The sequence below is a fragment of the Nocardia sp. JCM 34519.1 genome (assembly GCF_020361265.1).
GTDB lineage: Bacteria > Actinomycetota > Actinomycetes > Mycobacteriales > Mycobacteriaceae > Nocardia > Nocardia arthritidis_A.
The window spans coordinates 114,708-171,622 of record NZ_JAIRBR010000016.1; the positions used below are offsets into that span (position 1 = coordinate 114,708).

51 protein-coding genes (2 of these 51 cut by a window edge) are annotated in these 56,915 nt (G+C 67.3%); 26 read left to right on the forward strand and 25 right to left on the reverse strand.

Going from position 1 to position 56,915, the window contains the following annotated elements:
- Positions 1-1,064, reverse strand: partial view of an acyl-CoA dehydrogenase gene (locus LGY53_RS31250; protein ID WP_225730276.1) — the 5' portion only. It extends 733 nt beyond the left edge of the window; 1,064 of the gene's 1,797 nt are visible here — the first part of the coding sequence; the start codon lies at positions 1,062-1,064; its stop codon lies beyond the left edge, outside the window.
- 311 nt (positions 1,065-1,375) lie between these two features.
- Here LGY53_RS31250 and LGY53_RS31255 point away from each other — a divergent pair, with 311 nt between their 5' ends.
- Positions 1,376-2,206 carry an SDR family NAD(P)-dependent oxidoreductase gene (locus LGY53_RS31255; protein WP_225730277.1) on the forward strand — a complete coding sequence of 277 codons (831 nt, stop codon included), beginning with the start codon at positions 1,376-1,378 and terminating at the stop codon, positions 2,204-2,206.
- Between the two features lie 129 nt (positions 2,207-2,335).
- On the opposite strand, the gene LGY53_RS31260 is transcribed toward LGY53_RS31255, so the two are convergent.
- On the reverse strand, positions 2,336-2,605 hold the full coding sequence (locus LGY53_RS31260; protein ID WP_225730278.1) for a hypothetical protein: 270 nt from the start codon (positions 2,603-2,605) through the stop codon (positions 2,336-2,338).
- A gap of 657 nt (positions 2,606-3,262) precedes the next feature.
- On the opposite strand from LGY53_RS31260, the gene LGY53_RS31265 reads away from it, so the two are divergent.
- Entirely contained in the window at positions 3,263-3,934 is a 672-nt protein-coding gene (locus LGY53_RS31265) for a DUF998 domain-containing protein (RefSeq protein WP_225730279.1), read from the forward strand.
- A 667-nt stretch (positions 3,935-4,601) separates the two neighbouring features.
- Here LGY53_RS31265 and cysC read toward each other — a convergent pair.
- From cysC to LGY53_RS31280, 3 genes are read right to left on the reverse strand one after another with little or no spacing between them, the layout of a single operon-like run.
- Complete coding sequence (gene cysC, locus LGY53_RS31270) at positions 4,602-6,437, reverse strand: adenylyl-sulfate kinase (RefSeq protein WP_225730280.1); 1,836 nt, start codon at positions 6,435-6,437, stop codon at positions 4,602-4,604.
- Positions 6,437-7,369, reverse strand: coding sequence for a sulfate adenylyltransferase subunit CysD (cysD, locus tag LGY53_RS31275; RefSeq protein WP_225730281.1), 933 nt, complete (start codon positions 7,367-7,369; stop codon positions 6,437-6,439). The genes cysC and cysD overlap by 1 nt, the downstream gene beginning before the upstream one ends.
- Positions 7,370-7,378: 9 nt before the next feature.
- Positions 7,379-8,290, reverse strand: coding sequence for a helix-turn-helix domain-containing protein (locus LGY53_RS31280; protein ID WP_225730282.1), 912 nt, complete (start codon positions 8,288-8,290; stop codon positions 7,379-7,381).
- Positions 8,291-8,377: 87 nt separating this feature from the next.
- On the opposite strand from LGY53_RS31280, the gene LGY53_RS31285 reads away from it, so the two are divergent.
- From LGY53_RS31285 to LGY53_RS31295, 3 genes are read left to right on the forward strand one after another with little or no spacing between them, the layout of a single operon-like run.
- The gene (locus tag LGY53_RS31285) at positions 8,378-9,541 is read left to right on the forward strand and encodes a hypothetical protein (RefSeq protein WP_225730283.1); all 1,164 of its coding nucleotides are present in this window, start codon (positions 8,378-8,380) and stop codon (positions 9,539-9,541) included.
- Positions 9,541-10,317, forward strand: a complete 777-nt coding sequence (locus tag LGY53_RS31290; protein WP_225730284.1) for an SDR family oxidoreductase — start codon at positions 9,541-9,543, stop codon at positions 10,315-10,317. The genes LGY53_RS31285 and LGY53_RS31290 overlap by 1 nt, the downstream gene beginning before the upstream one ends.
- Positions 10,318-10,327: 10 nt before the next feature.
- Complete coding sequence (locus tag LGY53_RS31295; RefSeq protein WP_225730285.1) at positions 10,328-11,509, forward strand: sulfotransferase; 1,182 nt, start codon at positions 10,328-10,330, stop codon at positions 11,507-11,509.
- Here the strand turns inward: LGY53_RS31295 and LGY53_RS31300 are convergent.
- Positions 11,490-12,170 (reverse strand): PaaI family thioesterase, encoded by a 681-nt coding sequence (locus LGY53_RS31300; protein WP_225730286.1) that lies wholly within the window; start codon positions 12,168-12,170, stop codon positions 11,490-11,492. The two genes, LGY53_RS31295 and LGY53_RS31300, sit on opposite strands and share 20 nt — an antisense overlap.
- 115 nt (positions 12,171-12,285) lie before the next feature.
- Here LGY53_RS31300 and LGY53_RS31305 point away from each other — a divergent pair, with 115 nt between their 5' ends.
- Positions 12,286-12,942, forward strand: coding sequence for an HAD family phosphatase (locus LGY53_RS31305; protein ID WP_225730287.1), 657 nt, complete (start codon positions 12,286-12,288; stop codon positions 12,940-12,942).
- 227 nt (positions 12,943-13,169) lie between these two features.
- On the opposite strand, the gene LGY53_RS31310 is transcribed toward LGY53_RS31305, so the two are convergent.
- Entirely contained in the window at positions 13,170-13,763 is a 594-nt protein-coding gene (locus LGY53_RS31310; RefSeq protein WP_225730288.1) for a TetR/AcrR family transcriptional regulator, read from the reverse strand.
- Positions 13,764-14,149: 386 nt separating this feature from the next.
- Between LGY53_RS31310 and LGY53_RS31315 the strand changes: the two genes are divergently transcribed.
- The gene (locus LGY53_RS31315; RefSeq protein ID WP_225730289.1) at positions 14,150-14,668 is read left to right on the forward strand and encodes a hypothetical protein; all 519 of its coding nucleotides are present in this window, start codon (positions 14,150-14,152) and stop codon (positions 14,666-14,668) included.
- Here the strand turns inward: LGY53_RS31315 and LGY53_RS31320 are convergent.
- Together LGY53_RS31320 and LGY53_RS31325 are read right to left on the reverse strand one after the other, a co-directional pair.
- Positions 14,656-15,471, reverse strand: coding sequence for an ABC transporter ATP-binding protein (locus tag LGY53_RS31320; RefSeq protein WP_225730290.1), 816 nt, complete (start codon positions 15,469-15,471; stop codon positions 14,656-14,658). The two genes, LGY53_RS31315 and LGY53_RS31320, sit on opposite strands and share 13 nt — an antisense overlap.
- Complete coding sequence (locus tag LGY53_RS31325) at positions 15,468-16,139, reverse strand: FadR/GntR family transcriptional regulator (RefSeq protein ID WP_167474651.1); 672 nt, start codon at positions 16,137-16,139, stop codon at positions 15,468-15,470. Before LGY53_RS31325 ends, LGY53_RS31320 begins: the two co-directional genes overlap by 4 nt.
- A 162-nt stretch (positions 16,140-16,301) precedes the next feature.
- On the opposite strand from LGY53_RS31325, the gene LGY53_RS31330 reads away from it, so the two are divergent.
- A complete protein-coding gene (locus tag LGY53_RS31330; protein WP_374111256.1) occupies positions 16,302-18,056 on the forward strand; it encodes a 2-isopropylmalate synthase in 1,755 nt (584 codons plus the stop codon).
- Here the strand turns inward: LGY53_RS31330 and LGY53_RS31335 are convergent.
- Entirely contained in the window at positions 18,053-18,577 is a 525-nt protein-coding gene (locus LGY53_RS31335) for a DinB family protein (RefSeq protein ID WP_225730291.1), read from the reverse strand. The genes LGY53_RS31330 and LGY53_RS31335 overlap by 4 nt on opposite strands.
- Before the next feature lie 171 nt (positions 18,578-18,748).
- Between LGY53_RS31335 and LGY53_RS31340 the strand changes: the two genes are divergently transcribed.
- The 3 genes from LGY53_RS31340 (at position 18,749) to LGY53_RS31350 (ending at position 21,338) form a co-directional block, all read left to right on the forward strand.
- Positions 18,749-20,581: a hypothetical protein gene (locus tag LGY53_RS31340; RefSeq protein ID WP_225730292.1), complete on the forward strand. Its 1,833-nt coding sequence runs from the start codon at positions 18,749-18,751 to the stop codon at positions 20,579-20,581.
- Positions 20,582-20,652: 71 nt separating this feature from the next.
- On the forward strand, positions 20,653-20,970 hold the full coding sequence (locus tag LGY53_RS31345; protein WP_225730293.1) for a PadR family transcriptional regulator: 318 nt from the start codon (positions 20,653-20,655) through the stop codon (positions 20,968-20,970).
- Positions 20,967-21,338, forward strand: coding sequence for a hypothetical protein (locus LGY53_RS31350; protein WP_225730294.1), 372 nt, complete (start codon positions 20,967-20,969; stop codon positions 21,336-21,338). Before LGY53_RS31345 ends, LGY53_RS31350 begins: the two co-directional genes overlap by 4 nt.
- A gap of 61 nt (positions 21,339-21,399) precedes the next feature.
- Here the strand turns inward: LGY53_RS31350 and LGY53_RS31355 are convergent, their stop codons facing one another.
- The 3 genes from LGY53_RS31355 to xylB form a co-directional block, all read right to left on the reverse strand.
- Positions 21,400-23,121 (reverse strand): amidohydrolase family protein, encoded by a 1,722-nt coding sequence (locus LGY53_RS31355; RefSeq protein WP_225730295.1) that lies wholly within the window; start codon positions 23,119-23,121, stop codon positions 21,400-21,402.
- Between the two features lie 122 nt (positions 23,122-23,243).
- Complete coding sequence (locus LGY53_RS31360) at positions 23,244-24,836, reverse strand: hypothetical protein (RefSeq protein WP_225730296.1); 1,593 nt, start codon at positions 24,834-24,836, stop codon at positions 23,244-23,246.
- 184 nt (positions 24,837-25,020) lie between these two features.
- Positions 25,021-26,403 (reverse strand): xylulokinase, encoded by a 1,383-nt coding sequence (gene xylB, locus LGY53_RS31365; protein WP_225730297.1) that lies wholly within the window; start codon positions 26,401-26,403, stop codon positions 25,021-25,023.
- Between the two features lie 98 nt (positions 26,404-26,501).
- On the opposite strand from xylB, the gene LGY53_RS31370 reads away from it, so the two are divergent.
- A complete protein-coding gene (locus LGY53_RS31370) occupies positions 26,502-26,987 on the forward strand; it encodes a hypothetical protein (RefSeq protein WP_225730298.1) in 486 nt (161 codons plus the stop codon).
- Between the two features lie 269 nt (positions 26,988-27,256).
- On the opposite strand, the gene LGY53_RS31375 is transcribed toward LGY53_RS31370, so the two are convergent.
- Positions 27,257-28,858 carry an ABC transporter substrate-binding protein gene (locus LGY53_RS31375; protein ID WP_374111257.1) on the reverse strand — a complete coding sequence of 534 codons (1,602 nt, stop codon included), beginning with the start codon at positions 28,856-28,858 and terminating at the stop codon, positions 27,257-27,259.
- 180 nt (positions 28,859-29,038) lie between these two features.
- Between LGY53_RS31375 and LGY53_RS31380 the strand changes: the two genes are divergently transcribed.
- From LGY53_RS31380 to LGY53_RS31395, 4 genes are read left to right on the forward strand one after another with little or no spacing between them, the layout of a single operon-like run.
- Positions 29,039-30,451, forward strand: coding sequence for an L-fucose/L-arabinose isomerase family protein (locus tag LGY53_RS31380; RefSeq protein ID WP_225730299.1), 1,413 nt, complete (start codon positions 29,039-29,041; stop codon positions 30,449-30,451).
- Positions 30,451-31,929 (forward strand): FGGY-family carbohydrate kinase, encoded by a 1,479-nt coding sequence (locus LGY53_RS31385; RefSeq protein ID WP_225730361.1) that lies wholly within the window; start codon positions 30,451-30,453, stop codon positions 31,927-31,929. The genes LGY53_RS31380 and LGY53_RS31385 overlap by 1 nt, the downstream gene beginning before the upstream one ends.
- Positions 31,930-31,978: 49 nt before the next feature.
- A complete protein-coding gene (locus LGY53_RS31390) occupies positions 31,979-32,449 on the forward strand; it encodes a thioredoxin family protein (RefSeq protein ID WP_308103024.1) in 471 nt (156 codons plus the stop codon).
- 25 nt (positions 32,450-32,474) lie between these two features.
- A complete protein-coding gene (locus tag LGY53_RS31395) occupies positions 32,475-33,470 on the forward strand; it encodes a glycoside hydrolase family 172 protein (protein ID WP_225730300.1) in 996 nt (331 codons plus the stop codon).
- 8 nt (positions 33,471-33,478) lie between these two features.
- Here LGY53_RS31395 and LGY53_RS31400 read toward each other — a convergent pair whose 3' ends face one another.
- The 3 genes from LGY53_RS31400 to LGY53_RS31410 all read right to left on the reverse strand — a co-directional run bounded on the left by LGY53_RS31400 (position 33,479) and on the right by LGY53_RS31410 (position 37,624).
- On the reverse strand, positions 33,479-34,408 hold the full coding sequence (locus LGY53_RS31400; RefSeq protein WP_225730301.1) for a family 43 glycosylhydrolase: 930 nt from the start codon (positions 34,406-34,408) through the stop codon (positions 33,479-33,481).
- Positions 34,405-35,223: a tyrosine-protein phosphatase gene (locus LGY53_RS31405; RefSeq protein WP_225730302.1), complete on the reverse strand. Its 819-nt coding sequence runs from the start codon at positions 35,221-35,223 to the stop codon at positions 34,405-34,407. Before LGY53_RS31405 ends, LGY53_RS31400 begins: the two co-directional genes overlap by 4 nt.
- Before the next feature lie 118 nt (positions 35,224-35,341).
- Positions 35,342-37,624: an excinuclease ABC subunit UvrA gene (locus tag LGY53_RS31410; RefSeq protein ID WP_225730303.1), complete on the reverse strand. Its 2,283-nt coding sequence runs from the start codon at positions 37,622-37,624 to the stop codon at positions 35,342-35,344.
- A gap of 61 nt (positions 37,625-37,685) precedes the next feature.
- Here LGY53_RS31410 and LGY53_RS31415 point away from each other — a divergent pair, with 61 nt between their 5' ends.
- Positions 37,686-38,768 carry a YafY family protein gene (locus LGY53_RS31415; protein ID WP_225730304.1) on the forward strand — a complete coding sequence of 361 codons (1,083 nt, stop codon included), beginning with the start codon at positions 37,686-37,688 and terminating at the stop codon, positions 38,766-38,768.
- On the opposite strand, the gene LGY53_RS31420 is transcribed toward LGY53_RS31415, so the two are convergent.
- Positions 38,729-39,709: a DUF2332 domain-containing protein gene (locus LGY53_RS31420; RefSeq protein WP_225730305.1), complete on the reverse strand. Its 981-nt coding sequence runs from the start codon at positions 39,707-39,709 to the stop codon at positions 38,729-38,731. The two genes, LGY53_RS31415 and LGY53_RS31420, sit on opposite strands and share 40 nt — an antisense overlap.
- A gap of 285 nt (positions 39,710-39,994) precedes the next feature.
- On the opposite strand from LGY53_RS31420, the gene LGY53_RS31425 reads away from it, so the two are divergent.
- Positions 39,995-40,396 carry a nuclear transport factor 2 family protein gene (locus LGY53_RS31425; protein WP_225730306.1) on the forward strand — a complete coding sequence of 134 codons (402 nt, stop codon included), beginning with the start codon at positions 39,995-39,997 and terminating at the stop codon, positions 40,394-40,396.
- A 111-nt stretch (positions 40,397-40,507) separates the two neighbouring features.
- Complete coding sequence (locus LGY53_RS31430) at positions 40,508-41,479, forward strand: TAXI family TRAP transporter solute-binding subunit (RefSeq protein WP_225730307.1); 972 nt, start codon at positions 40,508-40,510, stop codon at positions 41,477-41,479.
- A gap of 16 nt (positions 41,480-41,495) precedes the next feature.
- On the opposite strand, the gene LGY53_RS31435 is transcribed toward LGY53_RS31430, so the two are convergent.
- Entirely contained in the window at positions 41,496-42,383 is an 888-nt protein-coding gene (locus LGY53_RS31435) for a MarR family transcriptional regulator (protein ID WP_225730308.1), read from the reverse strand.
- Positions 42,384-42,544: 161 nt separating this feature from the next.
- Between LGY53_RS31435 and LGY53_RS31440 the strand changes: the two genes are divergently transcribed.
- Positions 42,545-43,336, forward strand: a complete 792-nt coding sequence (locus tag LGY53_RS31440) for an SDR family oxidoreductase (protein ID WP_225730309.1) — start codon at positions 42,545-42,547, stop codon at positions 43,334-43,336.
- Between the two features lies 1 nt (position 43,337).
- Positions 43,338-44,423, forward strand: coding sequence for a diacylglycerol kinase (locus LGY53_RS31445; RefSeq protein WP_225730310.1), 1,086 nt, complete (start codon positions 43,338-43,340; stop codon positions 44,421-44,423).
- Positions 44,424-44,454: 31 nt separating this feature from the next.
- Here the strand turns inward: LGY53_RS31445 and LGY53_RS31450 are convergent, their stop codons facing one another.
- Both LGY53_RS31450 and LGY53_RS31455 read right to left on the reverse strand, forming a co-directional pair.
- The gene (locus LGY53_RS31450) at positions 44,455-44,943 is read right to left on the reverse strand and encodes a hypothetical protein (RefSeq protein WP_225730311.1); all 489 of its coding nucleotides are present in this window, start codon (positions 44,941-44,943) and stop codon (positions 44,455-44,457) included.
- 150 nt (positions 44,944-45,093) lie between these two features.
- Positions 45,094-46,155: an aminotransferase class V-fold PLP-dependent enzyme gene (locus LGY53_RS31455; RefSeq protein ID WP_225730312.1), complete on the reverse strand. Its 1,062-nt coding sequence runs from the start codon at positions 46,153-46,155 to the stop codon at positions 45,094-45,096.
- Between the two features lie 174 nt (positions 46,156-46,329).
- Between LGY53_RS31455 and LGY53_RS31460 the strand changes: the two genes are divergently transcribed.
- The 3 genes from LGY53_RS31460 (at position 46,330) to LGY53_RS31470 (ending at position 48,814) form a co-directional block, all read left to right on the forward strand.
- On the forward strand, positions 46,330-47,133 hold the full coding sequence (locus tag LGY53_RS31460) for an IclR family transcriptional regulator (RefSeq protein WP_225730313.1): 804 nt from the start codon (positions 46,330-46,332) through the stop codon (positions 47,131-47,133).
- A gap of 49 nt (positions 47,134-47,182) precedes the next feature.
- Entirely contained in the window at positions 47,183-47,689 is a 507-nt protein-coding gene (locus LGY53_RS31465; protein WP_225730314.1) for a DUF6461 domain-containing protein, read from the forward strand.
- 195 nt (positions 47,690-47,884) lie between these two features.
- The gene (locus tag LGY53_RS31470) at positions 47,885-48,814 is read left to right on the forward strand and encodes an expansin EXLX1 family cellulose-binding protein (RefSeq protein ID WP_225730315.1); all 930 of its coding nucleotides are present in this window, start codon (positions 47,885-47,887) and stop codon (positions 48,812-48,814) included.
- A 16-nt stretch (positions 48,815-48,830) separates the two neighbouring features.
- Here the strand turns inward: LGY53_RS31470 and LGY53_RS31475 are convergent, their stop codons facing one another.
- Together LGY53_RS31475 and LGY53_RS31480 are read right to left on the reverse strand one after the other, a co-directional pair.
- Positions 48,831-50,516 (reverse strand): FAD-binding dehydrogenase, encoded by a 1,686-nt coding sequence (locus LGY53_RS31475; protein ID WP_225730316.1) that lies wholly within the window; start codon positions 50,514-50,516, stop codon positions 48,831-48,833.
- The gene (locus LGY53_RS31480; RefSeq protein WP_225730317.1) at positions 50,513-51,154 is read right to left on the reverse strand and encodes a TetR/AcrR family transcriptional regulator; all 642 of its coding nucleotides are present in this window, start codon (positions 51,152-51,154) and stop codon (positions 50,513-50,515) included. Before LGY53_RS31480 ends, LGY53_RS31475 begins: the two co-directional genes overlap by 4 nt.
- Before the next feature lie 212 nt (positions 51,155-51,366).
- Here LGY53_RS31480 and LGY53_RS31485 point away from each other — a divergent pair, with 212 nt between their 5' ends.
- Positions 51,367-52,365, forward strand: coding sequence for a zinc-binding alcohol dehydrogenase family protein (locus LGY53_RS31485; RefSeq protein WP_225730362.1), 999 nt, complete (start codon positions 51,367-51,369; stop codon positions 52,363-52,365).
- A gap of 162 nt (positions 52,366-52,527) precedes the next feature.
- Positions 52,528-53,187: a cutinase family protein gene (locus tag LGY53_RS31490; protein ID WP_225730318.1), complete on the forward strand. Its 660-nt coding sequence runs from the start codon at positions 52,528-52,530 to the stop codon at positions 53,185-53,187.
- Between the two features lie 234 nt (positions 53,188-53,421).
- Here LGY53_RS31490 and LGY53_RS31495 read toward each other — a convergent pair whose 3' ends face one another.
- Complete coding sequence (locus LGY53_RS31495) at positions 53,422-55,458, reverse strand: SDR family oxidoreductase (protein WP_225730319.1); 2,037 nt, start codon at positions 55,456-55,458, stop codon at positions 53,422-53,424.
- Between the two features lie 271 nt (positions 55,459-55,729).
- Positions 55,730-56,915: the 3' portion of a bifunctional UDP-sugar hydrolase/5'-nucleotidase gene (locus LGY53_RS31500; RefSeq protein ID WP_225730320.1), read on the reverse strand. It continues 503 nt past the right edge of the window; the window shows 1,186 of its 1,689 coding nt (coding positions 504-1,689); its start codon lies beyond the right edge, outside the window; its stop codon occupies positions 55,730-55,732.

A 56,915-nucleotide genomic window follows, 5' to 3' on the forward strand; every position in this document is an offset into this window, starting at 1 on the left:
TTCACATCGGGATGTTCGACGATCGGCACCTGCGGTTCGTTCGGGTCGCCGAGCGCCTTGGACCGGCCCTGCGGACGGCCGCGCGCGTAGTCGAGCGATTTCAGGTAGCCGGTGTAGCCGAGCGAGGCGGCGCCGAGCCCAACGCCGATCCTGGCCTCGTTCATCATGTGGAACATGTAGCTCAGCCCGCGATGCGCCTCGCCGACCAGGTAACCCACCGCACCGGGCGCACCGCCGGGAGTGAATTTGCCCTCGCCGAAGTTCAGCAGCGTATTGACCGTGCCGCGGTAGCCCATCTTGTGATTGAGCCCGGCCAACACCACATCGTTGCGTTCACCGAGCGCGCCGTCCGCGCCGACCAGATAGCGCGGGACGATGAACAGCGATATCCCCTTGGTGCCCGTCGGGCCGCCCGGAATCTTCGCCAGCACCAAATGCACGATGTTCTCGCCCATTTCGTGATCGCCGCCGGAAATCCACATCTTGGTGCCGAACAGGCGGTAGGTGCCGTCGGGGCGCGGTTCGGCGCGGGTCACGATATCGGCCAACGAGGATCCGGCCTGCGGCTCGGACAGCGCCATGGTGCCGAAGAACCGGCCATCCAGCATCGGGCGGACATACCGCCGCACATCCTCCGCGGAGCCGTGCGCGACAAGCAGATTCGCGTTGGCGGCGGTGAGGAAGGCGTAGCCGGTGGTGCCCGCGTTGGCCGCGGTGAACCAGGCCGCGCTGGCCTGCGCGACCGTGGTGGGCAGCTGACTGCCGCCCAATTCGTAATCCAGTGTGGCGCCGACGAGTCCGGCCTTGGCGAAGGCGTCCAGCGCCACGGCGACCTCCGGGATGATGGTCACCTTGTCGCCGTCGAAGCTGGGCTCCTGCGCGTCGGCCCGTTTATTGTGTGGCGCAAAGTATTTCGTGGCCAGCTGCTCGCTCAGCTCCAGGATGTCGTCGAATGTTTCGCGCGAGTGGTCGGCGAATCTCCCGCGCTTGGTCAGTTCCTCGACATCGAGCCATTCATAGAGCAGGAAATCGAGGTCGCGGCGCGAGAGCAGGGTGGAACGCATCGGGCCGGGTCCTTTCGAGCCAAAGGTCTTCGGTGTTGCGGTACTTCATCGGCGGTGTTGTGGGTAGGCGGTGTTGTGGCGGTCACAGCGGTGCCGAGGATACACGCGCTCGGGCGTGTCTCGATCCGGTGCGGTCGAGCGGTGTCGATCTTGCCGGGGGCGGGTCGCGCACCTGGCCGGTGAACGGGTAGAACCGTCCAAACCTGTCCCGAGGATCGTCGTTACCGGTGATACTGGCCGTGATTCACCGAAGTCAAGTGAATCACGGTTAGCACGAGCTGCCGGTGGATTCGGCGGAAAGGCAGTACCAAATGGGAACGCTCGACGGCAAGGTGGCCATCGTCTCCGGCTCCGGCCGCGGCATCGGCCGCGAGATCGCGATGAAGCTGGCGGGTGCGGGCGCGCAGGTGGTGGTCAACGACCTGGACGCGGATCCGGCCAAGGAGACCGTCGCCGCGATCGAGGCCGCGGGCGGGCGCGCTCTGTCGTGCGTCGGCAGCGTCACCGCCGAGGGTTTCGCCGAACGCTTCGTGCAGACCGCGGTCGACGGGTTCGGCGGACTCGACATCATCGTCAACAACGCGGGCTACACCTGGGATTCGGTGATCCAGAAGATGACCGACGAACAGTGGGACGCCATCCTCGACGTACATCTCAAGGCGCCCTTCCGGATTCTGCGCGCCGCCCAGCCGGTGATCTCGGCGCGGGTGAAGCAGGCGCGCGCGGCGGGCGAGCCGGTGCCGTGCCGCAAGGTGGTGAACGTTTCATCCATCGCGGGTACGGGAGGCAATGCGGGACAGGCGAATTACTCCTCCGCGAAGGCCGGCGTGCTCGGGCTCACCAAGACACTGTCGAAGGAATGGGGCCGCTACAACGTGACGGTGAACGCCGTCGCGTTCGGCGTCATCAGGACCCGCCTCACCGAATCACCCGCGGGCAGCGGCGGCACCATCGATATCGAGGGCCGGGAAATCAAGGTCGGCGTGAACCCGAATCTGTTGAGCGCCATGGAACAAATGATCCCGCTCGGGCGCGCGGGCCTGCCGAGCGAGGCCGCCGGTGCGGTGTACCTGTTCTGTATTCCGGAGTCGGATTACGTCAGCGGCCAGACGCTGCTGTGCAACGGCGGCCTGGCCCTGTAGCCCGCTGGCGAGTCGTCCGCCTGGCGAGGTGAGATATCGCTGAATATGTATCGGCGGCGGGTGTTCTCGCCGCCGATACACCTGCGGCAAGTTACCTACCGGTTGAAAGGTGTTGTGCGCAGGAGGGATTCATCTACCGGACAGACCCCACGACGGCGGGTGGTGTTCGGATACGAAATCGCAACTCCACTCGCTGATCGCATGTTCCCGCTGAAACTGCTGGCCGCCGTCGATGCATTTCGACTCGGTGCTGTACCACTCGATGAAATGCCAGGTGCCACCCTGCGGGTCGAATTGTTGTGTGTACGAGCGTGTTTCGACCGCATGGGCCGCAGGTGTCGCTCCGATGAACGCAAGGATCGCGAGCCCGCCGCCCGCGATTGCCGCACGTAGGCGCATAACTCCACCTTTCTCCGGCTGGCCCCGACCAGATAGCGAGGTCCAGAACCTGCCCCAATTCTTCCCGAGCGATCGCCGTGCACTGTGCTCATCACTGGGAAGTGTGCGGAACAGCGTTATTACATCGCGCCGCCGGGTGGCATTCCGCCCCAAGCATTTTGCGGCCGGACATGCCGGGGGAGCGGTACTCGCGCAAATACTCGGCCTGCCAACGTGGCCAGTCCAGGTATTGTGCGCCCACACTCGCCCGGTATCGGCGGTACTGCGAGCGTGCCGTTCGCGTCACAGACCGCCGCGCCTCCCGAGCCGCCCGCCGGGCTCGGGCCAACCCGTGCTCCAATTCCCCCAGCGACAAGGCTACGGGCGGGTCGGTGAACGGCGCCCGCTCCCGGAAAAATCGCATCGAAACCCCCTCGGCTCCAGCCAATTATGTGCAGACCGCCCGAAGCCGACAACACCGCGCTTTCCCGGGCATACCGGCGTCCGCCGGGCAGTTCGAAACGATGTCGAAGGTCGTGCTGGCACTACCGGTATTCGGGGCGGTAGCAGGCTGCCCGCCGCCGGTCGTTTTCCGTAGGTTGATGCCGCGAGTCCGGCGTCGAACTCGCTGTGTAGTAACAGGTTTCGGTTGCCGGGGGGACAGGAAGGAACGTCGTGGTGAGTGGCAGGGTCGGTGTGGTGGCGTGGTTGGCCGGGGCGGCACAGTTTCTGGTCGTCCAACTGATTGTCGGAGCGGCGTGGGCGACGCCCTACAGTTGGGCGGACAACAACATCAGCGATCTGGGAAATGTCGGCTGTGGAATGTGGGACGAGTCGCGTCCCCGCTATGTGTGCTCACCCCTGCACGGGGTCATGAACGTATCTTTTGTGGCGCAGGGAATTCTGTTGCTGGTGGGTGTGGTGCTGACCGGAGCGTACTGGGGGCGGGGCGCATTCGGGTGGACCGCGCGCATTCTGCTGATGGTCGCCGCCGTCGGATGGATCGTGGTGGGGTTGGCTCCCGCGGATGTCGACGAGAACCTGCATCTGCTGGGAGCGCTGTTCATCATGGGTTTGGGCAATATCGGGCTGGTCTGCGCGGGCTGGCTGCCGCGGACCGCCGCGTTCGGCCGGGTGCGGTCGGCGACCCGGGTCCTCGCCGTTGTCGCGGTCGTGTCCGCGGTGCTGTTCTTCGGCCAGCGGGGCCCGGTGATCGGGATGGGTGGGATGGAACGCGTAGCGGCCTTCACGGTCTCGGTCTGGACGGTGCTCGTGGCGGTCACCGTGCTGTGTGCGCGCCGCACCGGCGAGACCGAATCCGCGTCGATCGCTCGATCCGACGCCGGGTAATCGGCTGGATATCACCCACTGGTCGGAATTCTTTACGGCGGCGACCATTCCCGGCCCGCGAGGCGCCCGATCGGCTGGTGGGCGATATCCGCGAATTCTTCCACGCAACGGTGTGACAGGGGCCGACCATGCGGTCGGCCCCTGTCACGTTCGTATCGGGCTGTTCCTGTACAGGATTCGTTGCCCCGCACAATATTAGGGGTAATATTTTCGAGCCGTTTGGTGTGAACTTCTGATCGAGCTAGATGCAGAAGGTCACGTACTGAATATAGGCGGGTTCGGGCCGCCGGAACCGCGACAGCCGTGCCCAAGACTGCGAGAGCGGTTGCGATTTTCTTGATGGTATTCATATTTCCCCTGCTTCGAATAGCTGCATCCGACCGGATCGGATGGGATTCGAATTATGTTGCCGTAGGCCGAGTTTCCGCATATCCCCAAGGAACTGGGGAGCCGGGCGGGCCGATACGACGGCGCCGGTCCGGCACGGCGCGGGAATAAGTATTCGCACACCGATGTATAGCGCCCGGTGGCGTTGTTCGGTATCGGGCGGCGGGCTCCGAACAATAACTATCGTCCGTGGTGACCAGCACCGATATCGCCGAGCCGGAACAGTTGAATATGCGATCTCCTCAGTCCATATGTGATGGCGGAAAGACGGTCGGTCGGCTCAGGTGAGGTCGCCCAGCAATGCGAGGATGGCTGCCGCCATGGCGGCCGGATCGCCGTCGCCCGGGTGTAGGACCAGGTCGGGGTGTTCCGGGGTTTCGTAGGGGTCGTCGATTCCGGTGAAACCGCGAATCTCACCCGCCCGAGCCTTGGCATACATACCTTTCGGATCGCGTGCCTCACAGATATCCAGCGGCGTATCGACGAAGACCTCCACGAACGGCAACCCGGCCGTTCGGTGCGCGACCCGGACCTTCTCGCGGTCGGCGCGATAAGGGCTGATGAGCGAAACAACCGCCACGACACCGGCTTCGGCGAACAGGCGCGCGACTTCGCCCACCCGGCGCACGTTCTCGACGCGGTCGGCTGCCGAAAACCCTAGATCGGCATTCAGCCCGTGCCGCAGATTGTCACCGTCGAGCAGGAAGGCGGGCCGTCCCGACGCCACCAGCCGCCGCTCCAATTCGACCGCGACGGTGGATTTTCCGGAGCCGGACAGCCCGGTGAGCCAGACCGTGAGGCCGCGGGTGGCGCGTTCCTCCCGGCCGACGGCCGTGCTGTGCCAGATCACCCGGGACGACGGCAGGGTGGGTCCGGTGATCATCCCCGCCGCGACCGTGTTGTTGGTGGTGTCGTCGACCAGGATGAAGCTGCCGGTGGCCCGGTTGCGCCGGTACGGATCGAACAGCAGCGGCTGCCGGGTCCGCAATTGCACGCGCCCGATCTCGTTGAGCGACAACGATTCCGCGTGCTCGTCTCGATGTAGCGTGTTGACGTCGAGCCGGTAGTCGAGGCTGCGCACCTCGGCGGTCGCGGTGCGGGTGGTGTGGCGCAGCGTGTAGGTGGCGCCGGGGGATAGCGCGGAATCGTCGGCGAACCAGCAGACCATCGCGTCGAGGTCGCGCCCGACGTGCGGCCGGTTGTTGGGGCGGCAAATCAGATCGCCGCGCGAGATATCGATTTCGTCCGCGAGCTGGATGGTAACCGCCTGCGGCGGAAAGGCTTCCGCGATCGGAACGCCGCCGGGACCCCAGATGGCGGCGACGCTGGTGGTGAATCCGGAAGGCAGCACCGCGACCTCGTCGCCCGGCTTGAACACCCCGCCGGCGACCGTACCCGCGTAACCGCGGAAATCATTGGCGTGCCTGCGGATTACGTACTGCACCGGGAAACGCGCGTCGATCAGATTGCGGTCGGAGGCGATGTGCACCTCTTCGAGGTGATGCAGCAGCGGCGTGCCCTCGTACCAGGGCATGCTGGCGCCGCGGTGCACGATATTGTCGCCGTGCAGGGCCGACATCGGCACGAAGGTGAGGTCGGCGACGTCGAGTTTGGTGGCGAATCCGGCGAATTCCTCGCGGATTTCGAGGAACCGCTGCTGCGACCAGCCCACCAGATCCATCTTGTTGACGCACAGCACCAGGTGTGGAATGCCGAGCAGCCCGGCCAGGAAGGCATGGCGCCGAGTCTGTTCCACCACGCCCTTGCGCGCGTCCACCAAGATCAGCGCCAGATCGGCGGTGGACGCGCCGGTAACCATATTGCGGGTGTACTGGATGTGCCCCGGGGTGTCGGCGATGATGAATTTCCTTCGCGGCGTTGCGAAGTAGCGATGCGCGACATCGATGGTGATGCCCTGTTCACGCTCGGCGCGCAGGCCGTCGGTGAGCAGGGCCAGATTCGGGTAGTCGTCGCCGCGGTCGCGGCTGGTCCGTTCGACGGCGGCGAGTTGGTCGGTGAAGATCGTCTTGGAATCGAAGAGCAGCCTGCCGATGAGGGTGGATTTGCCGTCGTCGACGCTGCCCGCGGTGGCCAGGCGCAGCAGGGTGGTTGTCATCAGAAGTAGCCCTCTCGCTTGCGATCCTCCATGCCCGCCTCGGAGATTCGGTCGTCGGCCCTGGTCGCGCCGCGCTCGGTGACGCGGGCCGCGGCGACCTCGGCGACCACCTCGGCGGGGGTGGCCGCGGTGGATTGCACGCAGCCGGTGCAGGTCGCGTCGCCGACGGTGCGGAAGCGAACGGTGGCCTCGTAGGGCTGTTCGCCATCGAGGAGTTGGAGAAATCTGGTGTGCGCCAACAACATTCCGTCGCGCTGCACGACGGGGCGGCGGTGCGCGTAGTACAGTGACGGCAATTCGATGTCCTCGGCGGCGATGTAGCTCCAGATATCGAGCTCGGTCCAATTGGAGAGCGGGAAGACCCGGATATGTTCGCCGGGGCGGTGGCGCCCGTTGTACAGGTTCCACAGTTCGGGGCGCTGGCTGCGCGGTTCCCACTGGCCGTATTCGTCGCGGAAGCTGAAGACCCGCTCCTTGGCGCGGGCCTTCTCCTCGTCGCGGCGCGCGCCGCCGAATACCGCGTCGAATCGGCCCTCCGTGATGGCTCGCAGCAGCGTGGTGGTCTGCAGTCGGTTGCGCGAGGCGCGCGGTCCGGTCGGCTCGGTCACCCGTCCCGCGTCGATATCGTCCTGCACCCGGCCGACGATCAACCGCAGGCCCAACCGCCGGACGGTGTCGTCGCGATAGTCCATCACCTCGTCGAAATTGTGCCCGGTGTCGATGTGCAGCACCGGGAACGGTACGGGCGCGGGCCAGAAGGCCTTGGCCGCGAGGTGCAGCATCACCACCGAATCCTTGCCGCCGGAGAACAGCAGCACCGGCCGTTCGAAAGTGGCTGCGACTTCTCGGAATATGTGCGCCGACTCGGCCTCGAGCGCGTCCAGATGCGCCAGCTCGTAGGTGTTCGCCGTCGACTTCGCGTACTGGCTCACGCCCCAAAACTAGAACAAGTTACGGTCACTGGTCAATGGTGCGTTCCGGTTTCGCACACCACCCGACTCCGCCGTCACATTATCCGCCGCCGCGACCAATTCCGCACCGCGCCTGGCGATTTCGGCTCCGGTGATGGGCTTGCCGACATACATGGTGAGCACCATGTTCTGCCTGCCGTCGGCGCCGTAGGTCGGCGCGGCCAGCAGGCTCACCGGATGTTCCTTGCGCGGTCGCAGATCGGCGCCCAGATACACCCGCTCGCCCAGGCTCGTAACCAATTCGCCGACGAGTTTGCGCAGTTCATCGGGTAAATCGTGGGCGGTGACACCGGCCAGCAGCGAATACAGCCTGCGGCCCGCCGCGGTCATGCTCTCGATCAGGTATCCCCGTTCGCGGCATTCGGCGACCACCTGCCGCAGCCGGGATTCGTCCTGGTTCAGCGGCACCGACGGCGGCGTCGCAAGCCAGGCGTCGAGTGCGGCATCGGCATCCCACAGCACGTACATCAGGCCGACGGGCGGCGCGAAATCGTATGTGGCGCCGACCTTTACCATGCCGGGCCCGGTGCTCTCCAGCACCACGATCTGCGATCCGACCACTGCCGACGCGGTGCACGTGGTCCGGTACCGCGCGCTGAGCTCCTGCAATCGGGTCCGGGCGAGGGCCGCGACGGTGAACCCGTCCTGGGCCACCCGGCCCGCGGCGATGAGCGCGGGACCCAGCCCGTATGTGCGGGTCTGCTGATCGCGCACGAGGTAGCCGCCGGCGCTGAGTTCGGTGAGTATGCCCAGGCAGGTGGGCTTCGCCATATCCAGTTCGCGGGCCAGTTCGGAGAGGCCGAAGCGTTTGCCGCGGTGCTCGACGAAGTAATCCAGCAGCTGGACGACGCGGGCGGTCGGCGCGGATCTACGGGCGACCATGGACAACTCCTAGAACAGGTTCTAATCTTGCTCGTATCGAAATGTACCAGAGTGGTACATATTTGGAACAGTCGACCGGAGCGCCTCTTGCTGACACAACCGTTCGCGGAAGCCATCGCCGCCGCCGAGCAGATCATCGCCGCCGCCCCGCACATCCGGACCGAACAGGACCTCGTCGAGGGTTACGACTATCTGGCGGGCAGCATCCGCGCGGCCTTGCAGATGGCATGGGCCTACGAGCGGGACTTCCCGTTCTTCGTGCAGTCCACCGGCCCGTACACCAAAATGGGTCTCGACAATCCGGACACCCTCTACTTCCACTCCTACCTGCGGCCCGACGCCGAATACATCGTCACCGGAAGCCGCGGCAGCACAAGGGATCTCAGCTTTCAGGTGCTGAACGGTGACTATTCGCCGGTGGATGTGCCGGACAGCCTGACCGCGTTCGACGACCGCGCCGTCGACATCCGCCCGGACGGGACTTACGAAATCCGTTTCGGCCCAGGCGAAGCCGGTCCCGGGTACGTTCCGCTCGCCCCGGATTCCGCCATGCTGGTGGTGCGGGAGGTGTTCAGCGATTGGGGCGCGGAACGCCCGGGCACGATCCGCATCCAACGGGTCGACCGGATCGGCGCCGCGCCACCGCCTTTGAGCAAGGACCTGCTCACCAAGCGCTACCGCGTCGCGGGCAAGATGCTGATCTCCCGGCTGAATACCTTTCTGGCCTTTCCGAAATGGTTCTATCTGAACCTGCCGGTGAACACTATGACCGAACCGCGCTCCACCCCGGGCGGTCTCACCACCCAGTTCTCCTCGGCCGGGCACTACGAACTCGCCGACGATCAGGCGATGATCATCACGGTGCCGAAATCCGATGCGCCGTATCAGGGTTTCCAGCTGGGCAGCATGTGGTACCTGTCGCTGGACTACATCAACCACCAGACCAGCCTCACCGCCGACCAGGCCCGCGTCGATCCGGACGGGATGATCCGGCTGGTGGTGAGCGAACGAGATCCCGGACTGGTCAACTGGATCGAGCGCACCGGGCACGATCGGGGCTACCTCCAATTCCGCTGGCAGCGGCTGTCCCGCGAGATGAAGCCGGAGGACGGTCCGGCCGTCGAGGTGGTGCCGTTCGGCGAATTGCCGCAACGGCTGGCGTATTACGAACAGGCGCGCATCACGCAGGCGGACTGGCGGGCGCGGATCGCGGCACGGCAGGCGGCCGTCGCGGAAAGGATGCTCGGCTGATGTTGTTGCGGGACAAGGTGGTCGTGGTTTCCGGGGTCGGTCCCGGACTGGGCCGGGCGATCGCCGTGCAGAGCGCCCGGGCCGGCGCCGATGTGGTGCTGGCCTCGCGCACCGAGGCGCGACTCACCGAGGTGGCCGAGGAAATCGGCGAGCTGGGGCGGCGTGCGGTGGTGGTGCCCACCGATATCGACGACGAGGCGGCGGCCGTGCACCTGGTGGAATCGGCGGTGCGCGCGTTCGGGCGGGTGGATACGCTGGTGAACAACGCGTTCGCCATACCGCCGATCGTGGACCTCGCCGAGGTCGACCTGGATCAGGTGCGGGCCGGATTCGAGACCAATGTGCTTGCGGCGCTGCGGCTCACCCGGCTGTTCATTCCGGCGCTCACCGAATCGAAGGGTTCGGTGATCATGATCAACTCGGCGGTGCTGCGGCATTCCCGGCGCACCTTCGGTCCGTACAAGATGGCGAAGGCGAGCCTGCTCGCGCTGGCGCAGAGCCTGGCCACCGAGCTCGGCCCGCAGGGCATTCGGGTGAATACCGTTGCGCCCGGCTACATTTGGGCCGACAACCTGAAGTGGTACTTCAATTACCTTGCCCAGCAGCGCGGCATCTCCGCCGACGAGGTCTACGCCGAGACCGCGCGCTCCATCGACCTGCGCAAATTGCCGGAACCCGACGAGATCGCCGATGCCGTCGTCTTTTTCGCCTCGCATCTGGCGCGGGCGATCACGGGGGCGTGCCTCGACGTCAACGGCGGCGAATACCACCACTAGGAGTAGGACCGTGATCGGTAGGGACGACGTCGGCACCGTCGACGATTTGCACGCCTCGGCGTCGAAATTCATCGGGCTCGACGATTTCGGCGACGACGAGTACCGCGAAGGGCTAGCGGTACTGCTGGACTCGTATGCGAAGGACGCGGAGCTCACCCCGTTCGGGAACAAGGTCAATCGCGCCTTCCTGCGCGGCGCGCTGGTCGCGCGGCTGCTGAGTGAGGCCGCCTGGCAACGGTTTCCGGAATATGCGGCGGTGCCGATCGAGCGACCCATCTTCGTGACCGGGCTGCCGCGATCCGGCACGACGGCCGTGCACCGGCTGCTGAACGCGGATCCGGCCCATCAGGGTTTGGAAATGTGGCTCACCGAGATGCCGCAGCCGCGGCCGCCACGGGAGACCTGGGCCGCGAATCCGGTGTATCAACGGCTCGCGGCGGCGTACGAGAAGCATCACGTGGAGCATCCGGAATTCATGGGCGTGCACCACATTTCGGCCGACCAGGTGGAGGAGTGCTGGCAACTGCTGCGGCAGTCGGCGAAATCGGTGTCCTATGAATGCCTCGCGTATCTGCCCGGGTACTCGGAGTGGCTGCGCGAGCAGGACTGGACCGACGCCTATCGCAGGCACCGGCGCAACCTCCAGCTCATCGGGCTGCCCGAGGCGAAAAAGCGCTGGGTGCTGAAGAATCCGAGCCATCTGTTCGCGCTCGACGCGATCTTCGCGGTCTATCCGGACGCGCTGGTCATCCAGATGCATCGCGATCCGCGCACCATCATCGCATCGGTGTGCAGCCTCAACGAGCAGGCGTCGGCCGGATGGTCGGCGAAATTCCGCGGCCCGGTCGTCGGCTCGACGCAGCTGGACCTGTGGGCCCGCGGCGCCGCGAGATTCCTCGCGGATCGCAAGCGGCACAACCCCGCCCAGTTCTGCGATGTGGATTACGGTGCGTTCGTCCGCGATCCGCTCGGGACGGTGGCGTCGATCTACCGGCACTTCGGGATTCCGTTCAGCGACGAGGCGCGGGCGGCGATGGGGGAGCTGCACGCCGAAAGCACTTCGGGCGCGGCGCGTCCGGTGCACCGGTACGAGCTGGCGGATTTCGGTTTGAGCGCGGAACAGGTGGACCGGCGTTTCGAGGAATATCGGGCGGTCTATTTCCCCGAATCGCCTACTGCTGGCCGGGATTGAGCACGATGAACAACCCGTTGGCTTCGGCGCACAACCGGTCGCCGTCGTGCAGGGTCGCGCGCAGGAAAACCTTTCGTCCCTCTTGGCGTTCGGCCCAGGCCCGCAGCCGCAGCCGGGTATTCAGCGGCGTGATGGATCGGTAGTCGACGGTCAGCGACGCCGTCCTGGTCACCGCGCCCGCGTACACCGCCGCCGCCATGCCGATCAGTTCGTCGAAGCCGACGGCGATCTGGCCGCCGTGCGCGGCCGAATTACCGCCGAGATGGTAGTTCCGGAAGGTGATCGTGGCGTCGATGCCGTCCGGGCCGACATGGTGGACGGCGTACGGCGGCACGGTGATATTGCCGCGCGCGGGTACGTCGTAGCGGGTCCACAGCGGCGTCGACCATTCGTCGACCACCGCGGCGTCGAGCTTGTCGTTGAGTTCCTTCAGCGTCGCGATGGTTTCGAGCGCGAGCTCGTCGGACGGGTTCGCCAGCCGGACCCGGTCCATCAGTCCGCGGACCTGCGAGATGAATTGCCGGTAGTGCGGTCCGCCGCGCGCGATATCGGCCTCCGGCACCCCGCGCACCTCGTCGGCCAGCTCGGATATCGGCCGGAACCCGCCCTCGTGGTGATCCTCGGTCGGCAGTCGATCACCGCCGGTCTGCTCAGCGCTCATAAGAACAAGTTATCGGTACCTCGCCGGAAGCCCCGTCCGGGAGGTCGGGAAATTGACAGTCGGCGGCGCGGGCGGGCATGTTGGCGAGGGCGTCCCGAGGTGAAAGGCTGACTGGATGGCGATCGCGGCGGTGGTCTTCGATATGGACGGAGTTCTGATCGATTCCGAGCCGGTGTGGGAGCGGGTGCGGCGCGGTTACGTGGCCGAACGCGGCGGCACCTGGCTGCCCGACACCCAGACCCGGCTGATGGGGATGAGTACGGGCGAGTGGTCGGCGTACCTGAGCGCGGACCTGCGGGTCGGCGCCGAACCCGGCCAGGTGGCCGCGGATGTCATCGCGCGGATGGCCGAGCATTACGACACCGAGGTGCCGCTGCTGCCCGGCGCGGTCGACGCGGTGCGCCGCCTGCGCGAACGCTGGCCGCTCGGGCTGGCCAGTTCGTCGCCGCGCACGCTCATCGATGTCGTCCTGAAGCACACCGGGTTGGCCGACTGCTTCGACGCCACCTGTTCGACCGAGGAGGTCGAACGCGGCAAGCCCGCACCCGACGTCTACCTGACCGTCACCGCCGCCCTCGGTGTGCGCCCGGAAGTCTGTGCCGCCATTGAGGATTCGAGCAACGGCCTGCGCGCCGCGCACGCCGCGGGCCTGCGCGTCATCGCCGCGCCGCGCCCCGAATACCCGGTCGCCGCGGATGCGGCGGATCTCGCCGCGGTCACCATCGGCTCACTCGACGAGCTGACCGACGAACTGGTCGCCGGGTCGGCCTGAGCGCGGCTGCCTCGGAAGCCGCTGTCGCATGGCAATTCCCTGCCACAGGGGTTGGCTCGGGGCGGTTTCGCTGATTCGATCGATGTCAGTGTCCCCGTTGACATTCTGCGAGGTTGCGATGTTCGACGTCCCCACTGATCCGATCGATTGGCTCCTGTATTGGTTGCGGGCGATCGCGTGCACGATCTTCTATAGCGACAGGGTCTGCCCGTTCCGGTAGCGACCGCTCAGCGCCGATACGACTCCAGCAGGGTGCGCGCCGCCTCCGGAAGGTCGGTGTCCAGCCAGGCCGGGAGGGTCGGCGCGTGGGCGTGGCGGCGTAGGGCGGCGTAGGGGAGATCGACCACGGCGCGGCTGACGGCGTCGATGGCGCGCTCGTCGGCGCTGCCGAACAGCGCGTGGGCGATCCGGCGCAGGTGGGCGACGAGCGGCGCGTTCATCAGGTCGAGCCGGGTCCGGAATTCGTCGTCGGGTCCGCCGTCGAGTAGGTCGCGCGGGCGCAGGTTGAGCAGAAGCCTTGCGTCGTCGGGCAGTTCGCGGCCGAAGCCGACCGCGGCGGCGGCCATCGCGACGCCCGCCGCCACCGGATCCGGATCGTCGGCGGCGGCTAGGGTGCGGTCCTGGAATCGTCCCAGCGCGCGCAGCCATGCGGCGGTGAGCACCCCGTTCCGGTTGCCGAAGCGGTGATAGAGGGTGCCGACGGGGGCGCCGCTGGCTTCGGCGATCGCGGCCACCGACGCCGCGCGCGGGCCGTCGGTGAGTACCAGCGTCCGCGCCGCGTCCAGGATCACATCGGTGTCGTGCTTGCGAGGTGGGGCCATGTAATAGTACGTTCCTTCTATATGGAGCGACTGTCCTATATTGACGAGCATGCCAGATGGATCGACTCGGATCGCGAAAGGGTCTGGCGGGCACTGCTTCGAACAATGTGCAAAGACCCCCAGGGTCCATCGACCCTGCCGACGGGTTGGTCGCTCGAATCGGCCGAACCACCCGGACGGCTGGCTTTGCAAGGGCACCACTGGTTTTCGCGCTACGCGCTGGTTTTCGAACTAGATGCGGACGGCCCGGGCGCGACCCGTATCCGCGCCAGATCGTGGGCGGACTTTCCTGGCCCGCACGGAAGGATCTACCGTGCGCTGGTCATCGGGTCGGGCGGCCACCGGGTAGTGATACGGGGACTGCTGCGCAGAATCGCGAACGCGGCATGAACCCCGGACTGGTCTGGGGCGCCACGCCCGCCGAACGCGCGCGGCGGTTACCGTGCGACGAACTGGAACCCGGTGGGCTGCAAGCGGATAGAGCCATCAGCATCGATGCGGCACCTTACCTCGTATATGCGTGGTTATGTCAATTGCGGGTCGCGCCTTACAGTTACGATCTGATCGACAACCTCGGGCGGCGCAGTCCCGAGACGCGTGATCCCGGGCTTACCGCGCTGGCGGCGGGGCAGCGGTTCATGTTCGTCTTCGAGCTGGTCGAATTTATTCCAGGCCAGTGCATTACCCTGCGGACGGACCGGGTATCGGTCACCTATGCGGTGTATCCGGAAGGGTCCGGTACCCGACTGGTCGTTCGCGTCCGATTCCGGCTGCCGCGCCCGATCGCCCACCCGGTGGCGTTCGGCGATCTGCTCATGACGCGCAAACAGCTGCTGACCCTGAAGAAATTGGCCGAGGCCGAACAGCACGGGCAATCGGCGGAAACGGGCGGTCAGTCCGGATAGTCGAGGCGGTCCACCCTGGCCCGCGCGGTCCAACGCCCCTGATCGTGGCGCACCTCGACCGGGTGAGCGAAGGCGGCGGTGACGTTCTCGGTGGTGACCACATCGCGGGCCGGTCCCGCGGCGACGGTGCGGCCGTCCGCGATGAGCAGCGCATGCGTCGTGGTGCTCGGCAACTCCTCCAGATGATGGGTGACCAGGATCGATGCGACATCGGGATGGGTTTCGCCGAGTGAGTCGATGGTTTCCAGAAGTTGTTCGCGGGCAGCGAGATCCAGGCCGGTGGACGGCTCGTCGAACAGCAGCAGCCGCGGTTCGGCGATGAGCGCGCGGGCGATCAGAGTGCGGCCGCGTTCGCCCTGGGACAGGGTCGGCCAGATCTCGTCGGCCTTACCCTTCAGCCCGAGCGTGTCGATCATCGCGTCGGCGCGGCGGATTTCGTCGTCGGTCGGCGTCCAGCGCATCGGCGTATCGATCGTCGCGGTGATACCGGTGAGCACCACCTCGCGCACCGTCAGCGAATACCGCAGGGGATGGCGGGGATTCACATGCCCGATGCAGCGGCGCAGCCGGGCCAGCTCCACCCGGCCCATTTGTTCGCCGAGCACCCGGACCGTGCCGGTGGTGGGAAACGTTACGGCGCCGCAGAATCCGAGCAGGGTGCTCTTGCCCGCGCCGTTCGGGCCGAGCAGGGCCCAGTGCTCGCCGGAACGCACGGTGAGCGAGATGCCGTCGATGATCTGCTTGCCCTCGCGCCGGAAGGTCACCTCGGTGAGTTCGAGTACGGGCGTGCGGTAATCGTTCACGAGAACGCTGCTTTCAGTGAGGTCAGATGGGTTCGGCTGAATTCCGCGGCGGCCGAGGCGTTTTTGGCGACGATGGCGTCGAGCAGCCGCTGGTGCGCGGCGTGGTCGGCGGATTCGGAAGGGACCGGCCGGATTTCGAGCATGTCGATCATCGCGAGCCGGAGCCGGGGGAGGAAACTGTCGAAAAGCTGGGTGAGCACCTCGTTGTGCGCCGCGACGATGACGGCGCGGTGGAAGGCCATATCGGCGTCGACGTGCTCGGCGACCGGTTCGCCGTTCGCCTCCCGCGCCGCCAGCGTGCTGCGCAGCACCCGCAGATCGGCGCGGGTGCGGCGATGCGCGGCGAGGGCCGCCGCCTCCGATTCGATGGCGATGCGCGCCTCGATCACCGAAACGATATCGGCCTGGCGCAGCACGACATCCCAGTTCTCGGTGGCCTCCAGCGCGGTGACGTAGACGCCCGCGCCCTGGCGGCTGTCGAGTACACCTTTTCCCGCGAGTTCGCGGACCGCCTCGCGCAGCGTCGAACGGCCGACACCGAGCTGGGCGGCCAGCGTCGTCTCGCCGGGAAGCCGGTGACCGAGCGGCCATTCACCTGCGCGAATGCGGGTCATCAGCAGTTCGGCGGTCTGCGCGGCGAGTGGGTGCCTGCGAACTTGCGCTGCCATCGAACCTCTCTACTTGTCTGAGGAGTTGTGTATAGTCTAGGACACCATGATCCACTGCCTGCTTCTGCTTAGCCGCCACGGCGGGGCCCGATAAGACCGGCCGCCCGCCGTGGGCTCCGTCGTGGCCGGTCACCTCGTCATCGAGCAGCCAGGAAGCAGCACATGCGCACCTTTCCGACCATCGACACGCCCGTCGGTGAAATCCCCGCCGCCGCACCGGTATGGAACCGGCAGCGGCATTCCCAGATGCCGTCGCACCGCTACCGCGATATCTACTCCCGCGTGGAAGTACCACTCACCCAGCGGAATTGGCCGGACAACCGGATCACGAAGGCGCCGCTGTGGGTGCCGGTCGACCTGCGTGACGGCAACCAGGCGCTGGCCGAGCCGATGGACCCGGCCCGCAAACGCCGATTCTTCGAACTCTTGATCGCCATGGGCTACAAGGAGATCGAGGTCGGATATCCGTCGGCGTCGCGAACCGATTACGACTTCGTCCGGCTGCTCGCCGAAACCGGCCTGGCCCCAGCGGATATCACCATCGTCGTATTCACCCCGGCCCGCAGGGATCTGCTGGAACGCACCGTCGAATCGGTGCGCGGCATCCGCAACGAGGTGGTGGTGCACATGTACACCGCGACCGCGCCCGCCTGGCGGAATATGGTGCTCGGCAAGGATCGCCGGGAACTGCGCGAGCTGATCCTGGACGGCGGCCGGGTGCTGCGTGCGCTCGCCGGCGATCTGCCGAACGTCCGATTCCAGTTCTCCCCAGAGGTTTTCAACCTCACCGAACCCGACTACGTGCTGGAGATCTGCGATGCGATGACCACGCTGTGGGACGCGACGCCGCAGCGGCCGGTGGTGCTGAACCTGCCCGCCACCGTCGAGGTCGCCACGCCCAACGTCTACGCCGACCAGATCGAATACATGCACCGCAACCTGGCCCGCCGGGACAGCGTGATCCTCTCGGTGCATCCGCACAACGACCGCGGCACCGGTATCGCCTGCGCCGAACTCGCGGTGCTCGCCGGGGCCGAGCGGGTCGAGGGCTGCGTCTTCGGCAACGGTGAACGCACCGGGAATGTCGATATCGCGACGCTGGCGTTGAATCTGCATGCGCAGGGCGTCGATCCGATGATCGACTTCTCCGATATCGACGAGATCCGCCGCACCGTCGAATACTGCACCCGGCTGCCGATCCACGAAAGGCACCCGTACGTCGGCGATCTCGTGCACACCGCGTTCTCCGGAACCCACCAGGACGCGATCAAGAAGGGCATGGCCGAACATCGGGCCAGGGCGACCCAGACGGGGCGCCCGGAACGCGAAACCGACTGGCAGGTACCGTATCTGCCGATCGATCCGGCCGATGTCGGCCGCAGCTACGATGCGGTGATCCGGGTGAATTCGCAATCCGGCAAGGGCGGCATCGCCTACCTGCTGCAGGCGGAATACGGGCTGGACCTGCCGCGCAGGCTGCAGATCGATTTCGCGAAGCATGTGCAGCGCCGCGCCGACGACACCGGCCTGGAGATCACCGCGACGGAATTGTACGACCTCTTCGCCGCCACCTACCTCGACGACTCGGAACCCGCTGTGGTGCTGAAGGATTGGCGCACCTCCGGCGACGGCGACGCGGCATGTACGGAGATCACGCTGGTCGCGGACGGCGCCACCGCCGTATCCGAACATCACGGGACCGGACCGGTGGCGGCGCTCACCGCGGCGCTGGCGAAGATCGGCCGCGCGGTGGAGATACTGAGCCTCACCCAGCAGTCGATCGGCGGCGGGAACGCGAGCACGGCCATCACCTATCTGGAATACCGGATCGGTGCCCGTACCGGATGGTCTTGCGGCCGTTCCGATTCCGTACTCGCGGCCTCGCTCGCCGCGGTGCTGCGGGCGGCGAACACTTAGTCCCCGGTGACGCCGTCGATGCGTTCGCGCAGGAAGTCGGCGTGGCCGTTGTGGCGGGCGTACTCCTCGATCATGTGGATGTACACCCAGCGCAGGCTGTACTCCGATTCGGGCCTGCGCGGATGCTTGAAGGTGGCGTCCAAGGGCATATCGGCGACGGCGGCGTCGGCGAGTTCGATCTCGCTGCGGAACGCGGCGAAGGTCGCGGCCGGATCGGCATCGGCGATATCGTCGAGGTCGCCGTCCCAGTTGTCCTCGGAGCAGTAGATGTAATCGATCGACTGGCCGCGCGCGATCCGCCGGAACCACCAGCGCTCCACCTCCGTCATATGCCGGACCAGGCCGAGCAGCGACAGCGTCGACGGTGCGACACACCGCTGGCGCAGCTGTTCGGCCTCCAGGCCGGAGCATTTCCACAGCAGGGTCTGCCGATGGTTGTCCAGCCAGGCCTGCAGCATCGGGCGTTCGTCGGCGATCAGTGGCGGCGAGGTGCGTTGGATATCGGGTGCGATCCACGTCATCCGGCGACTGTAGCGCCGCCGTGTGGACGGGGTCGCCTGGATTTGCCGGAACCCGACGGTCACATGCCGATTCCGTTGGCGTCCACTGAGTGGGACAGTTCCGGAATTCCGCTGACACGGATACGCGATGCCAGTGCACTATTCCCACCTGGCAGGTTTGTGGGAGGCGCCATGCGAATCATGATCACCGGAGCCACCGAGCCGAGCGGGCTGGCGGTGGCGCGGATGCTGACCGCGGCCGGACATGACGTGATCGGGTTCGCCAGGCCGGGACGCAGCACCACCGATCCGGGAATACCGCTGCTGACCGGGGATTTCGCGGATCCGGCGGATTGCGCTCGGGCGATGGCTGGCTGCGTGAGCGTGCTGCATCTCGCCGATCGCGGCCTCGCCGCGGTCGCGGCCGCCGCGCGGAAATCCGGTGTGCGCGTTGTGGTTCCGGTCGTCGCGGGGGCGCGCGTCGCGGGACGCACCGAATCCGGTGTTTCGGCGCTGCTGCGCGGCGTCGACGGACTGATGCTCCGGATACCCGCCGTCGCGGGACGTCGCGTCGGCCGGGAGACCTGGCGCGCGCTCGAACCCCTGCTCGGACCCGATACCGCGGAGGGTTTCCAGCTGCTGCACACCGACGATCTGGAGCGGTTCCTGGTGTCGGCCGCCGCCTCGCAGCGCACCGGAATCGTCGAACTGACCGCGCCGGGCCTGGTGACACCCACCGAGGTGCGAAAGCTGCTGCGCCGTGCCGGAATTCGCTATTCGGCCTGGGTACCGGGCTGGTCCGGCCGTGCGCCACTGCTGGACCCGACGGCCGCGCAACGGGATTGGGGTTTCCGCTACGGTTGGTCGGCGCGGGAGGTCGTCGAGGATCTGGTGCGTGGACTGCTCGGCCGGAAACCGGACTGTCGCGGATTCCACGCGCGCCTCGGCGCTATCCCGATGCCGGTGCGCGGCGTACCCGGCAGCCTGTCGGCTGTGCCGCGTGCCGGAGGACATGGCACGGCGGGCGAATTCGCGGATCACCACTCGTCGGCCGCGGCTCACCACACCCGGTACGCCACCCTGCCCGAGTCCCCGACACCGCTGACGGCCGACCTACATCTGGGTGCGCTGCGGCTCGCGGACGAGGCGGTCGCCACGCTGCTGGGCCCGGCAGCAACCGCTTTCAAAGGCGTGGCCCGACTATGGATTGTCGCGCACAGATACCGTGCCTCGGTCGCGCGGATCGACGCCGCCGCCCGTGCCGAGGCGTTGGGCGCCGACGATATCCGTGCGCTCACCGACGCGCAGCTGCATGTGCGCGCGCTGCTGTCGCGGGACCGCCTCGCGCAGGCGTGGCAGGCCGTCGCGGTCGGTGATGTGCTCATCCGATGGGCCGGGCTGGACGATGATGTTTCGGATCCGGCGAAATCCCTACCGGCCGTTGCGCGTTTGGCGCAGCAGTGCCGTGCCGATATTGCACTGCATGCCATCGCGCGCCGCGGCGACGTGCGTGCCGCGCGGACGGCGTGGCCCGCATTCGACTCCGTGATCGACGAGATCGCCCATCGCGGCCCCGACGAATACGAGCTGCTGGAGCCGACTTTCGGTGACCGCCCGGACCTCCTGTTGACCGCTGCGGCCGAATCCGCTTCACACACAGCATGTTTGCCGAACATGCAAAGTGGCATCGAATGCATAATTGCCGACGATGCCATCGCTGACGTGGGTCGGCCCGGCGGGCGGCGATACGTCGCCGATCGCGACCTATCCCGCGATGCGTTAGCCCGAATCACCCACTGCCTACGCCTACTGGTGCGGGAGCGCGCGGCCCGGCTGGTGCGGTCCGGCCGACTCGTCGACCCCGATGACGCCTGCTACCTGACCTTCGACGAACTGTTCTGTCCGCCCAGGGATTACGCCGAGCGGATCGTATCCCGCCGCACGGCGGTATCCGCGCCGGGCGCGCAGACCATCGGGCGAGCAAAGGAGCCGCGCACCGCCTTCGGGCGCGCGGATCGGCCGTAATCCTGCGGACCGCGCCGTGATCGCGGCCCGACCCCTTGCCCGCCAAAGTCTACCTATGTAGAGTTAGGGACATGGCACCTCGCCGCCCATCGGCACAAACCCGACTCGTCCTGGACGCCTTGCGAATTGCCGGGCGCGAGTGGCGGCACGGCTACGACCTGGCCCGTGCGACCGGTCTGGCCCCCGGCACGCTCTATCCGATCCTCGGCCGGTTGACGGATCGCGGCCTGCTGGAAAGCAGGTGGGAGGAGGATCCGCCGACGGGCAGGCCGCGGCGGCACCTGTACCGGCTGAGCGAACCGGGCCGCGGGTACGCGGCGGAATTCGCCGCCGCACCGGTCACCCGCGCGGTATCCACCCGTCCCGGGCTCGCGGGCGGCCTCGCATGACCGATTCCGAAAGATTCACCCGCACATTGACATTCGGCATCGGGTTGCTCCCGGCCGAACGCCGGGAACTGGGCGCGGCCATGCTCGCCGAAGCGGCCGCCCTCGAACCCGGCTCCGATCGGCGGCGCTGGTTGCGCAGCACCGCCTGGTTCATTGCGAAAGAAGGCATTATGACCTGGCTGAAACTCCTCGCCATCGCGGGCAGCGCGCTTTTCATCCTGTGGATCCTGTACAACGGCATGGATTCCGGCTGGGTCGGCACCACGCCCGAAATCGTCTCCTACATCGCGATAATCGCGCTGTTGAGCCTGAATATCGTGCTGCTGAGCCGCGGGCTGCGCCAGGAGCGCCGCCGCATCGACCGCTGATCAGCCGGCAACCGCGCGCCAGCAGCGGAATGTCTGCTGGCCGTGCCACTTTCCCTGAAAGCTACCGCGCCCTCAGGAAGGTGCCCGCATGCAGCGTGGTGCCGAATCCCGGTGCGAATTCACCGTATTCGTAGAGGATGTGCCCGCCGACGAGGGTGGCGGCGACGGCGCGGTCGTTGCGGTTCACCATGCGTGACAGGCCATCGATGCCGGGAACCGGCGCCTCGGCGTATTCCGCGCTGGCACCGTCGAATCCGGCCGGATCGAGCACCGCGATATCGGCCCGCGCGCCCTCGGCCAACCGGCCCGCGTCCAGCCCGTACCAGTCGGCCAGTTCACCGGTGAGCCGGTGCACCGCCGTTTCCACCGGCATGAACCCGCGCCGGTGCACCCGCTCCAGCATTCGCAGCCCGAAGTTGTAGAAGGCCATATTGCGCAGGTGCGCACCGGAATCGGCGAAGCCGACCTGCATCACCGGCGACCGCTGTAGTTCGTCGAGCACGGCCTCGCGATCGTTGGCGATCACCGTGCGCCAGCGCAGGGCCTTGCCGTGCGCGACGGTGAGGTCGAGCAGCGCGTCGGCCGGGTGGATACCGCGCTCATCGGCGACCTGACCGAAGGATTTCCCGACGACATCGGCGTCCGGGCAGGCCACGATCTGCGCGTCGTAGAGGTCGCGGTGCCAGACCCGCGGCCCGAAACGCTTCGCCAGATCTTTGCGGAACTGCCGCCGATATGTTTCGTCGGCGAGCAGTTCACCGCGCTTCATGACATCGCGGATGTTCAGCGCCGCGGAGCCGGAGCCGAATTCCTCGAACACCACCAGATCGACGCCGTCGGCGTAGAGCTCGAACGGCACCGGTAGGTGCTGCCACCGGAACTGTGCCGCGCCAACGGTATTCGCGATCCGCGCGGCAATGGTCGCGGCGCGGGCGGTGGTGCGGTCGGCCTTCACGTCCATACCGGCGATGAGGGTGGTCTTGAGCGGTTTGCGCAACCGGCCCGCGCTCTGTGCGAAATAGCGGGCGATCTCGGCCCGCGCGGTGAGGTTCGGTGTGCTCTGATGGATCCGATTCCGTTGCCGCAGAATGTTGTTCAGCGCCCGGTATTCGGCCCAGGTGGCATACGTCGACGGCAGCTGCCGCGCCGGGAAGCGCGACCCTTCGAGTTTGGAGAACGAGCTGCGGATGGTGGACAGTCCGAGGAAGCCGGCGTCGAGCGCCTCGGTGAGCATGTGCCGCATGCGATTCAGCTCGGCCGGGGTGGGCCGCGTCTGTGCGTCCACCGCGCGGGCCAGGCCCATCACCGCCACCCGGATATCCGAATGGCCGAGCAGCGCGGCGATATTCGCGCCGAGCGGGCGGTCGGCCAGCGAGCGGACGTAGGACCTGGGATCGTCCCAGTCCCGGTGCTCCTTCACCGCCGAATGCACCGCGTCCCACGGCAGCGCCTCGACCCTGGCGAACATGTCGGCGCAGTCCTCGGCGCCGGAGTACACCGTGGACAGCGAGCAGTTCCCGATGACGACGCTGGTGACGCCGTGCCGCACCGATTCGCCCAGTCCCGGATTGCCGAGCACCTCGGCGTCGTAGTGGGTGTGCACGTCGAGCATGCCGGGAATGACCCATTTGCCCGCGGCGTCGACGGTGCGCGCGCCGTCGGGCAGTCCGGTGGCGACGGCGGCGACCCGGCCGTCGGCGATGCCGACATCGGCCGTCCGCGGCCGGGCCCCCGAGCCGTCGAATACGTTTCCGCCCCGGATCACCACGTCGTAGCGCGTCATTGTCGCTCCCTTTGTACTGCCGATACGGCTGACTCGGTCGAAGCGCGGCAGTTGTATCTGGTACTGCTGGTATCCACTACATCGTGACACGACGGCGCGGCAGTCTCCACCGCTCGCCGAATTCACGCCACCTTCAGCACCACATACGTCACCAGCAGCAGCGCGAGAATGAGGGCCGCACCGGCGGTCCCCCCGATCAGCAGCACGCTCAGCCAGCCGAGCCCGGCCAGCGTGCCCGCCGCGAGCCAGGTGCCGATCGGGGCGAACCGCGAGATCATGCCGAAGGTTTCGGTGGGCGTCACGAGATCGGTTTCCGGCGCGCACTTTCCGGTGCGCACATAGTCGGCGATGCTCGCAAGCCGTTGCGGCACAAGCGCCGCACCGTGTCCGCCCTGAATCGAGCGCACCTGCACGGCATTCGGCGGCACCGAGTCGAATCCGGTGAATCCGCCGACCCCGATATCGCGCATGCCGAATCCGCGCAGCGCGCTGCACAACCAGCCCACCGGCTTGTCCGCGCTCGCGCAGACGTTCACCAGCTCGCCGACCTGCCCGCGGTCGGTGGCGCGCAGCCAGTCGTATTCGCGGGGCAGCACGCTGCCCGCCAGGAAGACGTGATCGAAGCGCAGCGCCGGAATCTGTTTCAGCGATTGCCCGAACAAATATGTCCCGTTGCTGTGCCCGACGAAGTGGAACGGCTTGCCGGGATGTCTGGCCAGGTAATAGCTGTACTGGTCGGCGAACCAGCGCAGGTTGCGCCGCCGGGTGAACGGCAGCGCGAAATCGTATGCCGAGAGCCTGCCGTAGGACGGCGTCACCACCAGCGCGGCATGATCGTGGTCGGCCAGCTGCTCGGCCAATTCGGCGGGCCAGTCGCCGCTGCCGGAGCGAATTCCGTGCAGTACGAACACCACCGACTTCTTGATCGCCTCGCTCGGCGGCACCGGGGTGGGCTCGGTGGCCTGGATCGGTTCGGTGATGGCCCAGCACAGGATGTCGAACCGCTGGCCGGGATAGTCCTCCCGGACCGAGTCGACGGCGACGATATCGTCGTGGGTGGCCAGCGGCATCACCCGCTGGGTCCCCGTCGGCAGCGCCTCCAGATCCCGGCTGTCCTCATCCGCCACCGTGACGTCGTCGTCGGCGCGCAGCTGCACGACCTTCGGCGCCCGGTGGCCGAGTTCGGCGAATTCGCGCATCCACTGGATCCGCAGATTGGTGACGAACGGCGTGCCCATCACGAGTTCGGCGATGGTGTACCGGCGCAGTAGCGGTGCGAACAGCCACAGCAGGATTCGCTGCGGCCAGGCCAGCCGCGCCGGGTCGAAGCCGCGGTTCGGCGTCGCGAGCAGCACGATCCTGGTGACGGCCTGCGCCCAAGCCAGCGCGGGTCCGTCGATGCCGCAACGCGCCTGCAGATATGCGTAGCGCACCAGCAATCCGCCGACGCCGTGCCCGATGAGAACGACCTCGCGGGTGCGCCGCAGACCGATGCGGTAGCTATCGATGCGGTCGGCCAGATCCCGCGCGTGCGCGGCGAGTCCCGCGCGGGAGAATCGGCGCACCGGATCGGGAAATTCCCAGTAGATGGTCTCGTCGTCGCCGTAACCCGGCACCGTCCGCAGTCGTTCGAACAGGCCGGCGACGGCGCCGGGACGCTCCGACGTGCGTCCGACGTAGATGATGAGTCGTTTGTGGCTGCTTGCGGATGTCACCGCGTCCCCCCGGATCGGCTGCTGTCAATTCTAGGCCCTGCCTTGAAATCCCGTGCGGCGCGCCCGGCCGTCGCCCCCCGCGCGCGCCACGAACTCATCCGACTGGACTATGCGCCAGAACCTAGGTCCTACCAGCAATATCGATTGCGGCGCGCGGTTCGTTTCGGTGAGTGGGACAGCGGCGTCAGTAGAGCGCCTGCCGGGCCCGGCGGTACGCGGCCCGGATGTCGGCGCCGATCGTCGCATCGGCCGGCGCCGGGATCTCGGCCGCGGTGCGCGCGGGCCAGTTCGGCGGATCGGCCTTGCCGGACAGCGCCCACGCCGCCTGCCGCGCCGCGCCGAGCGCGACGTATTCCCCGGGTTCGGGCACGGTGACGGTGACGCCGAAGATCTCGGCGGCCAGCCGGGCGACCAGTGGTGAACCCGCCGCACCGCCGATGAGCAGCACCCGGTGCGGCGCGGCGCCGAGCGCGTCGAGCGCATCGGCCATATTGCAGAGCATGCCCTCGTATCCGGCGCGGGCGATGTTGCGGGGGCGCATGGTATCCGGGCGCAAACCGTGCAGGCTGCCCGCGACGTGCGGCAGGTTCGGGGTGCGTTCGCCGGTGAGGTAGGGGAGCAGCACGATCCCGCCCGCGCCCGGATTCGCCTGCGCGGCAAGGTCTTCGAAAGTCGGCAGGTCCACGCCGAGCAGATCGGCGACCGAGCCGAGCACCCGGGCCGCGTTGAGGGTGCACACCAGCGGCAGGAAAGCGCCGGTGGCGTCGGCGAATCCGGCGACCGCGCCGGTGGGGTCCGCGCTCGGCACGGTGGTTCTGGCGAAGACGGTGCCGCTGGTGCCGAGGGAGACGACGACATCGCCGGGTCCGATGGCCAAACCCAATGCGGCCCCGGCATTGTCGCCGGTGCCCGCGGCCACCGGCACCCCGGCCGGGGTCCGGCCGACGATCTCCGCGGGCGCGGCGACCCTGGGCAGCTCCGGCTCGCGTCCCCGGAAGGCAAGCGACAGTAGATCTTTGCGGTATTCGCCGGTGGCGGGTGACCAGTAGCCGGTGCCCGACGCGTCGCCGCGGTCGGTGGTCGGCTCGGCGTCGGCGCCGCGCAACCGCCAGGTCAGGTAGTCGTGCGGCAGCATGATGCGGCGGGTGCGGTCGGCGAGTTCGGGTTCGTGGTCGGCGAACCAGCGCAGCTTGGCGACGGTGAACGCGGCCAGCGGAACGCTGCCGACGGCGTCGGCCCAGGCCCGCGGCCCGCCGAATTCGGTGACGAGCTGTTCGGCGGCGGCCGCGGAGCGGGTGTCGTTCCACAGCAGCGCGTCGCGCACCGGGCGATGCGCCCCGTCCAGGGCGACCAACCCGTGCTGCTGCCCGGCGACGGCGATCGCGTCGACTCGGTCGAACCGGCCGTCGCCGACGGAAAGCAGTGCCTGCCACCAGGATTCGGGGGAGACCTCGGTGCCGTCGGGATGTGGGGCGGTGGCCCGGTCCAGGATTTCGCCGGTATCGGCGTCGCAGACGACCACCTTGCACGACTGCGTGGAGCTGTCCACGCCCGCGACGGTCGTCATCGGCGGCCTCGATTCGGATAACGCATGCCAACCACCTTGCACCCCGGCGGGCCGGACCCGGGGTGATTCGGCGTGATCGGTTCCGGGACACTGGGTTCGTGACCGAAGTCGATGTGACCGTCGGCGACGAGCAGCTGCCCGAGCCGATCACCAATGCCCGGCTCACCGAACTCGTCGCGGATCCGGGCTGCCCGTACATCACGGTGCGCCGCGGCGACGACGAGTACATCCAGGCGCGGCTGTTGGACGACGGCGTATACGAACTCGAATACCGCGAGGCGGCGGACCATTTCCAGGTCTACACACCGGATCCGGTGCTGGTGCGCGACACCATGTGGTCGTGGATCGATGACGATGACCGGTGGCGAAAGACGGTGGCGTGGTACCGAATAGATCCGGCGATACTCGAATTGTCGGCGCTGCGTGGTGAATTGACCGACATGCTGGACGGAATCGCCGCGCTGCGCGATCTTTCGCGGGATTCGTGCGCGTTCGGGGATGCGACCTTGGATGACGCTTTCGCCCGCATAGACGAGATCGCCGCCATGGAGCCCGGTCCGGACGAGGACGACGAGGTGGATTGAGCGCCCGGGGCGGACCGATACCGACCCGGGCGGCCCCTCACGGCATCAGCAACATATGGAGGAATTGCGAGACAGACCAGATCATGTGTCCGAGGAAATGCGGGATCATCACGGTTCCTTCCTGCTCGGGGCGATTCGGGCGATGTAGGCCCGGACATTCAGTTATTCGTCGCCGAGCGGGCGGGGGATGGGCGCGGACCGTACGGTTGACCGGGTTGTCCGGCGGAATGCGGTGGAGCCGCTGATGATCCGGCTCCACCGCACACGGATTACTTCTCGATATTCTCGAAGTCGAACAAGCCGCTCCAGGCCATCTCGGCCTTCTTCACCTTGGTCGACCGGCCGCCGGGCATGGTGTAATCCCACAGCGGGATATCGGCCATATCCTTCAGCAGTACCGCCTGTGCCCGCGCGATCAACTTGTACGACTCCGGCTCGGTCGGCGCGGCATACGCGGCGTTGAGCAGGTTGTCGAACTCCGGGCTCTTATATTCGACATCGTTGCCGTCGGAGAAGCTGTAGTACTGCACGCTCAGGAATTCCAGCATGGTCGGGTAGTCACCCTGCCAGCCGTAGCGGAACGCGGTGCCGATCGTCTTCGAGGTGATCTTGTCGCGAATGTTCTTGAACGTCGGGTACGGCGTGCCGACGGCGTCGATGCCGAGGGTGTTCTTGATGCTGTTGGCGGCCGCGTCCACCCAACCCTGGTGATTGCCGTCGGAGTTGTACGCGATCTCGTAGCGGCCCGACCACGGCGAAATGGCGTCGGCCTGCGCCCAGAGCTTCTTGGCCTCGGTCGGATTGAACTTCAGCACCTCGACGCCCGGCAGATTGTTGTCGAAGCCGGGCAGCGTTTTCGCGGTGAAATCGCGTGCGGGTTCCCGGGTACCGTGGAAGATCTTGTCGCAGATCAGGTCTCGATCGATCGCCTCGGAAATGGCCTTGCGCCGCAGCACGCCTTCCTGGCCGCCCCAGTGCGGGGTGCTCTGCTGAATGCCGATGGACTGCTTGTACGCGATGTCCTTGGAGATCGCGCGATCGCCGAGATCCTTCTTGTAGGTTGTCAGCGCGCTGTCCGGAATGAGGTCGAGCACGTCGAGATTATCGGCCTGCAGATCCGCGTATGCCGTGTCGTAGGACTGATACATCACAAAGCGCAGGCCCTTGTTCTTGGCCGGACGCCCGCCGTGATACTCCGGATTCGGGACCACCTCGATTTTGACGTTGTGCTCCCAGGTGGTGAGCTTGTATGGACCGTTGCCCACCGGATGTTCGCCGAATGCCTTCATATCCTTGAACGCCACATCGGGCAGCGGATAGAACGGCCCGTAGCCGAGCGAGACCTCGAAATCGATCGACGGTCGCTTGAGCTCGACGGTGAAGGTCTTGTCATCGACCACCTTCAGTCCCGACATCGTCTGCGCGGTGGGATTTTTCCCGTTCACGTCGTCGAAGCCGACGATCGGTTCGAAGACATAGCTCTGCAACTGAGCGTTGGTGCCGAGGGCGCCGTAGTTCCACGCGTTGACGAACGACTTGGCCGTCACCGGGGTGCCGTCGGAGAACTTCCAGTCCGGCTTGATGGTGATCTTGTAGTTCTTACGGTCCGTCGTCTCGATGGACTGCGCCATCTCGTCGTGCGCGTTGCCGTTGGCGTCGTAATACTTCAGCCCGGCGAAGAGCCGGTCGACCACCCGGCCGCCCATATTCTCGTTGGTATTGGTGGGAATCAGCGGATTCTGCGGTTCACCACCGTTGACCTTGACGAGATCGGTGTCGCCGCCGGAATCGGAGGACGAACAGCCGGTCAGGCCGAGGCCCGCGGCGAGCACCGCGGCCGCGACAAGCACCGTTGCTTTGGTAAATCTCAAGAGGCTCTCCCGGGTGTCGAGAAGGTGGCGGCACCAGTGCGGCGGCTCGGGGTCGACCGAACCGCGCGCGTCTGATCCCGCCATGGGATGTATTCGGACACTAGCCATTTCGCGCGCCTTTGTCCTGCCATACTGAGTGCGAGTCTTACCAATCCGACCACCCACTACGGGAGGACCGGCATGGCGCGTATCGGTGTCATCAGCATTTCCGACGGCCGCGACTATGTGCACGCGGGGATCGCGGAGTTCATCAACACGACCGAGGACCGCCTGGTCGCCGCGTTGACCGCGGCCGGGCATACGGTCGTCCGGGGTTCGGCGCCGGTCAGCGATAACGCGCTGGCCGGATCGGTGGCGCGGAGTGTGGCCGCGGCGGGTGTGGACCTGACCGTGCTGCACTACGCGGTGTGGGCGTTCCCGCACTTCACCATGCTCGCCGCGGGTGCGACGCCGGGTCCGCTGCTGCTGCTGTCGAATATCGACCCGGTACAGCCCGGCATGGTCGGCATGCTGGCGGCCGGCGGCGCGCTCGATCAGATCGGCCGCGCGCACACCCGGCTCTGGGGCGACCCGGCCGATCCGGCGCTGATCACCGCGATCGGCACGCACGCGACGGCGGCGGCCGCGGTACAGAGCCTGCGCGGCAGCACTTTCGGACGCTTCGGCGGACGGCCGATGGGGATGAATACGGCGGTCGCCAACACCGATCAGTGGCAGCGGCTGTTCGGCATCGATGTCGAGGAGATCGACCAGTGGGAGATCGTGCGCCGGGCCGAACTCGCCGATCCGGCCGAGGCCAAGGCCGCACGCGAATGGCTGGAACAGCATACGGCGGGCGTGCATTACGACGGCGACAAGCTCACCCCAGAACTGCTCGAACGCCAGATCCGCTCGTATCTCGCGGTGCGCGAACTGATTTCGGAATGGCGGCTGGATTTCTCCGGCATCAAGGGCCAGCCGGAGCTCACCCAGTACTTCGCCACCATGGATATCACCGAGGCGTTCCTGAACGATCCGTACGACTGGAACGGGCCGAAACAGCCGCATATCTGCGCCACCGAGGCCGATATGGACGGCGCGCTCACCATGCAGCTGCTGCACCGGATCGCCGGGACGCCGGTGCTTTTCGCCGATGTGCGGCACTACCACGCCGACCGGGACATCTGGGATCTGTGCAACTCCGGCCAGCACGCCACCTGGTTCGCGGCCCGCAGCGCCGATCCGGCGGAGAATCTGGCCAAGGTGCACCTGTATCCGGAGGTGTTCTTCTTCCCGGCGGGCGGCGCCTCGGTGCATCACCTGGCCGCGCCGGGGCAGATGACGCTGGCCCGGCTCACCCGGCTGGACGGCGACTACCGAATGCAGTTGATGCTGGGCGAATTCGAGAACTACGACGCGGCCACCAACGAGGCGCTGATGAAGCAGTCCACCTGGGAATGGCCACATGCGTTCGCGCGCTTGGACGCGAAGGCGGAGGATTTCCTTTCCCGGTTCGGCGCGAACCACATTCACGCGGTGCCGGGTGATCACCGAGCGGCGGTGCGGGCCGCGTGTGCGCTGCTCGGCGTCCGGCTGGACGAGTTCGCGCGGTGATGTTCCTCGGCATCGATATCGGGACGTCGAGTTCGAAGGGCGTCCTGGTGGCCGAGGACGGCCGTATTGTCGCGAGAGCCGAACGGGCGCACGGTGTTTCGACACCGTATCCCGGATGGGTGGAACACGACGCCGAGGCCGTGTGGTGGGCGGATTTCGTCGCGCTGGCCCGCGAGCTGACCGCGGCCGCGGCGGGCGCGCCGCTCACGGCGCTCGCGGTGAGCGGGATCGGGCCCTGCCTGCTGCCCGCCGACGCCTCCGGTGCGCCGCTGCGGCCCGCCATCCTCTACGGCGTCGACACCCGGGCCACCGCCGAAATCGCCGAGCTGAACGCGGAATTGGGGGCCGAGGCGGTACTGGGCCGCTGCGGCTCGCCGTTGACGAGTCAGGCTGTCGGTCCGAAGCTGCGCTGGCTGGCCCGCCATGAACCCGGCGTCGCGGCCCGCACCTCGATGCTGCTGATGGCGAGTTCCTTTCTGGTGCACCGGCTCACGGGTCGCTACGTGCTCGACCATCAGTCGGCCAGCCAGTGCGTGCCGATGTACGACCTGCGGGCGCGGGCCTGGGCCGCGGACTGGGCCGCAGCGGTGGCGCCGAAGCTGCCGCTGCCGGAACTGGCCTGGCCCACCGAGATAGTCGGGCACGTCACCGAAAAGGCTGCCGCGGCAACGGGTCTGCTCGCCGGGCTGCCGGTGACCACCGGAACCATCGACGCGTGGGCGGAGGCCACGAGCGTCGGCGTGCGAGCGCCCGGCGATGCCATGGTCATGTACGGCACCACCATGTTCCTGGTGCAGGTGCTCACCGATCCACGGCCACATCCCGGACTGTGGGGCACCTGCGGAACCTGGCCCGGCACATACACTTTGGCCGCCGGGATGGCGACGTCGGGCGCCGTGACCGATTGGCTGCGGACACTGGTGGGCGGCGATTTCGGCGAGCTGGTCGCGGCGGCGGCGCAGGTGCCGCCGGGTAGCAGGGGCCTGCTGGTGCTGCCCTACTTCGCGGGTGAGCGCACACCGCTGTTCGATCCGGACGCGCGCGGTATCGTCGCGGGCCTGACGCTCGGGCACGGCCGCGCGGAATTGTATCGCGCGGTGCTGGAGGGGATCGCGTACGGCGTCCGGCACAACCTCACGGCGATGACCGAGGCGGGCGGCCGGGCGCGGCGGCTGGTGGCGGTGGGCGGCGGCACCAAGGGCGGGCTGTGGACCCGGATCGTCTCCGAGGTCACCGGCCTGCCGCAGGAGTTGCCCGCCGATACCGTCGGCGCCTGCCTCGGCGACGCCATGCTGGCCGCCGAGGCGTCCGGGGTGAACACCACGGGCTGGAATCCGGTGATCGCCACCGTGACACCCGATCCCGAGCACGTCGCGCGCTATGAGCCCTACTATCGGCACTATCGGGAGCTGTACGAACGCACGGTCGGCACCGCGCATTTCCTCGCCGAACAACAGCGGGCCGCCGCGCCTTCCTGAATTCTCCGGTTACGTGCGAGGATGCAGGGTTGTATCTCGGGAGGATGACATGGCGACGCAGACACTGACCCAGCACAACTTCAACACCGTCATCACCAGCAACCGGATCGTTCTGGTGGATTGGTGGGCGAATTGGTGCGGGCCGTGCCACCATTTCGCGCCCGTCTTCGAATCCTCCGCGCAGCAGCATCCGGAAATCGTGTACGGCAAGGTGGATACCGAGGCCGAGCCCGCGCTCACCGGCATGGCCGGGGTGGACAAGTTCCCGACGCTGATGGCGTTCAAGGACGGCCTGATGGTCTACTCCCATTCCGGGTACATCCCCGGTGACGCACTGGAAGACATTGTGCAGCAGGTGCTTTGGCTGGACATGGACGAGGTGCGGCGGGAGATGGCCAAGCAGTCGGGTGAACCGGCGCCGCAGCAGTCCGCGCCGAATCCGGCGCCCACGGCCGCGGCGCCGCAGCGACAGGCGAGCGTGGCCGGTCCGGCCCGATACGGGTGGCCGGGGCTGAATTGATGTCGAGATAAAGGAGATATGGGCGATGAGCGAGTTGTGGCGGCTTGATGGCGCGCGGACACGATCGGTCAGCGCCGAGAACCCCACCGGCGCGCCCGGCCAAGGCGGGCGGGCCACGACCGGGACGGGAGCATGGGCCGCGCGCTTCCTCGGCGTCGGCTGGAAGATCTCGCCGTCGATCGATCTGGGCTCCGGCGAAAACGCCACCCTCGCCGACATTTCCGGGCCCGGCATCATCCGGCACTTCTGGATCACCACCGATCGCGGGACGCTCGATCAGCTGATGTTGCGCATGTACTGGGACGACGATCCGGTACCCGCCATCGAGCTCTCGCTCGGCGACTACTTCTGCAATGTCTGGGATCAGCTGGCGCTGCTGAATTCGCAGATGATCGTCGTCGCACCGGCGGCGGGCCTGAACAGCTACTGGCCCATGCCGTTTCGCGGCAACGCCCGAATCACGCTGGAGAACACCAGCGATCACCAGGTGCCGGTGTACTACCAGTTCACCTACACCGAGGAGGACGTTCCCGATTCGGCGGGCAGGCTGTACACCCAGCGGCGGCAGAGCAATCCGCTCGGCAGCCCGACGATCCACACCCTCGTGGACGGAATCACCGGTCCCGGCCGGTATGTCGGCACCTACCTCGCGATCCAGCCCAATGCCCCCGGCTGGTGGGGTGAGGGCGAGATGAAGTTCTACATGGACGGCGACACCGACTTCCCGACCATCTGCGGCACCGGCACCGAGGACTACTTCGGCGGCGCATGGAATTTCGATATCGACAACCGCTACGTCACCTTCTCCACCAACTACTGCGGCCTGCACCAGGTGCTGCCGCCGGACCAGATCTATGTCGACACACAGCGATTCGGCATGTACCGGTGGCATGTGCCGGATCCGATCTGCTTCGGCAGCGCGCTGCGGGTCACCATTCAGGCGCTCGGCTGGCAGGGCGACGCGTATCTGCCGCTGGAGAACGCGAATATCACCACGACATCCTGGCTGTACCGCGGCTGAGTCCGGTATCAGCGCGGAACGGATTGGGCCGCAGGCGAATTCGGAAAGGTCAGCGGGGCGATATAGACCCCGCCCTGACCCCAGCCCGCATGGGTGATCCACCAGTTGTCACCGTCGCGGACCACCTCCGCCGCATGCGCGGCAATGTGGCCGACCTTGTCGCCGATGCGGAACCGGTACGGGTTGTCGCTGCGGAACACATCGGTGCCGACGTAATCCGGGCGCGGGCCGATGAACAGATACCACCAGCCGCCCTGGCGCACCACGAACGGGGATTCGGTATTGCCGCCGAAGGTTCCGCAGGTGGGATCGATGAAGGCGAACTGCCGGTCGCTCCAGTGCAGTAGATCGCTGCTCACCCGGTATGCCACCACATGGTTGCCGTTCTCCGGCGCGGCCGTCGCGCAGTAGTACATGACCCACTTCTCGCCGACCTGCAACACCATCGGATCGCGGGCGTCGTAGCCGTCGCGGAACAGGGGGCCGTCCGGTAGGCGGGTCCACTGATAGAGGTCGGTGGAGGTGGCCAGGTTGATCTCGGCGTCGGTGTGATCCGGGCCGCCGCCCGCGTAGAACATGAAATACGTTCCGTCCGAGGCGATTACGTGTGGCGCCCAGAGATGGGTTTCGCCGTAGTCCGGATCGACCGTCAGCGCCGGATCGAGGGTGGTCCACGGCCCGAGCAGTGCGGGCGCGGTGGCGTGTGCGAACTCGATCTCGTTGTCCGGGTCGGCGGGTTCGGGGTGCGTGATGCCGAACAGGTGCCAGTTGCCCGCCGTGTCCTGGATCAGGGTGTGGTCGTTGATGTACCACTGCTGGTCTCTGCCGATGCTCGGGTCGTAGATCTTGACGAAATCTCCGGCCTGCACCACGTCTTGCGTGCCCATAACGTTCATGATGCCGCCGAACGCGGCGTCGGCCGCGGTTTTTCGGCTCACCGCTGGGATTGATCGATCAGGTTCAGTCGTAGGAGGTCCAGTTCGGCGGCGGACAATCCGTTGAGCCGCAGCCAGCCCGCCGCGCCGCCGTGGCTGTCGTGCAGGCCGCGCAGGAATGCGGCCATCACGCCGGGGTCCACGGACATGATGCCGGTGCCGAGCGGCGGCAGGCTGCGGTAGGCCGTCATGGTGATCAGCCGGGCGCGCACCTGGTTCAGATGCTCCGCGGACAGCGCGTAGTCGGCGACTATGTGCTCGGCGGAAACGCCGAGCGCGTCCAGCAGCAGTGCGGCGAGCAGACCGGTGCGGTCCTTGCCCGCCGCGCAGTGGAACAGCACCGAGTGGCGTTCCGGCCGGGCCAGCAGGCGCATCGCGGCGATTACGGATGCGCCGCTGCCGGAAAGCAATTCGCGATAGTGCGCGACCATGCCCGCGGCGGACGCGTGCGCGGCCAGCTCGGCCGGATTCGCGGCGGCGTGCCCGGCGACCCGCAGCGGCAGGTTGACCACCCGGACGAGGGTGCCGGACAGTCTGCCGTGGCCCTCCCGCTCGGACTCCGCGCCGGTGCGCAGATCGATGACGGTGCGCAGGCCGAGTGGTCCGGTGAGCAGCCGCAGATCGGCGGCGCCGAGCTGCTGCGGGGTGGCGGAGCGGAAGACGACGCCGCGGCGGATGCTGCCGCCGGAGGCTACCGGGAGACCGCCCAGGTCGCGGGCGTTATCGATATCGGTGAACCGGAGCAGGCGCCGGTATCGGTCGACCGGCGCCGGATTCGGGTCGAGCCGGTCGTGCGCCGGAGCGTGCCGGGTGTTCATCTTCCAATGGTGCCCCGAAAGCGTTGGCAATGGCCGTGTTTGGTGACTTCCGCGCCGAAATGCGAATAGCTCCAAGGATGCTCGCGACGGCTGAATCGCCCGGCCCCGGCCGCGCCCATCACGCGGCTTCGGCGAGGCTGCGCCTGAGGTATTCGGCGGTGATGGAGCGCCGGTCGTCGCACAGCTGCACCGGTGTGCCCGCGAAGACGATCTCGCCACCGTGTTTGCCGCCGTCGGGTCCGAGATCTATCACCCAATCGGCGCGTTTGACGAGCTCGAGATCGTGTTCGATGACGATGACGGTATTGCCCGCGTCCACCAGCCGGTCCAGCAGCGCCACCAGGGTGTCGACATCGGCCATATGCAGTCCGGTGGTCGGTTCGTCCAGCACGTAGATGCCGCCGGTGCGCCGCAGGTTGTCGGCCAGCTTGATGCGCTGCCGTTCGCCGCCGGACAGCGAACTCAGCGTCCGGCCCAGCGTGAGATAGCCGAGGCCGACCTCGTGCAGCGCGCGAAGCGGACGGCGAATCCGGTTGTCGGCGTGTGTATTCCAGAAGTCGAGCGCCTGTTCCACGGTCATCTCCAGCACATCGGCGATGGACGCGCCCTGCACCGTATAAGTCAGCGCCTCGGGCCGGTAGCGGCGGCCGTGGCAGGTCCGGCAGACGGTGGTGACCGGATCCATATAGGCCAGATCGGTGAATATCACGCCCGCGCCGTCACATTCGGGGCACGCGCCGTCGGAGTTGAAGCTGAACAGACCCGGCTTCACGTGGTGCGTCTTGGCGAACAGTTGCCGCAGCGGATCCATGATGCCGAGGTAGGTCGCGGGGCTGGAGCGGCGCGACGCGGCGATGGCGGATTGGTCGACGGCGATCGCCGCCGGATATGCGGTGACGAAGGCGTCCGATACCAAAGTGCTTTTGCCCGAACCGGCTACGCCGGTGACCGCGGTGAGCACGCCGGTGGGAAACCGCGCGGTGACATTCTTCAGGTTGTGCCGGTCGCCCCCCGTCACGGTGAGCCAACCGGTCGGCGTGCGGGTCCGCGCTTTGAGCGGCTGCCGGTGGCGCAGCCGCTCGCCGGTGGATGTGCCTGAGGCGCGCAGCTTTTCGACGGTGCCCTGGAACATCACCTGGCCGCCGTGGCCGCCCGCGCCCGGTCCCATATCGACCACGTGGTCGGCCACCGCGATGACATCCGGCGAATGCTCCACCACCAGCACGGTATTTCCCTTGTCCCGCAACTGGATCAGCAGCCGGTTCAACCTGCCGACATCGCGCGGGTGCATGCCGACGCTCGGTTCGTCGAATATGTAGGTCATACCGGTCAAACTCGAACCGAGATGCCGGACGACCTTGAGCCGCTGCGCCTCTCCGCCCGAGAGGGTCGATGTCTCCCGGTCCAGCGCGAGATAGCCGAGTCCGACCTCCTCGATCCGGCGCAGCCGGGCCAGGGCCGCCGCGGCGATCGGTTCGGCTACCGGATCGGTGAGCGCCGCCAAAACCTCGATGAGATCGGTGATTTCGAGCCGCCCGTAGTCGGCGATGCCGAGCCCGTCGATGCGACTGGCCAGCGCCGCCTGATTCAAGCGCGCGCCATGACAGAGCGGGCAGACCTCCTCGTGCACCACCGCTTCGGCGGCGGCGCGGTTCTTTTCCGAAAGCGAGCTCAGGTCGCGCTTCAGATATAGGCGGTCGAAACGTTCCAGCAGACCCTCGTAGGCATTGGTGCCGGTGGAGCCGGTCCTGCTCGCCCTCGGCACGCGGAAACCGTTGCCGCGCAGGAAGAGCTGCCACTCCTCGGGCGTGTAGTCGCGCAGCGCCTTGTCCGGGTCGAACAGCCCGCTGCGGGCGTAGAGCTGCCACTGCCAGGACCCGACGGCGAACGGCGCGAAGGTGATCGCGCCCTCGTTGAGCGATTTGGCGATGTCGAGCAGCTTGTCCAGATCGGCCCGCACCACATGGCCGAGGCCCGCGCATTCCGGGCACATGCCGAGCGGATCGTTGAACGAATAGTGTGTCGCCCCACCGGCGCTCGGCTCGCTGTACCGGGAGAACAGCACCCGTACGATCGACTGGATATCGGTCATGGTGCCGACCGTCGATCGGGAATTGCCGCCGATCGGCCGCTGGTCGATCACGACGGCCGGCGCCAGGTTATCGATGAGATCGGCCTCCGGGCGCTCGTATTTCGGCAGCCGGTTGCGGATGAACCAGGTGAAGGTCTCGTTGAGTTGCCGCTGCGACTCCACCGCGACGGTGCCGAAGACGATCGAGGATTTGCCCGATCCGGAGACGCCGGTGAAGACGACGATCTTGCCCTTGGGGATCTCCAGCGACACATTGCGCAGGTTGTGCTCGCGGGCCCCGACGATCTTGATGGTGTCTCGAGTGGTCACCTGCGCCACGGTATGGATCAATGAGGTCAGCTTCGGTCCTCATTCCGGTGATACTGGAGTGGTGACCGATACCGCCGCGCGCCTGCTCGCACTGCTCGCCCTGTTGCAGACCCGCCGCGAATGGTCGGGTCCGGAGCTGGCCGAACGGCTCGGCGTCACGGTCCGCACCGTGCGCCGCGATATCGACCGCCTGCGCGAACTGGACTATCCGGTGTCCGCGAACCTCGGGTCGGCCGGCGGATATCGGCTGGCGGCGGGCACCGCGCTGCCGCCGCTGCTGCTCGACGACGAGGAGGCGGTGGCCATCACCCTCGGTCTGCGTGGCGCGGCATACGGCGCGGTCCGCGGCATCGAGGAATCGGCGGCGCGGGCGCTGGTGAAGGTGCAGCAGATCCTGCCCGCGCGGCTGCGTCGCCGGGTGGACGCGGTGGATGCGGCGACATCGTCGCTGGGCGGGCCGCCCGCCGGACCCTTCATCGATCCGGAGACGCTGGTGGCGCTGGCCGCGGGCTGTCGCGATCACGAGCGAATCCGGTTCCGCTACCGGGCGAAGGACGAATCCGAGTCGAAGCGGTTGGTCGAACCGCACAGCCTGGTCGCGGCCGGGCGGCGCTGGTATCTGGTGGCATGGGATGTCGACCGCGGCGAATGGCGCACCTTCCGGGTGGATCGGATCGGGGAGCCTTTTCCGATCGGGGTGCACTGCGCGCCAAGGGCATTGCCCGACGATGCGGCGCCGACGGAGTATGTCGCACGACAGTTGGCGGCGGCGCGGCCCGCACCGGAGGTAATTTTCCTGGTGTATGCCTCGGCGCGAGAGTTGGCCGATGCGTTGAAGGTTCGGGCGGGCGAGGTGGAGCCGATCGACGAGCGCACCTGTCTGCTGCGGACCTCCGGCGATTCGCTGGAGTGGACCGCGATCCGGATCGCGCACCTGGACAAGGAGTTCCGGGTGCTCGAACCGCCGGAGATGGCGGCGGAGCTGTCTCGCCTGGGTGCGAAATTACAACGGGCGGCTCGATATCCGAGGACTCGTCCCTGGCCGAGTTTCAGCTCGGGTGATCCGCGCTTCGCGGAAGACGCCGAGCAGCTACTCGATAATGCCTATGATGACCGCCGATCCGCGAACCAATCCAGCGACTGACCGTGCGGACCCGCGTATCCCAGCGGAATACCGTCGCGCGCCAGAATGAACTGACGCCCGGGCGGCACCTCCGTGGGCGGCAGCAGCGCCGGATCATAGGGCAGAACTTCGTTGCCCTCGTTGGCGATCCAGGTGCACGGCAGCGCGCGCACCGTGTCGGCGAATCGCGCCCGGTCGCCCCGATCCAGGTACGCCAGCACGGCACTGCCGAATACGATGATCGGAACATCCTGCGGCGCCGCGTAAACCAGGTCGGCGATGCACTCGACGATATCGCCCGCGACCAGTTGCGGGGGATGACGCCGGGCGATGGCGACGGCATCGCGCAGCCGGGAGAGCCGGTCGTGCTGCTCCGGCCAGACCAGGCATTCCAGCCAGCGCACATCCTCGGGGTTGCGGACGTCCAGCGGATGCAGGTCGATGCCCGCGCGAAAAACCACCTGCGGCAGGCATTTCGGAATGGGTGGGCGTCCGGAGGTGGTGCACGGCAACAACACCGGGGAACGTCCGTCATCCGGATCGATGATGATCTCGTCGTCGTAGCGGTAGCTGAAACGGTCCGGATACAGGCACAGTCCGGCGGACGCGCCGATCTCGATCAGTGCGACGGGCGATCCGGCGAACGGCTCCAGCGCGGGCAGCAGCACCGCGGCGCGCCCCGCCTCGTTGGTCTGGGTGTGGTGGGTCATGGCCACTTCGCGCACGGTCGGCCAGTTCTCGACCAGCCATTCCTTGAATTCGTCGAGCGGCGAGACGGTGACCCCGACATATCGTGCCGCGCCGAGGATCAGATTCGGCTGGCGTTTCGGCGGTGGTAGTTCATCGATGAGGGCCAGCAGGTCCGGATCGTCGGCGATCCCGTGACACCACAGCTCGTAGCAGGGGGAGTAACCGTGGGCCTCGACCTCGGCGAAGCGCCGATATCGCGCGGACGTCTCCATCGCAACCCCTCTGGCCAGGGCCGCACCGCCCACCGGTGCGGGCTGTTCGGCAGACGCTACCAGCCATACGCCGACCCGCCGATGTCTGAAAAATCACTCTCACAACGGGTTTAGCAGAGCTACCGCCGGCACGATCGAAAACCCTTGGTGACGGCGCTGTTACGGCCGATCTCGCAGCGGCATTCGGCCGCACCGGGCTTCGGGAATTCCGCGCCGAAAAATGACGGGCTCGCGGCGGCTCCGGTCGGCTAATCTGCGTCGCAGCATCAGAGAAAGGGACAGCTGATGGCACTTTCGGTCGCCGATCGGCTCGATATCGCCGAAGTGGTCGCACTGCAGGGCCACCTCACCGACGATGGGGCCTTCGATCGGATGGATGAGGTATTCGCGCCCGAAATCGTCTATGACGTCCGCGCATTCGGGCTCGGCGAGCTGCACGGACGCGAGGCGCTGCGGGAGGCGGCGCTCGCGCTCGGCGACCGGAATCCGGTGGGCCATCATGTGACGAACATCGTGGTCCGCGAGGACGCCGACGGCACGGTCCGGGTGCGTTCGAAGGGTATCGGGATCAATGCCGACGGTAGTTGCGGCAGCGCGGTATACGACGACATCGTCATCCGCACGCCGGACGGTTGGCGCATCTCGCATCGCACCATCCGGCGCCGCGAGACGCCGTTGACGCCATGAGGCCATGGCGCGCGCGTGAAGCAACTTCCCGGCTAAGGTGAGGGGATGTCGCCCGAGTGGTGGGCGACGGACGGTCCGCGCGCGGGTCGGTGGCGGCGGTATGGAGGCGAGATGCGGAGAGTGGCAACGGGTTTCGCCGTTGCGGTGGTGTCGGCCGGACTGGTCACCGGCTGCGGGGACAAGGCGAGCGGGGCCGACGATTGCACCGTGCGCCAGCCTGCCCAGCTCGGGATCGCCTCCGGCAACACCTCCGGCGTGTTCTACACACTCGGCAAGGCGCTGGCCGAACAGCTCGCGTCGGCGACGGACGGCAAGGTGCGGGCAACCGTCGCCGAAACGGTTGGCTCGCCGCAGAACATCCAGCAACTCGTCGCGGGCGCGTACCAGGTGGCCTTCTCGCAGTCCGATACGGCCGCCGACGCGGCGCTCGGCCGGGAGGAGTTCGCGGGCAAAAGGGAGCCGGTGCGCGCGCTTTCCCGGCTGTACCTGAGCTATATGCACGTCATCGTGCGGGCCGAAGCGCATATCGACACCATGTCCGACCTGAAAGGCAAACGGGTGTCGACCGGTTCGACGAATTCCGGCACCGAGATGGTTGCCCAGCGCATGCTGCGCGCCGCCGGCCTGAATCCGGACAGCGATATCAACGCCCAGCACCTGGATCTCGGCAAGACGGTCGAGGCGATGAAGGACGGCGGCGTCGACGCCATGTTCTTCGTCGGCGGCCTGCCGACCCCCGGCATCACCGACCTGTTCGACTCGCTGCACGACAAGGTGCGGCTCATCGATGTCACCGATGTGCTGCCCGCCCTGCGCACGGTGAGCACGGTCTACGAGGGCGGCGCGATTCCGGCGAGCGTGTACGGCCAGGCGGCCGACGTCCGCGCCGTCGTCGTGCCCAATGTGCTGCTGGTGCGCGAGGATATGGACACCGGCCTGGCCTGTGCCATCACCAAAACCCTGTTCGACCGGAAAAACCAACTGGAGCAGGTGAATTCATCGGCCAAAGGTATCCTGCGCGGCACCGCGCCGGATACCGATCCGGTGGTGCTGCACCGCGGCGCGAAACGCGCGCTGGGTTAGTCACCAGCCGCAGTGTTCACCCGTGCGCCGGATTTCCGTCGTCGGCCAATGCGGCGGAAAGGTCGCGGGCGGCGTCGACCGTGGCCGCGATGAACGAATCCCGTTCGGATTTACCGGTTTCGGTGCGCAGCGCGCCGAGCTGGATCTCATAGGCCGGTACGCCGGTGCGGTCGAAGACCGGCGCGGCGAGGTAGCTCAGCGGTAGCGGAACGTCGGAGTCGAGTTCGGATTTCGTATACGGCCGCGAGGTGAGTTCGGCGAGGCGGCGCAGGGCTCGGGTGCGCAGATGTGGTTGGCGCAGTTCGGAACCCATGGCGGCGAGCAGATCGGCGAGCAGTTCGACGGTGCCCGCGTCGTCGTCGGTGTCGGGCCGGAAGACCGCGATGCCGCGCCGGCGCACCGAATTGAGCAAAGCCGTTGCGGTGCGGCGGGTTTCCGGGTCAGCGGTGGCCAGCCAGGCGTTCTGTTCGGCGGCGGGCCGCCACGGCATCACGCTCGCACCCGCCGGGAATCGCAGCGGAATGCGGTGTCCGACCGGGATTCCGGGGACGATCCGGTCGGGGCCCTGTCGAACGTCGAGCACGGTCAGCTGATCCGGCTCGATGCGGCTGAGGGTGGCGCCGCAGCCGGTGCGCATGGCGAGGGCGTCGAGTACCTCGCCCGCGGCGCGGGGCAGCGCGGGACCGTGTAGTCGAGCCAGCGCGGGCCCGAGGTGGTAGCCGCCGTCCCCGCGGGTAACCCAACCCGCCGAATCCAATTCGGCGAGAATCGCGGTTGCGGTGGCGCGGGCGATATCGAGCCGGTCCGCGATGCCCGCGACGGTCACCGGTTCCGGCGCGGCGATCAGCAGCGAGACGATGTCGACGACGCGCCGGGTCGGCGGCGACGGGGAGCGATCTGGCACGGCGAACCCCTTGTGCGGCTGGGCGGAACGACTCTAGTATGTCGAATATACGTTATGGAGCGTCGAATATTCGACAGCAGATCGCGGGACGTTCGTCGCGGCGAATGTCCGAGAGAGTGCTGAGCCGGGGATATTCGGACGCGAAAGCCGCTGGAGCGCGCATGATCCTGGACAGATTCCGCATCGACGGGCAGGTCGCCGTCGTCACCGGCGCCGGCCGCGGCCTCGGCGCCGCCATCGCGATCGGCTTCGCGGAGGCGGGGGCCGATGTCGTCATCGCGGCCCGGACCGAGAGCCAATTGGACGAGGTGGCCGAGCAGGTGGCCGCGACGGGCCGCCGGGCACACGTGGTGGCCGCCGACCTCAGCGATATCGAGGCGACCGCGGCGCTGGCCGCCACCGCGGTGGACCGGTTCGGCCGCCTCGATATCGTCGTGAACAATGTCGGCGGCGCACTGCCCTGCCCGCTACTGGACACCACGCCCGAAATGCTGGTCCAGGCCTTCGATTTCAATGTCACCAACGCGCACACACTGGTCCGTGCGGCCGTACCGCATATCCTCGAAACCGCGGGCGGCGGTTCGATTCTCAACATCACCTCGACGATGGGCCGCCTGCCCGGCCGCGCCTTCGCCGCCTACGGCACCGCCAAAGCCGCACTGGCGCACTACACCCGGCTCGCCGCCATGGATCTGAACCCGCGCATCAGGGTGAACGCCATCGCGCCCGGCGCCATCCACACCTCGGCGCTGGACATCGTCGCGAGCAACGATGCGATGCGCACCCAACTGGAGACGAACACCCCGCTGCACCGCCTCGGCGAGCCCGCCGATATCGCCGCCGCCGCACTGTATCTCGTCTCACCCGCGGGCGGCTACGTCACCGGTAAGGTGCTGGAGCCGGACGGCGGGCTCATCGCCCCGAATCTGACCATCCCGATCCCGGATCTGTGACATGACTTATCGCGTAGTGCAATGGGGGACAGGCAATGTCGGCCGCAACGCGCTGGCGGGCATCATCGCCAATCCGGGCCTGGAATTGGCAGGCGTCTGGGTATCCGGACCCGCCAAGGGCGGTGTCGACGCGGGAACCCTTGCCGGATTGGAACATCCGGTCGGCATCCGGGCCAGCACCGATCCGGACGCCATGCTCGCGCTGCGGCCCGATTGCGTCGTCTACTGCGCCATGACCGACAACCGGCTGCTGGAGGCGGTGGAGGATCTGCGGCAGATACTGGCGGCGGGCGTGAATGTCGTCGCCTGCGCGCCCGTCTTCTACCAATATCCGTACGGCGTATTGCCCGACGAACTGCTGAAACCGATCGAAGAGGCCGCCGCCCAAGGCAATTCGACGCTGTGGGTGAACGGCATCGATCCCGGCTTCGCCAACGACCTGCTGCCGCTCGCGCTGGCGGGCACCTGTCTGCGCGTCGACCAGCTGCGCTGCCTGGAGATCGTCGACTACGCCAGCTACGACAACCGCGCGGTCATGTTCGATATCATGGGTTTCGGCAAACCGCTCGACGAGATACCGCTGCTGCTGCAGCCGGGAGTGCTGTCGCTGGCCTGGGGCAGCGTGGTCCGGCAGCTGGCGGCGGGCATCGGCGTGACCCTGGACTCCGTCACCCAGACCTACGAACGGGCCGCCGCGCCATCGGCTTTCGACATCGTCACCGGGCATATCCCCGAAGGAACCGCCGCCGCACTGCGTTTCGAGGTGTGCGGGATGGTCGGTGACCGGCCGGTGACCGTGCTCGAACACGTCACCCGCCTGCGCCCCGACCTCTGCCCCGACTGGCCGCAGCCCGCACATCCGCAGGGCTCCTACCGGATCGAACTCACCGGTGAACCCAGCTACACCCTCGACCTGGTGACCTCCAGCCCGAACGGCGACCACAACTACGCCACCGTACTCGCCACCGCCATGCGCATCGTCAACGCGATACCCGCGGTAATCCAGGCCCCTGCAGGCATTCTCACCGCACTCGATATGCCGTTCATCACCTGGCCCGCGGAAGCCGGTTCGCGACTGACGCGTTGAAGCCCGTACGGTGCTGGTCTCGTTCGGTTGTTCAACCGTCGATCCGTCGATCCGCCAGCCAGCGCAACGTGCTCGGCAAGAACGTCAATACCAGCACTGTGATACCGAATGCCACGCCGATGGCTGACACTGGAGTGAGATCTGTGGTAACCGAGACGGGGTGATGCCCACCGCTGACATCCTCGCACTGAGGTATGCCAGCGCCGCAGGTAGGGATTTTGATGACCGATACGGCGACAACGCCGATGCCTCCCACTCCGAGCAGAGTATGTGCACCCAGCTGCCGCCGGAACGTCCGGATCCCACCGACCACCAGCAGTAGCCCGAACGCCACCAGCAGCAGTTCCAGGAGCTTGCTCAGGAAAACGGGAGGGTCGTCGATATTGGCAGCGTCGAACAGCAGAAGAAACGGCAGATCGTACAGGATGATAATCCCGCCGATGAAGGCTACGACGCCTGCGGGGATCGCGGTGACGGTGCTGGACTGGGGTTGCCGACGGAACCGAGGGTCGATCATCATTGCCTCCGATCCGAGTCATCATTACATGTCCGGCGTCCTCGAGGCGGTCGATCGGCACACTCGGCGGTCGGGCGGGTGGTCGAAAGACGCTCTTGCAGTTGGCATGTCGATGTCAGGCCGAATCATCCGAGCGCGACCGAACCCGGACCTCTACACAGACGCCCGGTTCTCGCCCATCGCGGTAAGCGCCCGCTCGACATCCGTTTCATCGTTGTAGAGGTGGAACGAGAACCGCAGCCCGCCGTTGCGCGCCGAGGCGATGATTCCGGATTGCTGCAATCGCTCCGCGGCCTCGCCGGCGCCCGGCACCGCAACGATCGCCGAATTCTCTTGCACCGGTGCGTAACCCAGCTTCACCAAACCGGTTCGGAAGGTGTCGGCCAGTGCGAGATTGTGTGCGCCGATCTTCTCGACGCCGATCTCCTCGATCAGGTCGAGTCCGCCGAGCGCGGCGTAGACGCCGATGAAGTCGGGGGTGCTGTCGAAGCGGCGGGTGGTGGCGGGCAGCGCGACCGGACGGTAGAGCTCGGCCCACCGGTCCGCGGCGGCGAACCAGCCGGGCCCGAGCGGGCGGATCAGGTCGGCGGCCTCGGGCGCCGCGGCGAAGAAGGCGACGCTGCGCGCGCCGATCAGCCATTTGAAGGTGGCGCAGACCCAGTAGTCGGCGTCGGTGAAGCGCAGCGGGAACCAGCTGGCGGCCTGGGTGATATCGACGGCGAGCCGCGCCCCGTGCGCCCGGGTCGCCGCGCGCAGCCGCGCCAGATCGGTGACCCGGCCGTCGGCGGATTGCACGGCGCTCACCGCGACGAGCGCGGTCTCCGGACGCACCTCATCGGCCAGCCGCTCGAGCGGGACGACGCGCACCGCCAGCTCCGGCCGGTGCACGAAAGGCATTGATACCGAGGAGAATTCGTTCTCGGCCAGCAGTACCTCCGCACCCGTGGGCAGCGCCGTCGCCACCGGCGCGAGCAGTGAGGCGACGCCGCTGCCGATGGCGATGTGGTCGGCGCTCGCGCCGTCGATGAGCCGGGCGAAGCCGTCGCGTATGCGATCCACCACGGTCTCGTCCGCCATCGGCGCGGTCCGGCCCGCCGCCCATTCCGCGTGCAGTCGCTGTACCGCGGCCAGCGAGCGCGCCGGGGGCAGTCCGTAGGAAGCGGTGTTGAGCCAGGTGGTTTCGGGGGAGAACTCGTGCGGAGCCAGCGAAGACATGCCTTCACCCTGCGCCGCCGAGCGGCCGCGCGTCCACAGCCAGTCTGCCGAAACTGGCATATATTCCGCCAAATCCCGCTCGCAATAACTTGTTCTAATTCCACCCGTATAGAAAAGTACGTAAGGCTGATCGAATACTTCTAAGCTGAGTGCGCTAGCGCGATGGAGGAACGGATGACGGTCGAGACGATGCCACACCCGGAATCCGAACGCGCCACGCCGCGGCCGAATCAGCCGCCGGTCTCGATGATCGAACGAATGACGTTGATACTGGACGCATTCGACGCGCATACCCCGACGCTCACCCTGCTCGGCCTATCCGAGCGCACCGGACTGCCGCGTTCCACCGTGCATCGCATCCTCGACCAGATGATCCGCCTGCGCTGGCTCGCGCACGCCCCCGGCGGCTACCGGCTCGGTATGCGCCCCCTGGAACTGGGCGGACTCGCCGCCGACCACAACGAGATTCGCGACGCCGTCAGTCCGCTGCTGCACGATCTGAGCCAGCGCACCGGCATGGTGGGCCACCTCGGCGTGCTCGACGGCCGCGAGGTGCTGTACCTGGACAAGGTCGCGGGCCGGGCCGCCGCCGCGGTGCCGACCCGACTCGGCGGACGAATGCCCGCGCACTGCACGGCACTCGGCAAGGCGCTGCTCGCGGCGCTGGAGCCGAGCATCGTGGAAGCCTCGTTCCGCGAACGGCTTCCGCAGCTGACCGCCCGAACCATCGGGGAGACCGGCGAATTGCAGCGGGAGCTGGCGCGGATCAGGAGCAGGCAGGGCGTCGCGGTGGATATCGAGGAGGCCATCGCCGGAATCTCCTGTGTCGCCGTACCGATTCGCGGACGCGGCGCCGCGGTGGCCGCGCTCTCGCTGACCACCCAATCCGGCCCGGCACTCGATACCGCGAAGCTGGCCCGCATGCTCGCCGAGGTCGCGCACGAGGCGGGCGAGGCACTGCTGCCGCGCAGGCGCTGATCCCGCGGCATGCGAAGATCTCTCGATCGAGATTCGATCGGAGGGGTTGATGGTGCTGACAGTGGCCGGCTTGCTGGTGGAGGGTGTCGTCGACGCGGCGCAGCTGCGACGGCTACCCGGGTCGCCGTGCGTTTCCGGCCGGGTGGCCGCGGGCGCCGAGGTGTTCAGCAAGGGCGCGGGTTTCGACGCCGACTGGGCGATCGCCACCCTCGACGGCTGGACGGTGCTCACCAACTCCACCCTGCGCGGTATGGACAGTGAACAGGTGAGCCGCGACCTGTCCAGGGGCCGAAGGGTTTTCGCATTCGTCGCATACGGCGCGAACGCCACCCACGGCTTCGCCTGGTTCGTCGACGGTGAGTTGTTGCGCGCCATCTTCTACGCCGATTTCGAACTCATCGGCACCGAGGGCGGTCCGCTGCCCGAGGAGGCGATGCTCGCCGAACCCGGTGACGGCCGCTATGTGTTCGGCATGATGACGCTGCTCACCGGGGTGCGGCTGGGCGATCTGGTCGACGCGCCGTATCAGGTACTCGTGACAACACATCCGAATTGACGGTCGGCCGAACCATTTACGGTGTGGCCGCGGGCGCGTCCAGGAGTGTGCTGGGCAATTGCCCCGGACTTGCCCGAAGTGTGAGTGTTTCACTGCGAAGATTTTACGTTCGGCGGGTACCGCACCGGATCTGCTGGTTTCCTGGACTGGTCAGGATGGATAGTCCGTGAGGTTGGTGAGCCGGAGTCGGGAGCGATGCACCGGATACCGATACAACAGCGTCATTTTCGGTCTGTTTGGCTGTGGTCAGCGCTCGGTATCGTACTCGTCGCCGCGGCGGTGGTGTGGCTCACCCGTTCCGAGCCGAACGCCTGCGATACCGGCGTGGTCGCCGACGTATCGGCCAGCACGCGAATGCCGTTGCCCGTCACGGCATTTCCGGACACACCGAGTACCGTGCCGGCTCCGGTGACAACGCCGCCGCCGGAACCGCAGCAGGTGGTCGCCGGTGAGGCCCGCTTCTACAATTTCACGCCGAACGTCGCGTGCTCCTTTCCGGGGCTGCCGCTCGACGGCTTCTACGTCGGCATGTCGACACCGGAATACGGGCGGGCCGAACCGTGCGGCGGCTACCTCGATATCCATGGCCCGCTCGGTGACGTCCGCGCGTTCATCGTCGATCGTTGCCCGGGATGTGCTCCGGGACAACTGGATTTGAGTATCGCCGCCTTCGACCAGATCGCGAACCGGGCCGCCGGCGTCGCGAAGGTCACCTACGCGGTGGTGCGGGATCCGCAACCGCCGGAGGAACTCTCGTACGCGGTGAAGCCCGACTCGTCGCCGCAGTGGTTCGCCGTGCTGCTCACCGGAACCGGAAATCCGTTGCGGGAGGTGGTGATCCGGACCGCGAGCGGCGGGGACTGGCGTCCGTTGACCCACGGTATGGACAACTACTGGACCATCTCCCGCCCCGGTCCCGGACCATTCGCGCTCCGAGTGACCGATATACACGGGCACCGGACCGAGGTGGCGGGCGTCACCCTCGACGCCGGCCTGCGGGTGACCGGCGCGCACCTGTACGACACACCGCCGCCATCGATTCCGGTCGCGCCGCCGATCACCTCGCCGACGGCCCTCGCCGTGCCGCACCCACCATCGGTGGCCCGTTCGCCGAACTGCAAATGATCGGAATGTGGTGTAATCAGCGCGGTTTCGCGGCCAGCGCGCGCCCGGCGGCACGGCCGGAGAAGATGCAGCCGCCGAGGAAGGTGCCCTCCAGCGCGTTGTATCCGTGCACACCGCCGCCGCCGAAGCCGGCTACCTCACCGGCGGCGTACAGCCCCGGCAGCGGCGTACCGTCCGGACGCATCACCTGGGAGTCCAGATTGGTCTGCAGGCCGCCGAGTGTCTTGCGGGTCAATACATTCAGCCGCACGGCGATGAGCGGGCCGTGCGCCGGATCGAGGATGCGGTGCGGTTTGGCCACCCTGGTCGCCTTGTCGCCGAAGTACCTGCGGGCATTGTTGATCGCCATCACCTGCGCGTCCTTGGTGTACTTGTTCGCGACTTCCCGGTCCCTGGCGACGATTTGGCGTTCCAACACATCGAGCCGCAGCTGTGGGCCTCTGGCGATCTTGTTCATGCCGGTGACCAGTTCGGCGAGGGTGTCGGCGACGACGAAATCGACGCCGTGCCGCTTGAACGCCTCGACGGGTCCGGTGGCCCCCTTGGCGAACCGGCTGGTGATGGCCAACCTCAGATCCTTACCGGTGATATCCGGGTTCTGTTCGGAGCCCGATAGCGCGAACTCCTTCTCGATGATCGACTGGGTGAGCACGAACCAGGAGTAGTCGTGGCCGGCCGCCAGGATCTCCTTCATCGTCGCGTTGGTGTCGAAACCCGGAAAACACGGTGCGGGCAAACGCTTTCCGTTCGCGTCGAACCACATCGACGACGGTCCAGGGATGATCCGGATGGCGTGATCGGGCCAGATCGGATCCCAGTTCATGATGCCCTCGGTGTAATTCCACATGCGGTCCCGGTTCACGATCGCCGCGCCCGCGCTCGCCGAGATGCCGAGCATCCGGCCGTCCACGTGCGCGGGCACACCGGAAATCATGGTCTTCGGGCACGGCCCCAACCGCTCGGTGGGCCAGTTGCGTCGGATGAGTTCGTGATTGTGCCCGATACCGCCCGAGGTGACGATCACAGCCTTGGCACGAAATTCGAACTCGCCGACCACATTCCGCGACGATGCCCGGCCGCGTGCCAGATCGGTCGGCTCCAGTACGCCGCCGCGCACCCCGACCACCGCGCCGTCCTCGACGATCAACTCGTCGACGCGATGCCGGAAAGCGAAGCGCACCAGCCCGTTTCGTTCACCCTCCAATACCGGTTCGGCGAAGACCCGCACCACCTCGGGCCCGGTGCCCCAGGTGAGGTGGAAGCGCGGCACCGAATTGCCGTGCCCGTCCGCGAAACCGCCGCCCCGCTCGGCCCAGCTGACCACCGGCGTCACCCGTAAACCCAACTCGTGCAGGTAATTCCACTTCTCGGTGGCGGCGAACCGGACATACGCCTCGGCCCACCGGCGGGCCCACAGGTCCTCGCCCTCGTCGCGGTCGAATCCGGCCGATCCGAGCCAGTCCTGCACGGCCAGCTCGTAGGAGTCCTTGATGCCGAGCCTGCGTTGCTCCGGACTGTCGACGAAGAACAGCCCGCCCAGCGACCAGAAGGCCTGCCCGCCAAGGTTGTTGCGGTTCTCCTGGTCCAGCACGTGCACCGTGCGGCCGGCTTTGACGAGTTCGTGGGTCGCGACCAACCCGGCCAACCCGGCGCCGACCACGAGAACGTCGGCCTCTCCTGTGAATTCAGCGGACATGGTCATCCTTCTTGTGCGGTGCTGTATGCCAGCACGACGTGGTGGAAGAGTTCGATGCGCCGTTCGCGTACCGTGCGACTGCGCGGTTCCAGCAGCACCTGAACCGCGGTGCCGTCGTGCACCGCGACCAGCGCCTGCCCCAGCGCGACCGGATCGGGGACGGCGCGACCCCGGCCCGCGAGGGTGGCGACGACCGGCGGCATGAGCGCCTCCAGGATCGCGGCCTCGCGCGCGGCGACGACCCGGCGCAGCCCCGGATCCCGCAGCGCGTGCGCGGTGAATTCGGCGGTGATCCGGAACCATGCCTCGTCCACCGGCACCGCACCGGCCAGCCGCTCGATCATGACGCGCAGTTCGGTGACACCGTCGGTGGCGATACCGTCCAGCGCCGCGCGCACATCGGCCAGGAGTTGTGCCGAGCGGTGCTCCCACATGGCGAGGAACAGCTCATCCAGCGAGCCGAAGTTCGAGTAGAACGCTCCCCGCGTGAAACCGGCTTGCTCACAGACCTTTTCGACGGTCGAGCGACCGAAGCCCTCGGCGGCGAACACCTCGTAGGCGGCGGCGAGCAGCCGGTCGCGGGTCTGGGCGCGGCGGCGGGTGACCCGTTTCGGCGGGACGCCGGATGCGGTGGTCGGCGCCATGCGCACCTCCTCGGCTACGGATACAGCTTTGTATCGGATACACGAATGTATCAGATCGATCGGCTGGCACGCCGCCGCGCGGGTATCGTCTATCGCAGTCGGGCGCTGCCGCCAGGCGCGGTAGGCCTCGTGACGGCAGTGTTCGGGTTGTGGGCGGAGCCGATGGGCGACGGATTATTCGCAGCAGAGATAGGGGACCCGTGACCGGCGAGATGACGGCATGGCGGGTGCGGCGGCCCGGACCGATCGATTCGGGGCCGCTGGAACGGGTGCGCGAACCCGTACCCGCACCCGGCCCCGGTGAACTACTTGTTCGCGTGCGAGCCTGCGGCGTGTGCCGCACCGATCTGCACGTCTCCGAGGGCGATCTGCCGGTGCACCGGGCCGGGGTCGTGCCGGGCCACGAGGTGGTCGGCGAGGTGGCCGGGCTCGGCGATGGCGCCGAGGGTTTCGCGGTGGGGGACCGCGTCGGTATCCCGTGGCTCCGGCACACCTGCGGTAGCTGTCGCTATTGCCTGCGCGGCGCGGAAAACCTATGCCCCCGTTCGCTTTACACCGGTTGGGACGCCGACGGCGGCTATGCCGAATTCGCCACCGTCCCAGCGGATTACGCACTGCCGCTGCCCGCGGGCTACACCGACGCGCAGACCGCGCCGCTGCTGTGCGCCGGGATCATCGGCTATCGGGCGCTGCAACGCGCGGCCGTACCCGAGGGCGGCAGGCTCGGCATATACGGCTTCGGCGGCAGCGCTCACCTGGCCGCGCAGGTCGCGCTGGCCCGCGGCGCCGAGGTGCATGTCATGACCCGCGGCGCGGCCGCGCGCGAATTGGCCGTGGGACTCGGTGCGGCGAGCGTGCAGGGCGCGGCGGATCGCCCACCCGTCCAACTGGATTCGGCGATCATGTTCGCGCCGGCCGGCGACCTTGTGCCGCCCGCGCTGGAGGCGCTCGATCGCGGCGGGGTGCTGGCGATAGCCGGAATTCATCTGAGCGACATCCCCGAGCTGAACTATCAACGGCATTTGTTCCAGGAGCGCGAAATTCGCTCGGTCACCGCGAATACCCGCGCCGACGCGCACGAATTCCTGGCGCTGGCGGCCGAATATCGCATACAGGTGACGACGCACGGGTATTCCCTCGATAAGGCGGATCGGGCGCTCGCCGATCTCGCGCACGGACGATTCACCGGCGCAGCGGTTCTCGTGCCATAGCCCGAAATCGGCAGGACACGATTCGGCGCTGAAGCCATATCACTTGGGTCCAGTTGCTCGACGGCCGCTCACCCCATTCCTATCCTCGCGGATATAGCCGCGTGCGGCTTGTCCCGACAAGCGGCGCGCGGCTTCTCACAACGGCGTGAGCGGGTGATCGCAATGGGCAACCGGAAGGTAAAACGCTTCGAAAAGTGGCGCGCGGCACGGCTATTGGCCATCTTGCTGCTCGTCGGCGCGACCGTGGCGGCCGGTATGGCCGGGCGGGCCGCTGCGGATCCCTGTGCGGCGGTGGATATCGTGGTCGCCCGCGGTACGTCCGAACCGGGCTGGCTGGGCGCGCAGGTCGGCGATCCGCTGTATGCGGCACTGCGACAAGCGCTTCCGCTGGACGCCGCGGCCTATCCGGTGCGCTATCCCGCCGATCTGCTCGTCGCCTCCTCGGCGAGCGACGGCACCCGGGATATGACCGCGCACCTCGTCCAGCAGGCGGCGATGTGTCCGGACCAGCGGTTCATCCTGGTCGGTTACTCGCAGGGCGCCGCGGTGACGGAGGGTGTGCTCGGCACCGGCATAGTCGCGCAGCTGCCCGGAACCTATGTGCTGCCACCGGAATTGGCGCCGAGGATCGCGGCGGTGTTGCTCTTCGGCGATCCGCTGCGCGCCATCGGCTGGAATGTGCCCGCCGCATATCTGTCGCGGACCGCGGACTATTGCGCGGCGGGCGATCCGATATGCGGCGCGGGCGACGATCCGGCGGCGCATACGGAGTACGGTGGATTCGTCTGGGCGGCGGCCGTTTTCGCGGCGAGCCGGATCTGAGATCCGGACCGGGAAATCCGGACGGTGGCGGGGTCCTCGGAAACGGGGACCCCGCCTTTGCTGTGCGAATGCGATAAATTATGCGAGGGTAATCGAATTCACCGCAGGTATCCGGAGACCGCACAGCAGTAGGCGCCGGGTTGATCAGAGCTTGCGGACCCAAGTCGCGACGAAGTCGAAGCTGTCGTCGTTCGGGTCCTGGCGTCCGGATGCCGGGGCCCGAACGACATCAGCTCACCAGCGCAGCCCGGGCACCATCCTGGCGACGCGAGCCGCCGGGGTCGGCAGCGCCATCAGCGGGATGACCACCGGGGCCAGCAGATCGAGCGGGCGGCGTGCGGAATCTTGTTCCGGCAGTTCGGCATCGGCCTTCGCCGCAACCTTCTTGCCCGCCGCCGCGCGGGATTCCCCGAACAGGCGGAAACCCTGGTGCATGATGGTCCGCTTCAGCGACGGCATCAGCAGTTCCACCGCCTGTGCCAGGGTGCCGACCGGCGTATCGATGCGGTCCGGACGCTCCTCCAGCGCGCGAATCACGATGGCGGCGGCCTGCTCCGGATCCGGCACCGGCAGAGCGCGGTACAGGTCGGTCGGCGCGATCATCGGGGTGCGCACCAAAGGCATCCGCACCGAGGTGAAGGTGATTCCGGCGTCGCGGTTCTCGACGGCGGCGATCTCGCTGAAATTGTCCAGCGCCGACTTGCTCGCCACATAGGCGGCGAACCGGGGCACCTTGGCCTGCACCGCGATCGAGGAGATGTTCACGAAATGCCCGAACCGGCGCGCCCGCATCGACGGCAGCAGCGCCAGGATCAGCCGCACCGCGCCGAAGTAGTTCACCGCCATGGTCCGTTCGAAATCGTGCATCCGGTCGGTGGAATTGGCGACCGCGCGCCGGATGGACCGGCCCGCGTTGTTCACCACATAGTCGACGTGGCCGTGCTCGCCGAGCACCGTGCGGACCAGCGCGTCCACCGCGTCCGGGTCGGTGATATCGCACGGGTACGCCTGTGCGACACCGCCTTCCGCGCACACCGCGGCGGCGGCCGCGTCCAGGTCCTCCTTGCCGCGCGCGACCATCAGCACGGTGGCGCCCCTGCGGGCGACGGCGTGCGCGGTGGCCAGCCCGATCCCGGACGACGCGCCGGTGATGAGCACCGTGCGGCCCGCCAGCGGATCGGCGCCGTCGCTCGGCCGTTGCGATTTCGGTGCGGTCACCGGGCGCGGCGCGAGATGTTCGCGCCAGTAGTGCCAGAGCCGTTCGGCATAGCTGTCGAACGTGGGCACCGTCAGGCCGCGCAGCTGGGCGCGGGTCGAATCGGAGATGAATTCCGAGGCGAAGGCGACATGCGGGGCCACCTCCGGCGGAATCCCCATCTGTCCCAACAGGAAATCGCGCGCCGCGGGCACGCCGGGCAGGCGGCCGAGTCCGTACAGCGCGAGTCCGCTGCCGGGCAGCGGGCCGATTCCGGCGGGGGCGCCCGCCGCGCGCGCCAGCGCGTTGTACACCTGGGCGAACGGCTGCGGCTCCGGGTTGACGAGGTGGAAGGTGCGCCCATTGAGGCCCGGCTTGCGCACCAGTTCCACCATCGCGGCGGCGACATAGTCGACGGGAACGATATTGGTGGCGCCCAATTCCGGTAGCGGCATGGGCAATTCGGTGGGCAGCGCGGCCAGTTTGGCGATGGCGGGGAAGAAGTAGTACGGCCCGTCGATCTTGTCCATCTCGCCGGTGCGTGAATCGCCGACCACGATCGCGGGCCGGTACACCCGCCAGCGCACGCCGCGCGATTCCCGCACCAGTTTCTCGGCGGCGAACTTCGTCCGGTGGTACGGCGAGGTGAGCCGCTGACCGAGATCGAAATCCTCCTCGAAGAATTTGCCACGGTGATCGCCCGCCACGGCCACCGACGACACGTGGTGCAGTACCGCGCCCAACTCCTGGGCCAGGGCCAGCACCGCCTTGGTGCCCGCGACATTCGCGGCGTGCGCGGTATTTTCGTCGGCGGTCATATCGTAGACCGCGCCGAGATGGATGATGTGATCGGCGGCGGGTGCGGTGTCGAGGCCGAGCCGTTCCGCGGTCAGATCGCCGATGAGCGGGTGCACGCGGTCGCCGCCGCGCCAATCCGCCGCCAGCGCGGTGAATTTCGCGAGCGAGCTCGCGCGGACGAGGATATGCACTATCGCGTCGGGATCCTTGTCTAGCAGGCCCGCCACGACCCGCCGTCCGATCAGTCCGGTACCGCCCGTCACGATGTAGGTAGCCATCGCCCCTCTCCTGCTGTCTTCGAATCTCGTTGTGGCACAGCGATGCCCGGCATACAGCAGCGGATGCGGCGCATCGGATGGATTCGGCGCCGGCGCGGGCAACCTGACGCGGGTGACAGCGGTCGGGCCGAAAAGTAGGAACCCCTTCGTCCTGACTTATAGAAAACAGTAATCGGTGTGAATCAATCCCGGCAACCGATGGGCGCTGTGGGACCGGTCACGATGTCAAGATCGCGAATAGTGTGTGTGACAACAGTTTTCAGGTAGTCGCCTATTTCTTCTCGATGCGCGGCGCGGGCGGCTGCAGCGGCGAGTGCTCCCGCAGATAGGTTTCGAAGGCGTCCAGGTCGATCGGGCCCACCGTCAGATCCTTGCCCTCGGTGAAAACCGAGAACCCGTCACCGCCGGAGGCGAGGAAGTTGTTCGTGGTGATCCGGTATGCCGCAGCGGGATTCAGCGGCTGTCCGGCGATGCGAACGCTGTCGGCGATCACCTTGGCGCCCTTCGGCGCGGAATCGGAGTAGCTGTAGGTGATCCCGGCGGGGGAGAGCACGGCCGGTTTGCTGACGTTGTTCCACTGCTGCTCCAGCAGACGCAGCAGCTGCTGCCCGGTCAAGGTCACCGTGACGACCTGATTGCCGAACGGCTGGACACTGTAGATATCGCCGTAGGTGATGTCGCCGCCCTTCAGGTCGGTGCGCACGCCACCCGGATTCATCAGCGCGGCAACCGCGGCGGCCGGTCCGCCGGTGGTGACCGAGAGCATCGCGTCGGCGATGACATCACCCAGTGTGGAATCGCCTGCGGGGCCGGGCGCCTGGGGCAGCGGCGCCGTCGCCGTGCCGACTACCCGCTGCGTGCGCGGCTTGGCCTGCTCGCCGTAGAAGTCGACCAGCGCGGTGGTCGGGGTGTCCGGGGTGACATCGCGGGTGACGACGCGGTTCACCGCGGATGCCTGCACGCCGTTGTCGAATTTCAGCGTGATGTCGGTGATCAGCCGGCCATAGCAGGCGGCCTGGGTGACCACCTTCCCGTTGATGGTGCAGTTATATGGCTGGTGGGTGTGGCCGGTGACGAGCACCTGCACCGCCGGATCGACGCCGTTGGCGAACTTGGTGACCTCCGGGCTGATGTTGTCGCAGCCGTTGTAGTCCGGGAAATTACCCTTCACCTGCTGGGCGCCGCCGTCATGCATGAGCGCGACGATCGCCTCCGCGCCCGCGGCCTTCAGCTCCGGGACATACTTGTTGATCGCGGTGACCTCGTCGCCGAACGAATAGCCCCGAATGCCTTCCGGAAAAACGATATTCGCGGTGTCTGGGGTGACCGTGCCGACCAACCCGATCTTGTGGTTGCCGATCTGCAGCATGGTCCAGGGCTTCAGCGCGGGCGGTTGCTGCCCCTGCGCGTCGGTCACGTTGGCGGCCAGGTACGGGAATTTGGCTCCGGTGAACGGC

What these genes read in the sequence shown, in the direction of transcription:
- LGY53_RS31255 (WP_225730277.1), top strand. Translation starts at nt 1,376, where the DNA reads ATGGGAACGCTCGACGGCAAGGTGGCCATCGTCTCCGGCTCCGGCCGC.
- LGY53_RS31260 (WP_225730278.1), bottom strand. Translation starts at nt 2,605, where the DNA reads ATGCGCCTACGTGCGGCAATCGCGGGCGGCGGGCTCGCGATCCTTGCG.
- cysC (WP_225730280.1), bottom strand. Translation starts at nt 6,437, where the DNA reads ATGACAACCACCCTGCTGCGCCTGGCCACCGCGGGCAGCGTCGACGAC.
- LGY53_RS31280 (WP_225730282.1), bottom strand. Translation starts at nt 8,290, where the DNA reads ATGGTCGCCCGTAGATCCGCGCCGACCGCCCGCGTCGTCCAGCTGCTG.
- LGY53_RS31290 (WP_225730284.1), top strand. Translation starts at nt 9,541, where the DNA reads ATGTTGTTGCGGGACAAGGTGGTCGTGGTTTCCGGGGTCGGTCCCGGA.
- LGY53_RS31300 (WP_225730286.1), bottom strand. Translation starts at nt 12,170, where the DNA reads ATGAGCGCTGAGCAGACCGGCGGTGATCGACTGCCGACCGAGGATCAC.
- LGY53_RS31305 (WP_225730287.1), top strand. Translation starts at nt 12,286, where the DNA reads ATGGCGATCGCGGCGGTGGTCTTCGATATGGACGGAGTTCTGATCGAT.
- LGY53_RS31310 (WP_225730288.1), bottom strand. Translation starts at nt 13,763, where the DNA reads ATGGCCCCACCTCGCAAGCACGACACCGATGTGATCCTGGACGCGGCG.
- LGY53_RS31315 (WP_225730289.1), top strand. Translation starts at nt 14,150, where the DNA reads ATGAACCCCGGACTGGTCTGGGGCGCCACGCCCGCCGAACGCGCGCGG.
- LGY53_RS31325 (WP_167474651.1), bottom strand. Translation starts at nt 16,139, where the DNA reads ATGGCAGCGCAAGTTCGCAGGCACCCACTCGCCGCGCAGACCGCCGAA.
- LGY53_RS31330 (WP_374111256.1), top strand. Translation starts at nt 16,302, where the DNA reads ATGCGCACCTTTCCGACCATCGACACGCCCGTCGGTGAAATCCCCGCC.
- LGY53_RS31335 (WP_225730291.1), bottom strand. Translation starts at nt 18,577, where the DNA reads ATGACGTGGATCGCACCCGATATCCAACGCACCTCGCCGCCACTGATC.
- LGY53_RS31340 (WP_225730292.1), top strand. Translation starts at nt 18,749, where the DNA reads ATGCGAATCATGATCACCGGAGCCACCGAGCCGAGCGGGCTGGCGGTG.
- LGY53_RS31345 (WP_225730293.1), top strand. Translation starts at nt 20,653, where the DNA reads ATGGCACCTCGCCGCCCATCGGCACAAACCCGACTCGTCCTGGACGCC.
- LGY53_RS31350 (WP_225730294.1), top strand. Translation starts at nt 20,967, where the DNA reads ATGACCGATTCCGAAAGATTCACCCGCACATTGACATTCGGCATCGGG.
- LGY53_RS31355 (WP_225730295.1), bottom strand. Translation starts at nt 23,121, where the DNA reads ATGACGCGCTACGACGTGGTGATCCGGGGCGGAAACGTATTCGACGGC.
- xylB (WP_225730297.1), bottom strand. Translation starts at nt 26,403, where the DNA reads ATGACGACCGTCGCGGGCGTGGACAGCTCCACGCAGTCGTGCAAGGTG.
- LGY53_RS31380 (WP_225730299.1), top strand. Translation starts at nt 29,039, where the DNA reads ATGGCGCGTATCGGTGTCATCAGCATTTCCGACGGCCGCGACTATGTG.
- LGY53_RS31385 (WP_225730361.1), top strand. Translation starts at nt 30,451, where the DNA reads ATGTTCCTCGGCATCGATATCGGGACGTCGAGTTCGAAGGGCGTCCTG.
- LGY53_RS31390 (WP_308103024.1), top strand. Translation starts at nt 31,979, where the DNA reads ATGGCGACGCAGACACTGACCCAGCACAACTTCAACACCGTCATCACC.
- LGY53_RS31395 (WP_225730300.1), top strand. Translation starts at nt 32,475, where the DNA reads ATGAGCGAGTTGTGGCGGCTTGATGGCGCGCGGACACGATCGGTCAGC.
- LGY53_RS31405 (WP_225730302.1), bottom strand. Translation starts at nt 35,223, where the DNA reads ATGAACACCCGGCACGCTCCGGCGCACGACCGGCTCGACCCGAATCCG.
- LGY53_RS31420 (WP_225730305.1), bottom strand. Translation starts at nt 39,709, where the DNA reads ATGGAGACGTCCGCGCGATATCGGCGCTTCGCCGAGGTCGAGGCCCAC.
- LGY53_RS31425 (WP_225730306.1), top strand. Translation starts at nt 39,995, where the DNA reads ATGGCACTTTCGGTCGCCGATCGGCTCGATATCGCCGAAGTGGTCGCA.
- LGY53_RS31430 (WP_225730307.1), top strand. Translation starts at nt 40,508, where the DNA reads ATGCGGAGAGTGGCAACGGGTTTCGCCGTTGCGGTGGTGTCGGCCGGA.
- LGY53_RS31440 (WP_225730309.1), top strand. Translation starts at nt 42,545, where the DNA reads ATGATCCTGGACAGATTCCGCATCGACGGGCAGGTCGCCGTCGTCACC.
- LGY53_RS31445 (WP_225730310.1), top strand. Translation starts at nt 43,338, where the DNA reads ATGACTTATCGCGTAGTGCAATGGGGGACAGGCAATGTCGGCCGCAAC.
- LGY53_RS31450 (WP_225730311.1), bottom strand. Translation starts at nt 44,943, where the DNA reads ATGATGATCGACCCTCGGTTCCGTCGGCAACCCCAGTCCAGCACCGTC.
- LGY53_RS31455 (WP_225730312.1), bottom strand. Translation starts at nt 46,155, where the DNA reads ATGTCTTCGCTGGCTCCGCACGAGTTCTCCCCCGAAACCACCTGGCTC.
- LGY53_RS31460 (WP_225730313.1), top strand. Translation starts at nt 46,330, where the DNA reads ATGACGGTCGAGACGATGCCACACCCGGAATCCGAACGCGCCACGCCG.
- LGY53_RS31465 (WP_225730314.1), top strand. Translation starts at nt 47,183, where the DNA reads ATGGTGCTGACAGTGGCCGGCTTGCTGGTGGAGGGTGTCGTCGACGCG.
- LGY53_RS31470 (WP_225730315.1), top strand. Translation starts at nt 47,885, where the DNA reads ATGCACCGGATACCGATACAACAGCGTCATTTTCGGTCTGTTTGGCTG.
- LGY53_RS31475 (WP_225730316.1), bottom strand. Translation starts at nt 50,516, where the DNA reads ATGACCATGTCCGCTGAATTCACAGGAGAGGCCGACGTTCTCGTGGTC.
- LGY53_RS31480 (WP_225730317.1), bottom strand. Translation starts at nt 51,154, where the DNA reads ATGGCGCCGACCACCGCATCCGGCGTCCCGCCGAAACGGGTCACCCGC.
- LGY53_RS31485 (WP_225730362.1), top strand. Translation starts at nt 51,367, where the DNA reads ATGACGGCATGGCGGGTGCGGCGGCCCGGACCGATCGATTCGGGGCCG.
- LGY53_RS31490 (WP_225730318.1), top strand. Translation starts at nt 52,528, where the DNA reads ATGGGCAACCGGAAGGTAAAACGCTTCGAAAAGTGGCGCGCGGCACGG.
- LGY53_RS31495 (WP_225730319.1), bottom strand. Translation starts at nt 55,458, where the DNA reads ATGGCTACCTACATCGTGACGGGCGGTACCGGACTGATCGGACGGCGG.